Source organism: Occallatibacter savannae (assembly GCF_003131205.1).
In the GTDB taxonomy this organism is placed as follows: domain Bacteria; phylum Acidobacteriota; class Terriglobia; order Terriglobales; family Acidobacteriaceae; genus Telmatobacter; species Telmatobacter savannae.
Map to the genome: position 1 here is coordinate 1 of NZ_QFFY01000006.1, position 57124 is coordinate 57124.

Genomic DNA, 57124 nt, shown 5'->3' on the forward strand with positions numbered 1-57124 from the left:
CTGCAGCTTAAAGAAGCTATCAACACGATGGTCGACCAGCTCCGGTCGTTCGCGTCGGAAGTGACGCGCGTGGCTCGCGAGGTGGGAACGGACGGAAAACTCGGCGGCCAGGCAGTGGTGCCGGGTGTGGCGGGAACGTGGAAGGATCTGACGGACTCGGTGAACGCCATGGCCGGCAACCTGACGGCGCAGGTGAGAAACATCGCCGAGGTGACGACGGCTGTGGCCCGCGGCGACTTGTCGCGCAAAATCACCGTCGACGTGAAGGGCGAAATTCTAGAGTTGAAGGACACCATCAACACGATGGTGGACCAGCTGAATGCGTTCGCAGGCGAAGTAACGCGCGTGGCCCGCGAGGTGGGCACGGAGGGCAAGCTGGGCGGACAGGCGAACGTACCGGGCGTGGCGGGTACGTGGAAGGATTTGACAGACAACGTGAACTTCATGGCCGGCAACCTTACCGGCCAGGTGAGAAACATCGCCGAAGTGGCGACGGCTATCGCTAACGGTGACTTGAGCCGCAAAATCACGGTGGACGTCCGCGGCGAGATTCTGCAGCTCAAAGAGACGCTGAACACGATGGTGGACCAGCTGAACAGGTTCGCCGGCGAAGTGACGCGTGTGGCTAGAGAAGTAGGTACGGAAGGGCGACTCGGCGGTCAGGCCAACGTGCCGGGTGTGGCGGGTACGTGGAAGGATTTGACGGACTCGGTGAACTCGATGGCCGGCAACCTTACGGCACAGGTGCGAAACATCGCCGAAGTAACGACGGCTGTGGCCCGCGGCGACTTGTCGCGCAAGATCACCGTGGACGTGAAGGGCGAAATTCTTGAGCTGAAGAACACGATTAACACGATGGTGGACCAGCTGAACGCGTTCGCCGGCGAAGTGACGCGCGTGGCGCGCGAAGTGGGTACGGACGGAAAGCTGGGCGGTCAGGCGCAGGTGCCGGGTGTTGCGGGTACCTGGAAGGATTTGACCGATAACGTCAACTTCATGGCTTCGAACCTCACCGGACAGGTGAGAAACATCGCCGAAGTGGCAACGGCCGTAGCCCGCGGCGATTTGTCGCGCAAGATCACGGTGGACGTGAAGGGCGAGATTCTCGAGCTGAAAGACACGCTCAACACGATGGTGGACCAGTTGAACGCGTTCGCCGGCGAAGTGACGCGTGTGGCTCGAGAGGTGGGTACGGACGGAAAGCTCGGTGGTCAGGCGGTCGTGACGGGTGTGGCCGGTACGTGGAAGGATCTAACGGACTCGGTGAACTCGATGGCCTCGAACCTGACAGGCCAGGTGAGAAACATCGCCGAAGTGTCGACGGCTATCGCCAACGGCGACCTTTCCAAGAAGATCACGGTGAACGTCAGCGGCGAAATTCTGCTGCTGAAGGAAACCATCAATACGATGGTGGACCAGCTGAATAGGTTCGCCGGCGAAGTGACGCGTGTGGCGCGCGAGGTGGGTACTGAAGGGCGACTCGGCGGTCAGGCCAACGTGCCGGGTGTGGCTGGAACGTGGAAGGATTTGACGGACTCGGTGAACTCGATGGCCGGCAATCTAACGGCACAGGTGAGAAACATTGCCGAAGTGACGACGGCCGTGGCCCGCGGCGACTTGTCGCGCAAGATCACAGTGGACGTGAAGGGCGAAATTCTGGAGCTGCGAAACACGATCAATACGATGGTGGACCAGCTGAACGCGTTTGCGGGCGAAGTGACGCGCGTGGCCCGCGAAGTGGGTACGGATGGAAAGCTCGGCGGACAGGCGCAGGTGCCGGGCGTTGCGGGTACGTGGAAGGATCTCACGGACTCGGTGAACTTCATGGCCGGCAACTTGACTGCGCAGGTGAGAAACATTGCTGAGGTGGCAACGGCTATCGCGAACGGCGACTTGAGCCGCAAGATCACGGTGGACGTGCGCGGCGAGATTCTGCAGCTCAAAGAGACGCTGAACACGATGGTCGAGCAGCTTCGTTCATTCGCCGCTGAAGTTACGCGTGTGGCGCGCGAAGTTGGATCGGAAGGACGTCTCGGCGGTCAGGCCAACGTGCCCGGTGTGGCGGGAACGTGGAAGGATCTTACCGACTCGGTAAACTCGATGGCCGGCAATTTGACGGCGCAGGTGAGAAACATCGCCGAAGTAACGACGGCTGTGGCCCGCGGAGATTTGTCGCGCAAGATCACGGTGGACGTGAAGGGCGAAATTCTCGAGCTGAAAGACACCATCAATACGATGGTGGACCAGCTCAACGCATTCGCTGCCGAAGTGACGCGCGTGGCGCGCGAAGTAGGTACGGACGGCAAGCTCGGCGGACAGGCCATGGTGCCGGGCGTGGCGGGTACGTGGAAGGATCTTACCGATAACGTCAACGTCATGGCTGCGAACTTGACGGAGCAGGTGCGCGGTATTGTGAAGGTCGTGACCGCCGTGGCCAACGGTGCGCTCAACCAGAAGCTCACCGTGAATGCTAAGGGCGAAGTCGCCGCGCTCGCGGAAACCATCAACAACATGACGGACACGCTGGCTACCTTCGCCGATCAGGTGACCACGGTGGCTCGCGAAGTGGGCGTGGAAGGCCGACTTGGCGGACAGGCGAACGTGCCGGGCGCCGCCGGTACATGGAAGGATCTAACCGGTAACGTGAACCTGCTGGCCGACAACCTGACGAACCAGGTGCGCGCTATCGCGGAAGTGGCGACGGCCGTGACGAAGGGCGACTTGACGCGATCGATCCAGGTGGAAGCCCGCGGCGAAGTGGCTGAGCTGAAGGACAACATCAATACGATGATTGATAACCTTCGACTCACGACGGACCGCAATACTGAGCAGGACTGGCTGAAGACGAATCTGGCTCGGTTCACCGGCATGTTGCAGGGTCAGCGTGATCTGGCGACGGTGGGACGCATGCTGCTGTCGGAACTCGCCCCGCTCATCAACGCACAGCAGGGCGTGATCTACCAGATGGGTCAGGAGGAGAACGACCTTGTTCTGCTGTCAACCTTTGCGGATACTCCTGAAGGGTATGTGAAGGAAGTTCGAATTGGAGAAGGGCTGGTTGGACAGTGCGCGGCTGAGAAGCGGCGCATGCTGATCACCGAGCTGCCGAAGAAGACGGCTCCAATACGGTCGGGACTGTTCAAGGCTGTTCCGAAGAACGTGATTGTGCTGCCGGTGCTCTTTGAAGATCGCGTGAAGGCGGTTATCGAGTTGGCGAGTTTGAGTTCGTTCACTGCCTCGCATCTGGCGTTCCTCGAACAGCTCACCTCGTCGATCGGCATCGTGCTGAATTCGATTGAGGCAACGATGCAGACGGAGGCGCTGCTGAAGCAGTCGCAGCAGCTGGCCGCGGAACTGCAGACGCAGCAGAAGGAACTGCAGCAGACGAACGAGCAGCTGGCGCAGAAGGCGCAGCAGCTGGCCGAACAGAACTACGAAGTGGAGCGCAAGAACCAGGAAATCGAACAGGCTCGCCGCGCGCTGGAAGAGAAGGCCCGCGAACTTGCTCTTACTTCGAAATACAAGTCGGAGTTCCTCGCCAACATGTCGCACGAGTTGCGCACGCCGCTCAACTCCATTCTTGTGCTTGGCCAGCAGCTCGCGGAGAATCCGGACGGCAGCCTCTCGCCCAAACAGGTTGAGTTCGCGCGTACGATTCACGGCGCCGGCACTGACTTGCTGAACCTGATCAGCGACATTCTCGATCTTTCGAAGATCGAGTCCGGCACAGTGTCGGTCGAAGCTGAAGAGGTATTCTTCGGTGCTCTGCTCGACACGGTGGCGCGGCCATTCCGGCATGAGGCGGAAAACCGCAGGCTCGCGTTCGATGTGGCGAACGATCCGAAGATGGGACGCAGCCTGGTCACCGACTCGAAGCGGTTGCAGCAGGTTCTCAAGAATCTCTTGTCGAACGCCTTCAAGTTCACGGAGCAAGGAACGGTCAAGCTCACGGTTTCTTCGGCGACTGGAGGCTGGACAACGGATCATCCGATTCTGAGCGGCGCAGGGTCTGTTATTGCTTTCCAGGTTTCGGATACCGGCATCGGCATTCCGCCGGAAAAACAACGCATCATCTTCGAGGCATTCCAACAGGCAGATGCCGGAACAAGCCGGAAGTACGGCGGAACCGGTCTGGGTCTGGCCATCAGCCGCGAACTTGCCAACCTGCTCGGCGGCGAGATTCAGCTGAAGAGCCAGCCAGGGAAGGGCAGTACATTCACTCTCTACTTGCCGCAGACCTACGTTGGTCCCGCGGTGCCGAGCATCGTGAAGCAGGAGAAGGATGGCGGGACAAGTAACGTCCCGATCTTCCTCTCGAATGTCGCGGTTGCGGAGCAGGAATCGCGCATCGAGGACGATCGCAAGAATCTTCAGGAAGGGGATGCGGTGCTTCTGGTCGTCGAGGACGATCCGCACTACGCTCGCGTCCTGTGCGATCTCTCTCGCGATAAGGGATTCAAGGTGCTCGTCGCGATGACCGGTACTGAGGCTCTTTCGCTAGCGCGGGAGTTCCATCCAACGGCGATCTCGCTCGACGTTATGCTTCCGGACATGCTGGGGTGGACGGTTCTGAATCATCTCAAGCAGGATCCGAAGACCCGGCACATCCCGGTTCAGATGCTTACGCTTGATGAGGATCGGCACCACGGGCTCTCGCGCGGAGCGTTTGCATTTGTCACGAAGCCTACGTCGACCGATGAATTGAATTCGGCCCTGGCACGAATTCGCGAGTACGCCCAGCCGCGCCGCAAGAAGCTGCTGGTTGTCGAGGATAATCCGGCTGAGCAGCTTTCGACTCGTGAACTGCTGTGGCATGAGGACATCGACATCGATGTAGCGGATTCGGGCGCGGCGGCCCTCGATGCGCTTCAGAAGGGCACTTACGACTGCATCGTTCTGGATTTGCGCCTGCCGGATATGACCGGGTTTGAGGTACTCGAAAAGCTGGGTACAGATGCGAAATTGAAAGATCTGCCGGTAGTGGTCTTCACCGGCCGCGAACTCTCGGCTGAGGAAGACGCACAGCTGCATACGCTGGCTCGCAGCGTTGTGGTGAAGGATGTAGAATCACCGGAGCGCCTGCTCGACGAGACCGCTTTGTTCCTTCATCGCGTTGTCTCTGAACTACCGAGCACGAAGCAGCAGATGATCGATCGGCTGCATCGTTCTGACGAGGCGCTGGCCGGACGCAAGGTGCTGGTTGTGGACGACGACGTTCGCAACATCTTCGCATTGAGCAGTGTGCTCGAACGTCGCGGCATGACGGTGCTCTCGGCCGGAACCGGCAAGGAAGCGATCGAGACGATCGAGACAACGCCAGACCTTGCAATTGTGCTGATGGACATCATGATGCCCGAGATGGACGGTTATGAAACGATGCAGGTGATCCGGCAAAACCCATCGCTGCGGCGACTGCCGATCATTGCGTTGACAGCGAAGGCCATGAAGGGCGATCGCGAAAGATGCCTGGAAGCCGGCGCCTCAGAATACTTAGCTAAACCGGTAAACACAGAACAGTTGCTTTCCGCCCTGCGTATGTGGCTGCACCGTTAGGCCCTGCCGTAAGGCGTGGAGACAAAATTTGATGAACGCTGATTCAAAAGTCAACATTCTGATGGTGGACGACCAGCCGGCCAAGCTGCTCAGCTATGAGGTCATTCTCTCTGAACTGGGAGAGAACCTCATCAAAGCGACGTCGGCAAGCGAGGCGCTGAGCCTTCTTCTGAAGAATGACATCGCGGTGGTGTTGATGGACGTGAGCATGCCCGATCTCGATGGGTTTGAACTCGCCGATGTGATCCGTCAGCATCCTCGGTTTCAGAAGACGGCGATCATTTTTATCTCGGGCGTTCACCTTACAGATACAGACAAGATTCAGGGTTACCGGAGTGGCGCGGTCGATTACATCTCTGTTCCGGTCGTTCCGGAGGTTTTGCGCGCCAAGATCGGCGTGTTTGTCGATCTACATCGCAAAACGCGAATGCTTGAGAGATTGAACAACGAGCTGGAACAGCGGGTTGCGGAACGGACCGAAGAGTTGCGCCAGCGCGAGGAGCAGTTTCGCTCGCGCGCGCAGTTGCTGGAGTTGGCAACGGAAGCAATTGTGATGCGCGACATGAACGGTAACCTGCTTTATTGGAATTCCGGAGCGGAGAGCCTCTACGGGTGGAAGCGCGAAGAGGTGCTGGGCAAGGATCTACATACCGTGCTGAAGAGCGTCTTTCCGGTTTCGCGCGATGCAGTGGAGGAGATGTTGCATGAGCGCAAGCTGTGGCAGGGCAACCTGGTGCAGACGAGAAAAGACGGCTCCGAGGTTATTGTTGCGTGCCGGAAGACGATGAATCACGAAGGGGATGCGGTACTCGAGGTGAATCGCGATATCACGTCTCAGATGCAGGCCGAGGAGGCACTTCGCGAAACGGAGAAGCTGGCCGCCATGGGGCGCGTGGCCGGCATCATTGCGCACGAAATCAATAATCCGCTGGCAGCGATTACGAACATCTTCTTTTTGCTTCGCAATCATCCTTCGCTTGATGAGGAAGCGCGGCATTGCGCGATTCTGGCGGAACAAGAGCTGCAGCGCGTGTCGCACATTACCCGCCAGACCTTGAGCTTCTACCGTGAATCTAAGACGCCGATCGCAGTGTCGCTCACGGAGTTGCTCGATGACGTGCTCGGGCTTCAAGAGCGGCAGCTCCTGAACAGCCACATCAAGCTGCGCAAGCGGTACTTTGCGCCGGGGATGGTACATGGCTTTCCGGTTGAGTTGCGCCAGGTGTTTCTGAACTTGATCAGCAATGCGATTCAGGCGATGCCGGAAGGCGGCAATCTCCGCATCTCGGTTCGCGAAGCATATGACTGGACGCTACGCCGTCGCGGAATCGCTGTGTCGGTGGTCGACACGGGAGTGGGGATCAAGCCGCAGGATTCAAGAAAGCTTTTCGAGCCGTTCTTCAGCACGAAGTCGACCAAGGGAACCGGGCTCGGGTTGTGGATCAGCAGAGGCATCATTCAGAAATACGATGGACGCATTTCGTTCCGGAGTTTTCGCGCCCGAATGGGCTGCGCCACATGTTTCCGAGTATTTCTGCCGACAAGCCCGAGCTTCAACCTGCTGAGTACGTCTGCCGGGGAGATTTCTTCGAATCCCCTCGAGGTCAGTTCGAACGGGCACGGAGCGGCGATGCAGCACGCCTGATCTCGCGGGGCTACGCGTTCGGGGCGGAAAATGAGATTAAGGGAATAGCCTGACTAGAGTCTGAGGCGGACCCTGGTCGCAGTTCACGAGCGGATGTGACTGCAATCACGGCGATTGAACCGGAAGAGGCGTCTCCTCGTAAGCGTGATAGCTTCCAGCAGGATCCTGCTCTGTACTTGCGTGGTCTTTCTGCTGGGCTCGGCCCTCCCCATTCGTGCCCAACATAAGCTGAAGGACGAAGACTGCCTCACCTGCCACGGTGACACATCGCTCACCAAAGACGTGAATGGCAAGCCCGTTTCGCTGTTCGTCGACGGCAAGAGACTTCAGCATTCGATTCACGGGTCAATGAAACTTGCCTGCGTGGACTGCCACAAGGACGTGAAGAGCCTGGCGCACGAGACGGCTCCACGGAAGATCTCCTGTTCGGAGTGCCACACTGGTGCTGCCGATGCGTATGGGCACAGCATGCACGCCAAGGTGACCCAAGCCGGGCTACCGAGCGCCAATTGCCTGGACTGTCACGGGAACGCTCATGAGGTTCTGGCGGGAGGCCATTCCGACTCGCCGGTCAATCACGCGCATATTCCGGCGACGTGCGGACGCTGCCATGGGCAGAAATTCCTGATGGAGTCGAAGGGCGTGAGTACGCAGCCTTTCGTCTCGTACCAGGAGAGCGTGCATGGGCGCGCTGTCGAGAACGGGTCGATGAAAGCGGCCGTGTGTACGGATTGCCATGGCTCGCACGCGATTCTTCCAGCAAACGACTCGAAATCACCTATTTATAAGTTCAGCGTGCCTGCCACATGCGGGCAGTGCCACACGGATATACAGAACACATTCAATGTCAGCATCCATGGGCAGGCGATCGCACGCGGTAATCAGCTTTCACCGGTGTGTACAGATTGTCACGGGATTCATTCGATCAAGTCGCACAAGGATCCAAGCTCGCCTGTGGCGGAACAGAATCTGTCGCGCGATACGTGCGCGCGCTGCCACGAAGGCGTTCGACTGTCGAGCGAATTCGGAGTGCCGGGAAATCGGGTATCTACTTACCTGGACAGCTACCACGGGCTAGCAGCGGAGGGCGGGTCTGTTGTTGCGGCGAATTGCTCGAGCTGCCACGGTGTGCACGATATTCTGCCTTCAAGCGATCCACGCTCAACGATCAATCGCGCCAACCTGGATGCAACTTGCGGGAAGTGTCACAAGGGGGTCACACAGAAGTTTACGCTGACGCCGGTGCACCTGGCAGACGGGGTGCAGCACAAGGATATTGGATCGAAGATCACGCACTGGGTGCGGATCATCTACATCATCCTCATCCTTGGTGTGATCGGCGGGATGTTCCTGCACAACTTTGTGGTTTGGCGGAGCAAGGCCGTTGCCCGACGGCGTATGCAGAACCCGATGATGCAGCGCATGTCGACGAATCAGCGGTGGCAACATCTCGTTCTGCTGACAAGCTTCATCATCCTGGTGGTCACGGGCTTCGCGCTGAAGTTCCCGGATTCGTGGTTTGCCGACTTGCTCGGAATGAGCGAGCATGTCCGCAGTATTGTGCATCGCGTCGCAGGCGTGGTGCTGATTGCGGCTGGCTTTTATCACGTCTTCTATATCGCGATCGCGAATGAAGGGCGTCGACTTCTGTATGACATTACGCCCGGTTCAAGGGACCTGATGGACGTTTTCCAGGCGATGCGGTATCACCTGGGACTCGGGGGCGCGAAGCCGAAGTTCGGCCGTTTCACGTATGGAGAGAAAGCCGAATACTGGGCACTCGTGTGGGGTACCGCATTGATGGGTATCACCGGCGTGATGATGTGGGCGAAGGTTTGGGTGGGCAACCTGCTGGCGCGCTGGTGGGTTGATATCGCCACTGCGATCCACTTCTATGAAGCGATACTTGCTACGCTGGCCATCGTGGTGTGGCACTTCTACCAGGTATTCGGCGATCCGGACGTGTATCCAATGAATTGGGCATGGTGGGATGGGAAAATGCCTGTCGAGCAGTACCGGCACGAACATGAACTGGATGCCAACTCGCTCGCAAAGGGCGAGAGCGGGACGGAGCCGACCAAGTAGTCTCGCTCGCCGTTTGATTTCGCGGTAATCGACATTGAAGTGAACCAGGCAATTTTTACTTCTCCTTTGCTGCCACTCTGCATCGAAGTTACGTATGTCGGACGGCAGCACAGAGTTACCCGTTACATCCTCGGAAGAGCCGAGCTGGGCTCCCGAGGCATATGAGTGCTATCAGGGCGTGCTGAAAGGCCTGCTGGCCGCAGGTGTGCCCTTCGCTGTGAGCGGCGGTTTCGCGTTCCATCACCACACTGGCATCTGGCGAACTACGAAGGATCTGGACCTGGTAATCCCGCCAGACGCGGTTCCACGCGCGTTTGAAGTGCTTGTTCGGGAGGGGTTCGAAACGTACGTGCAGGACCCTGTCTGGCTGGCGAAGGCGCGGCGCGGAGAGTACTTTGTCGATCTCATCACCGGCGTTGGAAATGCAACGCTGACTGTGGAGCAGTCGTGGATCGATCGCGCGCAGGAAGATGAAGTTCTCGGGATGCGCTGCAAGGTTTTGGCGGCGGAAGAGATGATTGCATCGAAGATGTTCGTGACGCGGCGCGAGCGTTTCGATGGTGCCGACATCGCGCATCTGCTCAGGTCATCAGCGGCCAGTCTTGACTGGGATCGTCTGCGCATGCTGACCGAACCGCACTGGCAGATGCTTTATTGGCATCTGGTGCTGTTTGCCTACATCTTCCCATCGTGCGTCAGAGATGTTCCAGCAGGGATGTGGCGCGAGCTGACGGAGAGCTTCAATCAGTCTGTCGCCGCACCGTCTGACAGGGAGTCGTTCCGCGGAACGCTCATCGATCCGAAGATGTTTGCGATTGACGTGAATGAATGGGGCGAGCGCGACGTCTATCGTGAACTCTGGGAGAACTATCCGCATCCGTTAAAGGAGCAAAACACAACCAGGAGCAAGGAATGAGGCTGGCCGCAGTAGCCGATATCCATCTCAAGGCAGAAAACCACGAGCGCGACGTTCAGGAATTCTCTGCAGTGAATGACCTGGCAGATGCTCTGGTGATCGCAGGCGATCTGACGAATCATGGCAATCCCGAAGAGATGAAGGTGGTGCTCGGCGTGCTGGAACATATCCATGTTCCGGTTATTGCTGTGCTCGGGAACCACGATCACGAAAGCGGACACCAGGATGAGATCGCGGGAATGCTGCGGGTAGCTGGTGTCCACCTGCTTGATGGGCATTGCTTTGAAGTGAACGGAATCGGATTCGCAGGGACGAAGGGGTTCTGCGGCGGCTTTGCGCCGTATGAACTGATGCCTTTCGGAGAGCAGGGGATCAAGACTTTCGTTGAGGTGGCGGAGCGTGAAGCTGTGAAGCTGGACTATGGCCTTGCGCAAACGCATGCCACAAAAAAGGTCAGCATCACGCACTACTCGCCCATCAAGGAGACGATTGTCGGCGAGCCGGAGCCGATCTTTCCATTCCTCGGCAGTTCACGCCTGGAGCGCGCGCTCGACGCGCATAAGCCTGTGCTTGCGGTGCACGGTCATGCGCACAAGGGAACTTTTTCGGCGGAGACGAAGTCAGGTGTCAGGGTCTGCAACGTGGCTCTGCCTATCCTGAAACAACGTGGCGAAGAGCATCCGTTCGCGCTGTTCGAGCTCTGACGGCAGTTTCTCGTCTAATTACTCGGGCGGGCTTTCTTTCCGGAGACCTCTCTGAAGTATCGTGCAAAGACGCCGTCGTTCATGAGCAGAAACGCCCGCATCTGGAACTGGTGGGGTGAATCTGTCTTTTCGCTGATGTTCACTCTGAACTGATCGGGGAGAGAGTGCCAATCCAGTTCAATCTGGGCATTGTCGCTCACGCGCTGAATCTCGCCGGTGGAAAGCGAGATTCGATAGAAGTGCAGCTGACCCTGAACAATGAGCATGTTCTCGTCCGTAGAATTCACAACTCGATCCGTCGTGACCAGAGAAAGACTGCGGCCCAGGCGGTCGAGGTACTTGGGCATTGAGTCAGGGACTCGTTCCTTGATGAGATTGCGCGAAGCAAGCTCCTCGCGCGTCACGCCGAACTCCGCTAATGCAACGAGCGACTTCTCTGTATTGCGTTTCTGTCTCCATCTCGCGTCCAGCAACCACAAAGCTATTCCGCGAAGTTCCTCGTCCCGTGCAACGGCACAATACCAAATCAGTCCTTTCAGCACATGACTTCCGGGGACCGAGAGAGGCAGAGGCTGACCGGACCGAAAAGGAGCGAACCAGGCTGCGATTCTCTCCCGAAAATCCTCGAGGCCCACTGCGGCCAGCAAGGGCTCTGCCTCTCGGGCCCACCCTTTGGGCATCCGGACAGGCGCATTGCCGCGAAGATGCTTCAGAAGATCGCGCCATCTTGCGCGACGCTCGCCCGTCATCCCCCGGAAGTCGCGACGAACGCACTCACTCCAGCAGCGGGCCGGATTGAGTGGCTCCCACTCATCCATCCAGAGAAGCATGTACAGCTGCTGCCTGAGCGACTGCATGCTGGTTTTGCTTCCGCCCATCTCATCGCGCAAATTGGCTTGAAACGCGTGCAGTGCGCGGCAAAGCGCCGGAGTAAGAGCGTTTGACCTGAAGTATTCAGAGACGCGCTCGACGGGTCCGAAAGGAGTGATACGGTTCAGCAGCAAAGTCGTCGTTTCAACGATGCTCACTAGATCTTGTTCAGTGAACGGGGCCTTGATGCTGTACAGGAGGCGAAGCAATTTCCCAAGGCGGATGCGGCTTAGATGAGCCGCAGCCAGTTCCGCATCGTGCTGTTCGAGCCACATCATTCGACGCAGAACGGCGAGCGTGAGACCCGGTATTTCCTTTCGGGGAGTCTTCCGCCAAGGGCCGGGGTCGACCAGAGCGGAGGCAGCGTTCCGTTGCTCCTCCGCGAGCAGGAAGTCGCTGAGCCGAAGATGAGCAGCGTGCAGCGGATCATCCGGCGCGAGCAGGAAACCGTCTGGGCCTGGGATTTGCATTGACGGCCCATTATAGGATGTGTTTCCAATTCGATCACCGAACTGGGCTGATCGGCTGCGATCCAGGGTCCAGGCGCAGGATCAGTCGTGCGAAGGCGCTGGAATCTGGAAGTCGATGCCGCTTCGCCGATTGGCCTGCTGAGTTGCAGCTACGTCAACCTGATCAAGCGGGATCTTCTCGAAGTGATCGCCGTCAAGGTTAGTCAGAGCGGTTGCCGTGACCATATAGTTCTGCATCTTTTCGGGCGCGCGATCGCCTTTGAAAATGACCGTCAGCGGCTTGGATGCATTGGGTGAAGGTGTGGACGGGGAGGCCGAGGCGAAGTGATACTCCTGCCGCTGCGGAGCTGCTGAAGTCGTCGGCGGAGGCGGAGCTGACTGCTGTTCCTGCGGGTAAGGAGCATCGCCGGAAGCGGGGTAAGGCGGCTGTTGAGGTCCGTAGTTTGGACCGTCATCCGGCGGAGGAGCGTACGGGCCCTGGTCGTTTTCGGAGTAATCGGTCTGTCCCCAATCGTAAAAGCCGGGGCCGGCGACGTAGGGGTATGGGTATACGTAGCCGGGCGCGTAGCCGTAAGCACCCCAACCGCGATTGCGCCGGTCATGATCGTGACCGCGATAGGGTCCGCGGTGTGGATCATGGCCGCGATAGTCTCCAGGGTTCGTGTAGGCACCGTAAAGCTGGTTTCCGCGATAGTTTCCAACTGAGCCAGATCGCGGCGGCTGCTGCTGAAGACCGGGCATTGGGAACCTGCCCGGCTGCGAGAAACCGGAAGGGGCCTGCAAGCCGGTCAGGCCAGAGTAGCTCGGAGCTGCCGGCTGACGTGCGTAGCCAGCGCCCCCGGCTCCGTGTGCTCCGCTGTGGAATCCACCACCGGAGTGTGCGGCACTGCCAGCGTATCCGCCGGACTGGCCGACCTGGCGCTGGGACCATGCAGGGACAGTGGCCAGTGCTACGGCGAAGGCAAGTGTTGCGTGGAGCCTCATGGTGGCAATTCTACCGCCGATTCGATCCTGCAGGACTGGGGACATCAGGAAGCTCCTGCAGATTGGACGCGTTATCGGGTCCGACGTCAGTGTGAGGGTCGGAACTCGTATCTCCTGGGAGCCGTGTCTTCAGCGGCTCGGGGCGATCCTCGAGAGTGCGCCCGGACAGGGGGTCGAAATCATCCTCTTCCATGCGGCGTTGATCGACATCGACCGGGCCGGCTTCGGCCGCGATCTGCGCCTCGGGTGTGGAATATCCCGGTGTGGCGACGGCGTAGTATTCGGGATCCGATTCCAGGGTCTTTCCGACATGCCTGATGGCAGGAATCACCGTGGCGCCATCAAGCGGATCGGGCTCTCGGGCCTGCTCATCTACTTGACGATTACGCCTGGCGTTATCCTGCTCGGAATTTTTCTGATCTTCTGCACTCATGTCCAACCTCTCGTGGTCGGAAGCGATGCAGTGCTAGGGAGTTGCCTGAGGAGCGCTGAAGGCGAATGCGGCAGGGGAGTTTATCCCGCTGTGTGAGAAGCAGTTAGACGCGCCAGTCGTCGGCCCGCCAATTGCGGATACGTTCCTTGATCTGCTTGCGATTGAGATTCTGCTCTAGGGCCTGCTTGGCCAGAGCGACGACCTCGTCATCGGCAGCGAAGCGCAGGCCGATGACTTGATCTTCGGTCAGCCGGTAGAACTGCGTGTGCCACTCCTGCGGCGCGAGCGCCTGCAAGCGGAGCCGTTCTTCGAGGCGAATGACGCGGTCCTGCACCTTCATCGGATAGAGCCGCAGTTTGAGGAGGGGGACGATGGCGAGGATGGAAAGGGTGAGGTACCAGCCGGAAGAGAGGCTTGGCTGGCGGTAGACGTGAAAGCTCGCGTAAACGAGGTTGAGCAGGTATAGGCCAAAAAGCAGGAAGTGATAGGCGGGATCGAAGCGGGCGTGATTTTTGAGAGACTGCGTCTTACTCATGTGCGGCCACGGTTTCCTTCAGGCCGGGATTGGCTGCTGCATCGGGTAGCACATCGACAACTGCGCTTGCAGCAGCGACGCTGTGGACCTGTTCACTGGCGGTGAGGGCATTTTCTTTTGCCGCGCCGGGCAGTGTCAACACGACGAGGTCGTCCGGCATCAGCTTCTCAGGATTCTTTGGAATGAGATGGTAGTGCCCATGCACGACGTAGTCAGCGAAGAGGCCGCCAGCCAAATAGGGATTCAGCACCGCGATGGGGACTGCATATCCGGTGGTGATGAGCGACTCTGAGATGCCTTTATTAAGCCGACTCGGCCGGCGATATCCGGGCACCTGCGGAATCTCGTACACGTCGAGATGAATTTCGGGATGCTTCCTGGCGTAGCGAACGAGTTTATATGTAATTTGCTTGGGGGTGGTCATGCCCGCGTCGGGGAAGAAACTGCGCCGGAAGTTTCGCGGGAAATAGTGGCTCATGATCTTGCGCGAGAAGTCCGCGCAGTTATTGAAGAACAGCTCGAAGTGAGAACGGTTCTTGTCCTTGTTCATGCGTTCGATGAGAGCATCGTCCTGCTCTTCTGTGGTATCGAAGCGGAAGGCATACATGCGGCGCTCGTAGGAGACGCCAACCAACTGGGTCCAGCCGCCATGCCAAAAATCGCCTCTGCGCACATCTCTGCCCAATACGAGCAGATGAGCTTCGTGATACTGGTTGCGGAGACGGTGTACGGTGTCTCGATTTACACGGTCGGGAACTTCGGACAAGTCCTCGACTGAATAGAGATATGGGATGAGCGGGATTACGACCCAATCGTGGTGAGCAACATCGCTGTACCGGGAGATGACGGATCCCATTTCACCCGGCTCACAGCGCCGAAGCTTCGTTGGAGTTGCGGCGCAGATGCGCGCGAAGTAGATGGCGGTGTGTCCTGTGGGATTGAGCGTACCGAAGAAGCCGTAAGGCTCCTCGAGCAGCAATGCAGCTTGTGCCTGCGACCGCGTGGCGCCTGCCGTGAAGAGAAGCGCGAGGGCACACAGTAACGGTACGATTCTGCGGGGGGCGCGCATCGTCGGTACATCTGCTCCAGAGCAGGATTTGATTGACTTACTGCTTCAAGTATGGCTAAAAGGAACCGAAATGGAACATCGATTGTGTCAGATTGTGATTCTGTCCTAATCGCCGGTAACGAGTGCTTTTTGGACTTTTTACTGATAGACACCATTTTGGGTAAATCGTTGCTGGGATCGGTGTGATGTCGTGTGGTTGCAGTGATAAGACGTGATTTGGGGCACTCTGATAACGTTCTCTTTCCGGGATGACGAATGCAGTGACGTTCTGAAGTTCCGGCTCGTACTCGAGGAGACTGGTTTGCGCTTACGTCATCTATTGATCTTCTTTGGGGTATCCGCGGCGGTTCTGTCGGCCGAGGTGAGCCTGCCGAAAGTTCTCTCAAGCCACATGGTGGTGCAGCGCGACCTGCCCGTACATGTGTGGGGCAAGGCAGCGCCGGGCCAGAGCGTCACGGTAGCGTTTCGGGGCGAGTCACGAACTGTAGACGCAGATGCGCTCGGTCATTGGAACGCGTATTTGAGGCCGGGTGCGGCCGGCGGTCCTTTCAGCATGACCGTTATGCCGGGCCCCGCACGCGAGCAGACCGCGGCCCAGGCGGCGATGACACTCGACGACATCATGGTTGGAGATGTCTGGGTTGCTTCGGGTCAGTCGAACATGGAGTTTCCGCTGAGCCGAGCCAGCACGGCTGCGCAGGATCTACCAAACTCTGCGAACCCGCAGATTCGTCTTCTGATGATTCGCAAGCGTTCGGCGGATTACGCGATGTGGGATGCCGATACGGATGGATGGACTCCATCGAACCCCGAAACTGCGAAGGATTTCTCGGCAGTGGCGTGGTACTTCGCGCGCGATATCGCCGGGCGACAGCATGTGACGATTGGCCTAATCGACGCGACATGGGGCGGCACCGTCGGTGAATCGTGGGTGCGCCTCACCGCCCTAGGCGAAGATGCTGCGCTCGCGCCCATCTTCGTGTCTCGAGGCAAGATGACGGATGACGCGGCCGATGCAGATGCAGAACAGGCGGACGAGAAGCGGCAGCAGGAGGAAGCCAAGGCGGCCGGGAAGCCGGCTCCGCAGTTTCCCTGGCATCCCCCGCTGAACAGTTGGGGACCAGGGCTTCTCTGGAATGGAATGATCGCGCCGCTAGCGCCGCTGCCGATTCGAGGAGTGCTCTGGTACCAAGGCGAGAGCAACAGCGCGCTGGCACGCGTCCACTCATACGATCGCGTGATGCGGACGCTGATTGAAGACTGGAGACGACAGTGGGGAATCGGGGACTTCCCGTTTTTATATGTTCAGATCTCGAATTTCAAATCGACTCCGCGAGAAGACTGGGCGGAGTTGCGCGAGCAGCAGGTGCGCACTCTGGCGATGCGAAATACGGCGATGGCGGTGACGATCGACATCGGCAATCCTGACGATGTTCATCCGACAGATAAGCTCGATGTCGGGCTTCGTCTCGCCCGGGCTGCGCGAGCGCTTACCTATGGCGAGAATATCGAGTACTCGGGGCCGATGTTCCGACAGGCAACCACCGAGGCCGGGTCGATCCGAGTATGGTTCGATCATGCGAAGGGGTTGAGTGCGAAGGGCGGAGTTGTGACTGGATTTGAAGTTGCAGGGCGCGACGGCAAGTACATGCCTGCGACCGCGAAGGTCGAGGGTGCGAGCGTAGTTGCATCCAGTCCGGATGTTCCCGCGCCGGTTTCAGTTCGCTACGGATGGGCGAACAGTCCGGAGTGCCTCCTGTTCAATAGCGAAGGGCTGCCGGCTTCCCCCTTTACATCGGAGCGATAGCCAGAGAGCATTCCTTTCGAGATTCGACGAACGCGCAAGCAAGCGCGAGACGAATTCGTGCATCTAAGCCGTCGAAACGCGATCGGAATCGCGTCGTCGGAGGAATGTACATGAGTGTTGGAACAGCTGAAGAGCTATTCGTAGACGAGCTGAAAGATATCTATTCGGCAGAGAAGCAGGCAGTGAAGGCTTATCCGCGGCTGACCAAGGCCGTTCAATCAGAAGAATTGAAGCAGGCTATGCAGGAGCACCTGGAACAGACAAAAGGGCAGATCGAGCGACTCGATCGCATCTTTGAAATTCTGGAGAAGCGGTCAAGCGGCAAGACCTGCGAAGGAATGAAGGGCCTGATCGAGGAGGCTCAGACGCAGTTGGAAGAGATCGAAAAGGGGCCGGTACTGGATTGCGCAATCATCGGGGCCCTGCAGCGTGTGGAGCACTACGAGATCGCAGCCTACGGCACGGTGGCAACGCTGGCCGAAGCAATGGGGCAGGAAGAAGTGAAGGAGTTGCTGGGCGAGACGCTCGAGGAAGAGAAGGAGACCGATGAGCGTTTGACCCAAGTGGCGCAGCAAGTGAACTCTGAGGCGCTGAGCGAAGGTGGAGAAGAGGAAGAGGGCTCGGAGGACGAAGACGAGAATGAAAGCGGCGGCAACGGATCGCGCCGGGGCGCTGGCTCCCGTTCTACTGCCAAGAAGAGTTCCTCCTCACGGTCGGGATCGAGCAGGTCAGGGTCCTCCCGTGCAAAGAAAAGTTCGCGATAGCGATCAGTAAACAAAGCGAGGGCGCACTCGGTCCATCGGGTGCGCTCTCTCATTCTGGTTCGGGTAGGGTTTTGGACTTTTTAGGTTCTCAGTTACTGAACAGTTTCGAATCTTTCCCATAGGTAGTTGCAGCTCGGGCAGTTTTCAGACTCGGGGTTCTGAGCGACATAGCCACAGAGCGCGCACACGAAGAAGTGGTGCGGCGTGTATGCCCATCCTGCCTTGTCTTCGCCGATCCTCGGCATGACTTCCCAGAACAGCCGTACGTGAGATTTGTCAGCTTCGAGGGCCCAGTGGAAGGTCCGAATTGCCGTCGAGTCGATCAGAGGAACAGCGGCGGTGAGGAAGGTTGGATAGAGGTAGTCGACTTCGAAGCGCTGGTCAGCGAGGGCGGTTCGCAAATTCTGTAGAGAAGTTTCAACGTGAGGCAAGGCAACCTGCGCGGCCGCCGGCCCACTCATCGCCCGCAACACCCGTGCGTGATTGGCCGCATGGATCTGCTCAGCCCGGGCGACGGCGCGGAAGAGGCTAGCGATGCCATGGAAGCCCTCATCATCGGCGCAGCTCGCGTATGCCCGGCAACTGGCGGTGTTTTTCGATTCTTCTTCGAAAGCGGTTTCCAGGTGCCTGATCACCGCCACGTCTTCAATGCTGATCGTACGAGCCAGAACTGGATCCGCAGCCATCGCCCGCTCCTAAGAAACGTTGGATGCGGGGTGCAAGGCATGTTGATGCCCGTAAATGATGGACTTAGCAGATCACCTCGAAGCGGTCCCACAGATAGTTACAGGCGGGGCAGTTGTCTGCTTCCTGGGTTTTGGCCGTGTAGCCGCAAAGGGTGCATACGTAGAAGTTAATTTGTTCCTGGGTCCAGCCCTGGCCGGATTCGGCAGTAGCTACCGCATCCTCATAGAGGCGGACGTGAGTCTTTTCCGCCTCGATCGCCCATTGGAACGAGCGCATCGCGTGCGTGTCGAGGTGAGAAGCGGCACGAACGAGAAACTCAGGGTAGAGCGAGTCGATCTCGAATTGTTCTCCGCCGAGCGCAGACTTCAGATTCTCGAGAGTAGATTTCACCCGGAACGGCTTGATCTCTGCTTCAATCTCTCCGCCCATGTGGCGGATGACGCGCGCGTGGTTACTGGCATGGATTTGCTCGGCACGGGCAGCGGCACGGAACAGGCTAGCGGCTCCGCTCAAACCTTCAGATTCTGCCTTGGCGGCGAACGCCTTATAGCGTGCGTGTGCGTTGATCTCGCCTTCGTACGCGGCGAGGAGATTGTTGACTCCGTTCTGGTTTTCAGTGGCGACCATAGTTCTCTCGACTTTCTTAACTGAACTATGGTGCAAGTGTAGGGTTGTACTTCAGTTCAATCCGTGACCCGAATCACAAGCGAGGTCATGGGTGGCACGCAATCAGGTAATGCGGCTCACGTGACTATGGAATCGCAGGCAGACGGGGAGTGGCTTGCGATTCCGTTGATATCGGGGTCCGGAATGGTGCGCTTCTCAGCCGAAGAGGTCTCCGAGGACTGAGCCTCCCCAGGTGGCGCCAAGGCCGGCCGCGAAGCTCCCGATTGCGTAGAGCGCCGCGATGCCGAACGCGCCCTCGCGCAATTCAACCAGAGTCTCCCACTCGTAGGTGGAGAAGGTGCTGTACGCCCCGATGAAGCCCACGGGAATGAGAAATCTCCATGCGGGCGGGATATCGGTGTGCCGGCCGAGAAGGGACATCGTGAATCCGATGATGATGCAGGCGGAGATGTTTACGGCGAGGGTGCCGTAAGGGAATCGGATTCCAAAGCGATTGGCAACCCACGAAGCTACTCCGTAGCGCGCGATCGAACCGAGGGCTCCGCCGATGGCGATGAGCAAGTATTTCTGCAAAGTTTCTTCCTCCCGTGCAGACGGCAAGAGGACGCAGAGCAGCCGAAGTGCAGCTCATTGTTCTTGCCTGAATTGTGCAGGGATCGCATCGGGCGTGACTCCACGACAGGATCGCCTGTCAGGAGTCATCATCTGTCCGACGGAAAGGAGGGACAGCGGTTAACAAGCCGGTCTTGCAGCTACGATCCGGCATGCGCGGTGAACTCCATCACCGCTACCACTGCACCTATTACAACGAGGGCTGGAACTGGTGTCAAGTAAATGCCGGGTGAACTCACCGATCTGTGCACGAGTAGCAGGGATCGACGGCCGCCTGAATCAGCGGGGTATCGGCCAGCCGAGCACCCTGAACCATGAACCGCACCGCGGGCATGTTCACGTATGTTGGGGTGCGGACATGCACGCGGCTCGGCATGCGGGCTCCTTCTTTCCAGGAGACGGAGTACATGACCTCGCCACGAGGAGCCTCGACGCGGGCTGTAGCTGTGCCGGTTACGAAGCTGAACTTGCTGCTGTCTCCCGGTGGCGCGATTTCCCCGGGGGGAAGCTTCGCGAGCGCCTGCCGCAAGATCTTGCAGCTCTCCATGATTTCGAGCGCGCGAACCAGCAGGCGGGCGCGAACGTCGCCGTCTGGAACGACTGGGACGGAAAAGTCCATTTCGGCGTACGCGGCGTAGGGGGCTTCTTTGCGAAGGTCCTGACCGATTCCGGAGGCTCGAGCCACGGGGCCGACGACGCCGAGCGAGCGGGCCCTCTCCGTTGTGAGCACGCCGATACCGGCGCAACGGGATGTTGCCGTCTTGCTGGTGGTGAAGATCGGGATAATGGTGCGCGTCATCTCGTTTTCCAGGGCCTCAACCATGGCCAGGATTGACAGCGGGTCTTGGATGTCGCGATTGACGCCGCCGATGCGGTTCATGGCGTAGTTGACGCGATTGCCGGAGATGGCCTGAAGGACGTCCATCACCTTTTCGCGAATTTCGAAGCAGGTCATGAACATGGTTTTGAAGCCCATCAGCTTGGCGGCGATGCCGGCCCACAGGACGTGGGAGTGAAGCCGCTCGAGTTCGCCCATGATGACGCGGATGTACTGGGCGCGTGGCGGGGGCGTGAGTCCGGTCAGCTTCTCCATTGCCTGGCAGAGCGTGAGCGTGTGGATGAACGAGCAGATGCCGCAGACACGCTCCATGAGAGCGATCACCTGGATGTAGTTGCGCGTCTCGGCGAGATGCTCGATGCCGCGAAAGTTGAAACCGATATGCAGCTTCGCGTCTTTGACTGTCTCGCCTTCGCAGATCATGTTGAGCTTGTAGGGCTCTTCGAGGCCGGGGTGGTAGGGCCCCATGGGGATCTCGTAGCTCATTGCGCGACCTCCTTCTGCAGATTCACACCACAAACTCCGCCCTCTCGCAGGAGAAGGGGTTCGTACTCGCGCCCGGTGAAGTCGATCCGGTACTCCTCGTGTATCTCGCGCTCAATCCAATCGGCTGCTTCGCAGAGGTCGTAGATGCTTTCGACGGTATTGGCCGCGAGCGGGAAGGTGAAGCCGAGCAGGCGGCCCATCAGGTCCCAGTGGTACTCGAGGCGGAAGCCGCCGCTTGCCGGCAGTTCATAGGTGGTGATGGTGATGAATCGAGCGCCCACCGCATTCATGGCGCGCGCCGCATCGCGGACATTCAGGCCGGAGTCGCCATACCAGAAGACTCCGCCCTTTTCCGAGTAGGGTCCTGGATCCACCGAAGCGGGTTTGGGGATGGATTCGGCTGTGCTCATTGCGTGCCTCCCGTGGCAGGTTCGGTGGTCGGCGCGGCGGATTGTGCGGCCGGAGCTGCCGCGGGTTTGGGAGCAGGAGCCCTGCGCTTTACCGTGTATGTCTTCTTGAGTTCGCCCTGCTGCAGATAGATGGGCGGGCAGGCCGACTCCTGGGTGAGCGCGTGCTCCGCGTGTCCTTCTTTCAAGGCGTGTTCCGTGCAGCCCTCAACGCAGCGCCCGCAGAAGGTGCACTGGCCGGGATCGTAGGACCAGGTGAACTCGCCTTTGCCGGCATGGTAGGTGATGGCGCGCGAGGTGCAGCGGAATTTGCAGATGGCGCACCCGGTGCAAAGCTCGGGATCGAACTGCACGAGTCCGCGAAAGCGCTGCGTGACTTTGGGACGCTCGGGGAAGAGCAGCGTGCGCGAGCCGCCCCAGAAGTTCTTCCACAGCATGGCAAGAATGTTCATGATCTAAGCCTCATGAGGAGCGCGGAGGAGACTGCCAGAACCGCGAAGATGATCGTGCATTGCCAATAGAAGCGGACGGTTGTGTCGATCGCCAGGCGCGCAGTGGCAGCAGCGAGTGCTGAGAGAAGCAAGACAATGCCGAAGGAGAGTGCGACAAAAGCAAGAGCGGACAGACCCCAGAACGCCATTTGCGGGGCGATCAGTGTGGCGACCAGTCCGGTTGCGGCCACCCATTCGAGGCCGTGAGAGAGCTCCCACATGGCCAGTTCGGGCCCGGCGAACTCGACCATAGGGCCAGAGTAGATTTCCTGCTCGGCGTTTGGAAGCGAGAACGGGTTCAAGTGCAGCTTTGCGGGCAGGCAGATGAGGACGGCGAGAATGCCGATCCAGCGAAGTGAAGTGGCCGGGGCCTGGGCCAGAGCTTCGAGCCGGAAGGTGTGCTGCGATGCGGCCACTGAGATGATGGCCAGCAAAAATACAACGTTGTAGGAGACGCTGAGGACGGCTTCGCGTGCTGAGCCAATCTCGCCGAAGATGGAGCGCGAAGTGAACCCCGCGGCGATGATGCAGATGGAAGGAACTTCGAGCAATGCCAGTAAAAGGATGAGGTCGCCCTGAAAGCCTCCGGAGGAGGGCAGCACCGGAAGGAGGCCTACCGCGCCAGCCGCGGTCGAAACCGCGATCAGCGGCCACGCACGCATCAGGGCCCCGGCGACGCCCGTGCGTTGCGGTGTGCTTTTGCCGAGCAATTTGATGAAGTCGAAGAAGGGCTGCATGAAGGGCGGGCCGATGCGGCCCTGCATCATTGCCACGGATTTGCGCTCGACCCAAAGGAAGAACCATGCCGCGGGAACGGCGAAGAGAATGCCGGGGAAGATCAGCAGGCGCGCGAGTGCGGTGAGGATACTCATGCCTGCACCTCTGCTGCGGTAATGACTTCGGGAACTTCATCGCCACGCTCAGCCAGGATCTGCGCAGCCTTGGCGACGCCTTCAATAATCGCATCTGGACGGGGTGGACAGCCTGGAACGAAGACATCGACAGGAATGTGCTTGCCAAGTGGACCGTCAAGAGTGCGGCTATCTATAAAGACGTTGGTTGTTGCAGGACACGATCCGATCGCGACGACCGCTTTTGGTCCGCAAACCTGGCCATAGACGGTTTTGATCGCGCAGACGGCGTTTCTTGTAACCGGCCCTGTGACGCAGAGAATGTCTGCGTGGCGCGGGCTTCCTTCAAGCCGTACACCAAGCTGTTCGGCGTCGTAGCGAGGCGCGAGCGCGGCAACAATCTCTATATCGCATCCGTTGCAGCTGCCGGAGTTCAGATGGAAGAGCCATGGGCTGCGTCGGCGGCAGTAGCACATCAAACGTTTCCAGAGATTCATAGGCGCCCCCATTCAAGCAGAACGAGCAGATTCGGCCAGAGTCCGCTGATCAGCAGAACCGAAACCAACAGCACGATAGCGCTTCGCAATGCGAGGGGCTCGCGGGTGGCCGAGTTCTCTGAGAGGTGAGCGTCGGGTGGAGGTCCCCACCAGGTGCGCGTCAAAGCGAGCACGTATGCGACCAGTGCCAGGATCGACGAGATCACAAAGAGCGCCAACAACAGCGGGGAAATCTCAAGGGCTGATTGGTAAAGTCTCCACCGGCCGAGAAAGCCGAGCGTGGGCGGAATGCCGAGCATGGCCAGCATTCCGAACAGGAATCCGAAAGCGCTCATGGGGTAGCGCGCGGCTAAGGCAGCGGGAGAGCCCGCCAGTGCGCCATCAGCCTCGGGGACGCTGAGGCATGCAAACAGAAGTGCTTTCGCCAGAGCATGCGTCGAAGCCGCGATGATCGCGCCCGACGTGCTGAGTGGAGTCGCACAGGTGAGGCCGAGGAGGAGGAAGCCGGCATCCTCAATGGTTGAGAGCACGAGGAGGCGTTTGAGGCTTCGCTGGGTCAGCATGAGCAAGGCTGCGAGCAGCGAAGTGGCTGCGGCAATACCGAGGATCAGGCTCGACGGAGTCAGTAGCGCCGAATTCATCTGCGAGGCCATCCAGAACTCACCGAATGCTGCCATGTCGACGACCGCGATGACGAGTCCAAGGACCAGCGCCGGTAGCTCATCCGCAAGGGAGAGCAGCCAGAAGAGCAGAGGCACCGCGGCGAGTTTGATGAGGGTTCCGGTCAGCAGTAGTGCCCGGGACCAGTTCTGATTGGAAGTGATGAGGAGTTCGCTGCCAATTGCAGAGGCGGCCGACAGCAGAACTACAGCGAGATAGGTGAGCTTTGCGGCCTTTGAGCGTGCCGTAAACCACACCCGCATGACCGTCATCAGTGCGGCAAGTTCGAGAAGCCCGAGTCGCAGCCACGGGTTGGATGCCGCGAGTCCTCCTGCACACAACCCGCCCACCGCCAGCATGCAGAACCATAGCGCCGGCCCATGTTCTGCGACTTTCCGAAGTGAAGCGAAGAATAAGGCGACCGCAGCTAATGCGATTGCGACGATCAGCACGAGGGGCGCGTGGTGTGATTCCGTCGCGGCGCGGGTCGCCGTCGGCGCTTCGGGCCACACCCACGCGAAAACGACGAAGGTCACCGGCTCGAGGATGAGCAGCAGGAGAAGAGCGCGGCGTTCCATCCGGGCAATTGCGGTGCTCAATACGCGAGAAGTGGCTTCGAGACCGGCCCACAAGGCGAGGTATGCCCGGTCCACGTTCGTCCAGCGAAAGAAGGAGTGCCAGTTGTGCAGGAAGATGTCGGAGAAGTCGCCGGCTGTGAGCCGGGCACGGCTTGAAAGCGGCTCGCCACCGGTAAACACTCCACCGGCAGCACCGGCAAGCGCAGCCCCACCAGCCGCAGTCGCCGCAACGGGGCGGGCCGCGTGGGACAACGCGTAGACCGCTCCGCCGAGAACCACGCTGACAAGAGCGAGCACCAGGCCGCCGGTTGTCGAGAAGCTTCCAGCATCGGAAGAAAGGCCGAGCCAGGTGACGTGGACTCCGGCCCCCAGAGCCATGGTGCGCAGAATAGGGTTCAGCAGAAAATTCACTGCAAGCTGCGGCGCAATGCCGAGGATGATGCTTCCAGCGGCCAGCAGACCCATCCCCCATAGCATCGATGCGGGGGATTCATGCGCTTCGCTGGTGTTGTCGGTCGGCGGGCCAAGGAAGACAGCGCTGGTGGCTTTGACTCCCATGAAGACCGTGCCAAGGCTGGCTGCCCAGGCGATCATGGCGGACACGGCCCAGCCTGATTCGAGTGCCGCGGCGTACAGCATCCACTTGCTGGCGAAGCCGCTCATCAGGGGGATACCCATCATGCTGCCTACGCCGATGAGCCAGCTCAGGGTTGTGCGGGGCATGCGTGCGGCGAGGCCGCCAAGCTGATTCATATCGCGGGTGCCGGCGGCATGCTGAACGGATCCCGCGGTGAGGAACAAGCCGCCTTTGAAGAAACCGTGGTTGAGGCAGTGGAGCAGGCCGGCGGTAATGGCCAGAGGTGTTCCGATGCCGAGGCCCATCATCATGTAGCCGATCTGGCTGACGGTGGAGTAGGCCAGCATGCGCTTCAGGTCACTTTGAACCATGGCGTACATCACGCCGACGGCCATGGTGATGGTGCCAATCCAGACAAGCGTTGCGCCCCAGGCAGCTGGCCAGGCGCCGAAGCTGTGCATGCGCGCGGCGAGATAGACGCCGGCTTTTACATAGCAGGCTGCGTGCAGCAATGCGCTGACGGGGGTCGGCGCTGCCATGGCTTCGGGGATCCACGTGTGAAGCGGAACCTGGACCGATTTGGCGACGAGGGCAATGAGCATCAGCACGAAGACGCCGCCGGTGAACGCTTGTGCCACTTTCGGATCGGTCCAGAGGGCGCTGCCGGTGCGGTGATAGATGATGAGGATCGCGGCGAGCAGGCCGTAGCCGGCGATGTGCGTCATCAGGAGCACCTTGCGCGCGCCTTTGACTGCCTCAGCGTTGGTGTACCAGAAGCCGACCAGTGAAAAGGAGCAGAGGCCGACCACTTCCCAGCAGCCGTAGAGGGTGAAGAGATTCGCGCAGTAGACAAGGCCCACGAAACCGGCGATGAAGACCAGCATGGTCGCGTAGAAGCGCGTGGCGGAGTTGTCGTGCGCCATGTAGCCAACGGAGTAGACCAGGACGAAGCCGCCGATGCCGGTACCCATCAGCGCGAAAAAGACGCTTAATGCGTCAACGTGTATTGAAAGAAGGGTGGGCAGATTCCATTGCTGAATCGTGAAGTCGATCGACTGCCCGGCGAAGACGTGAGGCGCTGTGGCAATGACTGCGAGCAGGGAAGGGACGCAGAAGAGAACGGCGAGGACGCCCTTGGCTTTTGCGGAACAGAGTCGCGCTACCAGAAGCTGAAGAACGGCACCTAACAGCAGCGAGCACGGCGCAACCAGAATCAGGGTTACGGCTGTCATGCTTCGAATGGTAGGTTCGTGTCTACTCGTTCGATGTGATGTGCTTCACACCGACGTGCCGGGCCGAACCTGCAAGTCGTTTTGTACTGCAATGCGGTATCAGAGTCCGAACCATCCATGCATCAGCAGCTTAGCTTGGTTGGTTTTGTCGCGAGCGGAAACAAAGGCCTCGCTCGTTTGAAGATGGACTGCGGGCGTATCCTGTCTACATTCCCCATGCCGCCGAGATTCATCGCAAAGCAGCTTTCGCGCCCTTCGGGGCTTTTCGCTCCGATCATCAGCTGGTTGATGAATCGTCACAACGCGAAGCTGAATGCCTTCGCGCTCGATCAGCTGCGACTGACGAGGGCCGATCGGGTTCTGGAGATCGGTTTCGGCGGTGGGCTGAACCTTCCGTTTCTCATTGAGCGTGCGGCGTTCACCGCAGGGCTCGATCGCTCGCCGGAAATCGTGAAGCGCGCCAACGCGCGGTTCCGTGACCAAATACGAGCTGGACGAGCAGAATTTCGCGAAGGACATATCGAACACATTCCTTTTGAGACCGGGTCGTTCACCCGCGTCTGTACCGTCAACACCGTCTACTTCTGGAGTTCGCTGGACGCTGGATGTGCGGAGATACGCCGGGTGCTAACGCCTGAGGGCGCAGCTATCATCGGCTTTCTACCAAAGACGCACATGGACAAGATGAAGATGCCGGGAGACATTTTCACTTCTCGCACAGAGGATGAGGTCATCGCGGCTTTGCGGCGAAATGGGTTTGCGAATGCTCAGATCACGCGGCCTACACCGCAGACGGCGTGGGCTGTCGCAGTGGCCAGTGCCTAAGTGTGGTGGTTTAGGGGCGATGCGTCAGAACCAGCGTTTCAGCTTGAAATAGATAAGAATCGACAGGGTGGAGACCGCCATCAATGCGACGGCATAGTCCGTGCCATAGGGATTGTTGAGCCAGGGCACTTTCAGGTTCATGCCGAAGAATCCAGTGATGATGACCAGGGGCAGCGCGACTGTGCCCCAGATGGTGAGGACCTTCATCACTTCATTGGTGCGATTGGCGACAGCGGATAGATAGATATCGAGCGAGCCAGACAGCAAGTCGCGGTAGGTTTCGATCATGTCGACGGTGCGGATGATGTGGTCGTAGACATCGCGGAAGTACGGGTCCAGATCGTCGCCGAGCAGGCCCTTTTCGCGGCGCATGAGGGCGTTGACCACTTCGCGCATGCCCGCAGCTATGCGGCGGAACTCGATGAGCTTGCGCTTGAGGGCGAAGATGCGCGCAAGCGTTTCGGGATCGGGCTGCTCGAGGACGACGTCCTCGATCTCTGAGATTTCGTCGGCGAGTTTGTCGAGGACCGGCTGATAGCCGTCGACGATCTGGTCGACGATCATGTAAAAGAGGCGGTCGAGGCGGTCCGTCTTCTCTTCGCGTGCGCGGGCCTTGACACTCTCGATTACGACGGCATCCGCGTTGCGGACGGAGATCAGGAAGTCGCGTCCGAGGAATAGATCGATGTCATCGAATTCGAGCTCCGCGGAGTCGTGGATGTGCTTCAAGACGGTGAAGAGGTAGTGATCGTGCTCCTCGGTCTTGGGCCGCTGCGGACGATGTCGGCAATCCTCGATCTGCAACTCGTGCAGACCGAATCGCTGCGCCAGCTCGTCAAGCTCCGGTGAAGCTGGGTCGGCAACGTCGAACCAGTTGATGTGCGAGAAGACGGAATTCATGCAGGGCCATTCTAGAGGGTCGGAGGGACGGCCATCAGGAGATTGGTTGGTCTTCCCCCGGTCCCCAAGTGCGAGGGACTCTTCGGCAGGCTCAGAGCAGGCTCGGGGGCACCCGGTTTCTGCCGAGGGGCTTAGTTGTGTTTGCCCTTCCACTCGGAATAGGGACCCTGGAAGTCTTCAATTCCGTCTGGTTTGAAGTTCCACAGGCGCGTGGCGACCTCGTCGATGAGATCGTGATCGTGCGTGACCAGCAGAACTGTGCCCTCATACCGCTGCAGCGCGATGTTGAGCGCGTTGATCGATTCGAGATCAAGGTGGTTCGTGGGCTCGTCGAAGATGAGGATGTTTGGCTTGGTGAGGATGAGCTTACAGAAGATCAGGCGCGCCTGTTCGCCGCCGGAGAGCGCCTTGGTGGGCTTCTCGCCCTCTTCACCCGAGAAGAGCATCTGTCCGAGAATTCCGCGAATCTCTTCCACGTGGGCGTCGGGCTTCCAGCGATGCAGCCATTCGTTTACGGTGAGTCCGTGCTCGATCGTTGAGCCAACGTCCTGAGGGAAATAGCCTATCTGCGCCTCGTGTCCCCAGAAGACGCTGCCGGAATCAAGAGAGAAGTCCTTTTCGGCCAGCCCTCCATAGTTCGCCAGCAGGCACTTCAGGAGCGTGGTTTTGCCGGCGCCGTTGCGTCCCATGAGGCAGATCTTTTCGCCGCGCAGAACATTCGCGGCAAAACCGTCGATGACCTTCAGATCGTCATAGAACTTGGTGAGGTGCTTGAACTCGAGGACGTGCTTGCCGCTCGGGCGCACCTGGTCGAACTTGATGAACGGGCGCTGGATGTTGGAGCGTGCGAGTTCGTTGGTCTGCAAACGCTCTACTTCTTTGCGGCGGCTGGTCACCTGTGAGGATCGGGTACCAGCGGCAAATCGGGCAATGAACTCGTTGAGCTGGGCGATCTTCTTTTCGCGCTGAGCATTTTGCGATTCAAGCGTCGATCGGATCTGCGTCTTTTGCAGAACCATGTCGTCGTACCCGCCGGTGTAGGTGATGATCGTCTGGTAATCGATGTCGGCGGTGTGCGTGGTTACGCTGTTGAGGAAGTGCCGATCGTGGGAGATGGCGATTAGCGTGCCGTCGTAGTTGTTGAGGAAATCCTGGAGCCAGTGCACTGAATCGAGATCGAGGTAGTTTGTGGGCTCATCGAGGAGAAGGGCTTCAGGTTTGCCAAAGAGCGCCTGCGCGAGCAGCACGCGGACTTTCTGGCCGCCCTGGAGCTCACCCATTTTGCGTTCGTGCAGCTCTTCGCGGATGTCGAGGCCGTCAAGCAGCACCGCGGCGTCGCTTTCCGCGGTATAGCCGTCTTCGTCTCCGATGACGCCTTCGAGCTCGCCCAGCCTCATGCCGTCGTCATCGGTCATTTCGGCCTTCTCGTAGATCCGGTCGCGCTCTTCAAGGGCAGCCCAGAGCGGTTTGTTGCCCATAATGACGGTGTCGATGACGCGGTAGTTGTCGAAGGCGAACTGGTCTTGCCGGAGGACTCCAAGCTTGCGTGGACGGACGACCGTGCCCTTCTGTGGTTCAAGCTCGCCGGTCAGGACCTTCATGAAGGTCGATTTGCCGGAACCGTTGGGCCCGGTCAGGCCATAGCGCCGCCCTGGCGTGAAGGTCACCGATACGTCCTCGAAGAGGACCTTCGAGCCGTACCGCATTTCTACATTGCTTACACTCAGCATCTGTTTCGCATTCCTGTACGCGGACCACACCGCATCGGCGGCGCCATCGGCCCGACTTAATTCAAAATGGCTCAGAGTTTTGGGGCACGCGAACCTGCTTGGCCCCTCAAGAACTGCTGCACCTCCAGTTTCTCACAATGCGACGGAGAGGCGCTGTGGGGAGGCGCATGGAACCAGGGTTGCTGTCGACGAGGGTTAGGGAATGCCCAGCAGTTTGTGAGTCTGCAAGCTGAGCCGCCACCTCGGATGAGTCATGCAGTATTGCAGCGCAAGCTGCGTGTTGGCTTCAAGCTGAGGGCCATCCATCGGCTGAAGGAAGAAATTCCGGAAGTTGAGGTGCTCGAATTTGTCCGGCATCGCGTTTGCCTGCGGGAAGACCAGCTTCAGTTCGTCGCCGGATGCCTGGACCATTGGGGCTCCGGCCTTGGGGCTCACGCAGAGCCAATCGATGCCGTCGGGAGCAGCCTGAGTGCCGTTTGTCTCCACGGCGATCTCGAACTCCCGTGCGTGCAGCGCGTCGATCAATGCACGATCGAGTTGGAGCAGGGGCTCGCCGCCGGTGCACACGACGAACCGCCTGTCGATCGGGCCGCTCGCAGGCCACATACCGTTTACCGCCTCAGCAAGGTCATCTGCATGCAGGAACTTTCCACCGCCAGGGCCGTTCACGTCGACGAAATCGGTATCGCAGAATCTGCAGATTGCCGAGGAGCGATCAGCCTCGCGACCAGACCAGAGGTTGCATCCTGCGAAGCGGCAGAACACCGCGGCGCGGCCACTCTGAGCGCCTTCGCCCTGAAGCGTGTAGAAGATTTCTTTGACCGCGTAGCTCATGGTGTAGGGTAGGGAAGCGGGTCGTCGATCCCGTTTTCGCTGAATCCCTTTCTTCTCAAAAGACAGGAGTCGCACTGGCCGCAGGGCTTGCCTGCCGGCGAGGGATCATAGCAACTGCTGGTGAGGCTGTAGTCGACGCCGAGTTCCATGCCTTTTTGGATGATTTGCGCTTTTGTGAGGTGCATCAGCGGCGCATGAATCGTGAGCTTCTGGCGGCCCTCCACTCCGGCCTTGGTGGCAAGATTCGCCATTTCCTCGTAGGCGTGAATGAACTCCGGCCGGCAATCGGGGTAGCCACTGTAGTCAAGTGCATTTACTCCGATGAAAATGTCTTGTGATCCGAGCACTTCGGCCCAGGCCAGCGCGAACGAGAGAAAGATCGTGTTGCGAGCCGGGACATACGTGATCGGGATGCCATGCTCCATCTCATCGCTGGTGCGGCTCTTCGGAACAGCGATGTCATCGGTCAACGCCGACCCGCCGAATGCGCGTAAATCAATGTTCACTACGCGATGTTGAGCCACATTTAAAGAGGCAGCAACGCGGCGAGCCGCTTCCAGTTCGTAGCTGTGCCGCTGGCCGTATGAGAACGAAAGCGCATTGACCCGGAAGGTCTGGCTTTGGGCGATGGCTGCCACCGTAGCTGAGTCCAGTCCGCCACTGAGCAGGACGACAGCTGGTCTTTCTGATGCCGGAGAAGACATTTCTTCTTGATGGTAAAGGCCGAGGTGCCCCAGAATGAAATTCTGCGGTCCGCCACCGAGAGCGCTCGCTTCCCCTGTCTATTCTCTCATCTAACCAATTGCAAGGCTCTCCGGTCTCGCTCTTAATCTGTTACGACCGCTGGCCACCGTTCCCCGGAGGTCACCGATGCTCAGATCAGTCCCCGCTCTCCTGCTTCTTCTTTGGCTTGGATCTCCTTTTGTCACATCGATCGGGGCGCGTGCGCAGGCGGCAGAGCAAGTCGAAGTTGTTCCGGCGCGAATCGCGGTGAACAGCAGGGATTCCCTTCGTACCGCGCTCGCCTCGCTGGAGGTTCTTCTCGAACAGACGCGTGCGAAAGGGGACCGCAAGGCAGAGGCGAATCTGCTGGGGGCCATCGCTAATTCCTACAATGGTCTGCAACAACAGCAGAAAGCGATTGAGACGTTTGAGACGGCTCGCGTCATCTGGCACGAAATGGGCGATAGCGAACATGAAGCCACGACTGTCGCACATATCGGCGATGTCTACCGGACGTGGGGTTTTCCGGAGCAAGCTAATCGCTACTATCGCGATGCGCTCAGCCTCTATCCGATAACAGATAAAGCGGGACGCGGCGCTACGCTGAACAATCTGAGCCTCACCTATTTCTCGCTCAACAATCGAAAGAAGTGCCTTGAGACTTTGAACGAAAGCCTCGAGATCTTCAGGGACCTGCGGGATCGCCGAGGAGAGGCTCTGGCGCTCGCTAACCTGGGCGCGGCATACGTCTTCCTGGTGAATGACCCCATGAAGGCTATCGATTTCCTTCAGCAGGCAGTCACAAAGCTCGAGGTTCTGAATGACCTGAAGTCCGAGGCAGGGGCTTTCGACGAAATGGGAATGGCGTGGCACAACCTGGGGAAATCGGAGATGGCCGGGCTCAGCTTCCAGCGCTCTGTGGAGCTGTATCAGGGTATTGGAGATGATCACGGCGAGGCAACCGTGCGAAAGCATATGAGAAATCTGGGCGAACAGCAGACGGAGGCTTCGTCGCGGTGACTTCGGAATCAAAGACGTGAGTTCATCGTTGCTAACGGCGCGCGAGTCCCGAGCCTTAGAATGAGATTCGCATACCTAAGCGATGAAGATCTTTGTCACCGGCGCTACCGGATTTGTCGGGCATCACGTGGCGAAAGCACTCGCCGATGGGGGAGCGGACCTGCGCATGCTCGTCCGGGCATCGAGCAGGCTTGCCAATCTTGAGGGAATCAGGGGCGACACAGTTGTAGGGGATCTCAACAAGGCGGAGTCGTACGCTCCCGCCTTGCAGGGCTGCGATGCAGTGATGCACGTTGCCGCCGACTATCGGCTCTGGATCCGTGACCCGGAAACGATGTATCGAGCCAATGTCGATGGCACGCGCGATCTGCTCAAACTGGCGCGCGAAGCGCACGTACGACGCGTCGTCTATACGTCTTCGGTGGCGACGATGGCCTTTCGGACAGATGGCATCGTCGTGAACGAAGACACGCCGGTTTCGATTAACGACATGGTCGGCCACTATAAGCGATCGAAGTTTCTGGCGGAGCAGCAGGCCATCGCGGCAGCTAAAGATGGGCAGCAGGTCATCATCCTCAACCCGACTACACCCATCGGTCCGAACGACTCGAAGCCGACGCCCACCGGTCGCATTTTCGTAGACTTCCTGAATCGCAAATTTCCAGCGTATGTGGATACGGGGCTCAACCTCGTCGATGTGTCGGAGATTGCCCGTACCCACGTAGCTGCGCTCGAAGCAGGGAAGCCGGGGCGGCGGTACATTCTGGGTGGAGAAAACCTTACCCTCAAGCAGATTCTCGACAAGATGTCGGCCATTACCGGCATACCGTCACCGACGACCAAAATACCGTTTGGGATCGCTGCTACCTATGCGTTCTTCGAGGAGTGGTTCACCGGGCGAATTCGCGGCAAGGAGCCACGGGCCACGTTGGAGGAGGTTCGCATGGGGCGTAAGAAGATGTTTGCATCGAGCGCTCGCGCGCAGCAGGAACTAGGGTTCAGGATCATGCCGGTGTACCCGGCAATGCGTGCTGCGATTGAGTGGTTCCGGGCGAACGGGTATGTGAAGTGATTTGTGATCTGTAGCACACAGTGTTATAGTTTATAGTGTTAGCCTCGCTTTGTGCGTATTTTCGTTACGAAGTGGATGGCTCGATTCATTCGGCAAGAGAGTATCAGCCTAGAAGCACTTGTACACGCGATCGGGCGAGCAGAGAGTGGCTTAGTTGACGCCGAGCTTGGCGGCGGGCTGATAAAGCAGCGAGTGCCTCGCAAAGGTCAGGGTCGCTCGGGAGGGTATCGGACGATCATTGCGTACCGGCAGGGCACCAGGGCCGTCTTTCTCTATGGATTTGCTAAAAGCCGGTGGGGGAATATCGCAATGGATGAGTTGAAAACAGTTCGGCAGATCGCTGCGAGATTCCTATCTTTTACCGAGCAGGAACTGCAACTCGCCTGCGAAAAGGGCGAAATCGAGGAGATTATCGATGCCGGCTAAGAAAAAGTTGAGTTCGTTGGCCGAGGCCATGCTCGACACTGCGGAAGGGCTTCACCGAATCGGACTGATGGATGATTCGGAGTACAACAAGATCACAGTTCGGCACCTTGGTGAGAGGGCCCACAAGCTTTCCAAGCCCATCAGCCCGCGGGAGATTCGTTCGCTGCGCAAACGGGCAAAGCTGAGCCAGGCGGCGATGGCGTCGATGTTGAATCTGACACCGGGCTACGTCTCGCAACTGGAGCGAGGCACAAAAGAGCCGAAGGGGCCGTCACTGGCGCTTCTCAATATCATCCGGAACAAGGGCTTCGAGGCGATCCTCTAATCTGACTCTAGGAGCACGATGCCTTCGCGATCTTTCCGGATCAGTCAGCAGCATGCGGCATCCCATAGCAGATGACCCGAGTCGCCATCATTGCCGCCATGCCCGGCGAACTGAAGCCGCTCGTTCGCGGCTGGCCGCACTCGACGCGCGGCAATATTCAGTTCTGGGCGCTTCGCAACGAAGAAGAGGAGTGGATTGCGGCCTGCGCCGGGGCCGGTGTTGATGCTGCCACCCGCGCCTTTGCCGCGATCGAGGATGGCGGTCCTATCGATCTCGTTCTCTCCGTCGGATGGGCAGGCGCTCTGACTTCTGAGTGTAAGGCGGGTGAAGCCTACAACTCTGCGGGAGTGTATGACGCCAGAACCGGTGAGCGCTTTAACTGCGATGCAGGGGCCGGTTCTCAATGGCTCGTTACCAGCCCTCGCGTGGCTGACGAGTCGGAAAAACGCCGTCTCGCATCAACGTACAAGGCTGCCCTCGTCGACATGGAGGCTGCGGGCATTGCCCGGCTCGCCGCAATGCGGGGCATCCCGTTCTATTGCATCAAGGGAGTCAGCGATCCGGTAGACGCCAAGCTCCCTGATTTCAATCGCTTCATCGACGCCGCCGGCAAGTTCCAGACCCCAAAGTTTGTTCTTTTTGCTCTCATCCGGCCGTGGATATGGCCCGCGCTCATCCAGATGGGCGAAAATAGTAGAAGGGCTTCCCAAAGCATCGCGGAGCGACTGCACGAACTTCTGAATGAGTGAGGTCACACCAAGCCGGATGGCGACTCAAACGACTAACCCGAAAAGCCATGTCGATTCCCGGATCCCTTCCACGATGCGCGCTGTCGTCTATCGGGGCATCAACGATATGCGCATCGAGACGGTTCCGGTACCGCGGATCGGGCCGGGCGAGCTGTTGGTAAAGATTGCCACTTGTGGTGTTTGCGGGACTGACTTAAAGAAGATCCACACCGGTTCCCACTCGGCCCCGCGCATCTTCGGCCACGAGATGTCGGGCACTGTAGTTGCCGTTGGTCCAGGTGTCACCCGGTATAAGGGCGGCGAGCGTGTCGTGGTTCACCATCACGTTCCCTGCGGCGAGTGCTACTACTGCCGTAAGGGTACCCCGGCGCAATGTCCTCTCTATAAGAAGGTGGGGGCTACGGCAGGATTTGAGGCGTCTGGCGGCGGCTTTGCAGAGTATATTCGCGTGATGGACTGGGTGGCCTCGAGTTGCGGGGTTGTTCCGATCCCGGACGGGGTGCCGTTCGAACAGGCGGCTTTTGTGGAGCCAGTCAACACGGTCCTGAAGGGCGTGAAGATGCTCAACCTCCAGCCAGACGACACGGTGCTCGTCATCGGCCAGGGGCCGATCGGCCTGATGCACGCTGTGCTCGCCAGCCGGACCGGAGCGCGGGTACTTACGTCTGATCTCTATGCTGAGCGTCATGCCATCGCAGCGCGGTACGGGCTCAAGGATCCGATCCATGCAGGCAGCGAGAACGTCGTCGAACGCGTCCTTCAGGAGACAGACGGCCGCGGTGCCGACGCCGTCATCCTGGCTGTGGGCGGCAACGCGCTGATCAAAACCGCCATGGACGCAACTCGGTGCGGAGGCAAGGTGATGCTCTTTGCTCAGACGCAACGCGGGGACGCCACTTTCGATCCGGGTGTGGTTTGTATGGACGAGAAGACCCTGATGGGCTCCTACTCGTCTTCATTCGCGATTCTGGACGAGGTCACCGACCTTGTATTCAATGGCTATCGCAACGGATTCGATCTGACACAACTCGTTTCGCATCGTTTCCAACTCGAGCAGGCCGTCGAAGCAATCGAAGTAGCATCGCACCCAAAAGCCGACTCCATGAAGATCATGGTCGAGCCGGTGGCGGGTTCAGGGGCAGAGTAGGGGGACACCGAATGCCCGGCTCCGTAAAAGACGTCATCAAGCGCGTAAGACCAGCCGTGGGTACAGCCCTGGAGGCTGGACGTGCCACCGTCGAAACCGCGATCGAACACGGCAAGGCGACCGTGGAGGATGCGCTACACCATGGGCGTGCCACGGTGGAAAGCGCTCTGCATCATGGGCGCGCGACCGTCGAGACAGCCATTCATCATGGCCGGGCCACGATGCAGGCCGCAATCCTGCATGGCCGCGAAGACATCCGCATTGAGAGCGTTCCCGTGCCGAAGGCTGAAGCAGGAGAGCTGATCGTGCAGGTAGGGGCAGCTCTGACTTGCGGGACAGACCTAAAAGTTTTTCGCCGCGGTTATCACGCGCGGATGATCGTTCCCCCGGCACTTTTCGGACACGAACTGGCCGGCACGGTCGTGGAAGCTGGGGCAGGCGTCGAAAACTTCAAATCCGGTGATCGGGTGGTTGCTCTGAACTCCGCACCGTGCGGCAACTGCTATTTTTGCCAGCACAACCAGGAAAATCTCTGCGACGACCTGCTCTTTAACAACGGAGCATATGCCGAGTTCATCCGCATTCCGGCCCGGATTGTGGCCAAGAATACGCTCTGCGTGCCGGACCACGTGCCCCTGGAGCACGCCGCGCTGACGGAGCCGCTCGCCTGCGCGGTTCATGGGTTTGAAGATTCCAAACCTTACCCGGATGCGATCGTCGCCATCATTGGCGGCGGCCCACTGGGGCTGATGATGCTGCACGTCGCAGCGCTGGCCGGGTGCCAGACTATTGCCGTGGTCAAGCACGACGGGCAGGTGGAGGCTGCACGGCAGCTGGGCGCCACTCACGTGGTTCAGGCAAACAACATCCGCAAAGCCATTCGCGAAACCCGAGCGCTCACGCCGAACGATCGCGGAGTGGATATTGCGGTAGAAGCGGTGGGCGTCCCGGAGGCGTGGGAAGAAGCTGTCGAGATGGTACGCAAGGGCGGAACGGTAAACTTCTTCGGCGGATGCGCTGTCGGCACCCACGTGAATCTCGATACGAATCGCATTCACTACAGCGACATCACCCTTCGGGCAACGTTCCACCACACGCCTGCGATGTGCCGCAAAGCTCTCGATCTGATTGCAAGCGGTCGATTCCAGGCTGGAGCATTCATCACCGGGCGAGCGCACCTCTACGAGCTTAATCGCGTGTTTGAGAAGCTGATGAAGCGGTCGACTGAGATCAAGACCGCGATCGTACCCTGATGCGCGACATGAGCCCCGCAGCCCTGCAGCCCGAGAGCGACGCCGCGCGCGAACAGCTCATTGCGCGCGGGTGGGATGCATTGCCGGCCAGCTACCGGATGCCGGAGAAGACTCCGACAATCGAAGAAGCCCGGGCCTGGTGCAAGCACCTGGCGGAGACGCACTACGAGAACTTTCATGTAGCTACGTGGTTTCTGCCGGAGCGGCTCCGTCCACACTTTCACGCCATCTACGCGTACTGTCGTGTGTCTGATGATCTGGGGGATGAAGTCGGCAATACCGAGCAGTCGCTTGCACTGCTCGAGTTGTGGGGCCGTGAACTGGATGCGTGCTATGAAGGGCGCACTCGGCACCCGGTGTTCGTGGCGCTGGCGGAGACGATTCGGGCATGTTCGATTCCGAAGGAGCCTTTCGCAGACCTGCTGACAGCTTTCAAGCAGGACCAGGTGGTCACGCGCTACGCGACCATGCGAGACGTGCTGGAATACTGCCGCTACTCTGCGAACCCAGTTGGACGCCTCGTCCTCTACACCTGCGGCTACGCAGACGAAGATCGCTTCCGCCTATCCGACGCGACCTGCTCCGCGCTTCAGCTGGCCAACTTTTGGCAGGACGTGCGTGTCGACTGGGCGAAGAATCGAGTCTACCTTCCGCAAGAGGACATGGAGCGCTTCGGCGTGACCGACTTCACAATTGAGAAGGGGATTGCTTCGAGCGAGTTCCGCGCGCTGCTGAAGTTTGAAGTGGAGTATGCACGCAGCTTGTTTGAGCAAGGTTTGCCACTCATCGGTATGGTTGATCGCGATCTTGCGGTCGATCTCGATCTCTTCAGCCGCGGGGGGCTGGAGATTTTGAACGCCATCGAGCATCAGAACTTCGACGTCCTCACATCACGGCCATCCATTGCGAAACGGACTAAACTGCAGCTTGCACTCCGCGCGGTGACGGGCAAATTTCTGCCGTTTCTGCGCTTGTCGGGTCCCAGGGGCAGAGCTGCTTGAATCAAGTGATCACGCAACGGACAATGAAGACATTCACGCTTGACGAGGCCTACGCAGTTTGCCGAGCCATTGCCAAGCGTGAAGCCAAAAACTTCTATTATGCTTTCGTTGCACTTCCCGAACCGCGCCGCAACGCCATCTGTGCCATCTACGCCTTCATGCGCAAGGCAGATGACCTGTCTGACGATGAGAGCATCTCCCGCGAAGAGCGCCGCCGCAAACTCGAGGAGTGGCAGGCCGACTGGCACAGGGCTGCCGGCGGCTCGCCGACAGAAGATCCGGTCTTCACCGCTGTTCGCGACGCGATTGAGCGCTATCACATCCCGCTCAGCCTGCTCGATGACTTGATCGCCGGCACTACTTCAGACCTGAAGGCAAACCTAGGCGACGCGCCCGACACCTACGCTACCTTTGCCGATCTTTACCGCTACTGCTATCTCGTCGCTTCTGTCGTCGGCCTTGTTTGCATTCGCATCTTCGGCTATACAGATCCCGCGGCTGAAAAGCTTGCCGAAGAAACCGGCATCGCCTTCCAGCTCACCAACATCCTTCGCGACGTGGCCGAAGATGCAGAGCGCGGTCGCGTCTATCTGCCGCTTGACGGGTTGAGAGCCCACAATGTCGCCCTGGAATCGCTGCTGCACCGCCAAGTCGCTGCACCGCCCACATCGAACGAACACGATCTTCTGGCCGAGATCGGCCGCCGCGCTGAAGGCTATTACGCATCTGCCGCGAGGCTCATTCCCCTCATCAATCCGGAGAGTCGCCCGGCGCTGTGGGTGCTGGTTTCGATCTACCACGCGCTGCTCCGGCGCATCCAGCGCGCTGACTACGATGTGTTCTCGACGCGTGCCAGCGTGCCCACCGCGCAAAAGGTGGGAATACTTGGCGTTGGTATGGCACGGATGGCTGTCGCGCGCTTGTTCGGTTGAAGGACTGCCGATCTTCCACCATGGCGCAACTCTCAGGTTGTTTGCGGATAAGCGTCATCACATGACTGCGGGTGCGCTGAAACGTCCCACCTAAAATAGAACTGATGTCTGCCAGTGGATACGCGTCTGCATAATAGATCCCAATCCGCGTCGGGTACCGTAGCCGTCATTGGGGGTGGAGTTGCGGGCATGAGCGCCGCTTGCGCTCTGGGCGAGGCAGGATACCGCGTACAACTCATCGAACGACGCGGATATCTCGGGGGCCGCGCGTCTTCGTACCTGCACCCGGGCGTCAATGAGGTTATCGACAACTGCCAGCATGCGCTGATCGGCGCCTATACGAACCTGATCGCGTTCTACCAACGCATCGGGGTCGCCGACAAGATACATTGGACGACCAACTACACGATGATCGAGCCGGGCGGGCGTAGATCTTCGCTTGGCGCGTCGTGGCTGCCGGCTCCGCTGCATGGGTTGCCGAAACTGCTGAGTTGCGGCGCTTTCACTGCAGGCGACAAGGTTTCGCTCGTGCGGGCGTTCACTGCGATTCTGTTAGGCAGCGGAAACGATCCTCATGAGTCGCTGGGAGCATGGCTGCGGCGGCAAGGTCAATCGAAGGGAGCCATGGAGCGCTTCTGGAGGCTGGTGATCGCCAGCGCTCTCAACTCTGACATCGATCAGATCGGCGTCAACTACGCGTCGATGGTTATCCGCGGCCTGTTCATGGATTCGGCACAGGCCGGCGCGATGGGAATGAGCACAGTTCCGCTGAGTCAGCTATATGCGGGAGTGCCGGAATTCCTCTCGGCGCGCGGCGGACGGGTGTCGCTGAATGCGAACGTCGAACGACTGCTGTGGGATCAGTCGTCGAAGCAGTGGAGCCTGTCGATTCGTGGAGAAGACGCGGAGCTCCGCTGCGACTTTGTGGTGTTGGCGCTGCCCTTTGAAGGATGTGCAAAGCTGCTGCCCCTGCTGCCGGCGGTCGAGGGCAAAGAGAAGTTGACGCAACAAGTCGAATCTCATACTCATTGGCCGATTTGTAGCGCTCACCTCTGGTTTGACCGCGAGATCACCGACCTGGATCATGCAGTGCTTCTGGATCGCGAACTGCATTGGATGTACAACCAGTCGAAACTGCAGCGAAGGCCGGGGAATTACATCGAGCTCGTGCAGTCCGCGTCGCGCGCCTACGCAGCGCTGCCCCGCGAAGAGGCGCTGGCTCAAGCTGTCGGTGAAGTGGGTGAGTTCTTTCCCGAGGCCAGAAGCGCGCGGGTGGTGAAGGCTGCCCTGATCAAGGAGGTTCGCGCAACGTTTGGCGTACCGCCGGGAGTCGACAGCGCACGTCCGAGCGCCCGATCGCCATGGCCAAATCTCTTTCTTGCAGGGGATTGGATTGCCACTGGCTGGCCTTCAACGATGGAGAGCGCTGCAAGATCCGGACACATCGCTGCGGATGAGCTGTGCGCCCAATCGGGCGGCACGGGCAGATTTCTTACGCCGGATCTGAAGCCGCAGGGGCTGATGAGATTTCTGAGCTTGTAGCTAATCGGCTATCGGCTATCGGCTATCAGCTATCAGCTATCAGCTTTCAGCTTTCAGCTTTCAGCTTTCAGCTTTCAGCTTTCAGCTTTCAGCTTTCAGCTTTCAGCTTTCAGCTTTCAGCTTTCAGCTTCGAGTCCCTTTGGCAAAGGTTGGTTGAAATCATTTCCGGAACCAGTCAGATCTGCGAGAAATTAGCCTGATAGCCAAAGCTCGATCGCTGCACTTCAGTGCGCCAGCAGGTAGACGCCGATACACACGAGCCCTGCCGACATCCAGCGGCGACGGTCGACGTTCTCATGCAAGAAGATCTTCCCCGCGATCGAATTCGTAATCAGTGTGAGCGAAGCCGATGCCGGAGCTGCGAGGCTCAGGCTAAGGTGGTTGAGCGCGAACAAGAGCGAGAAGAAGGAGAGCGCCAGGAAAAAGATTCCAGCGAACAAGAGAGGGCTCGTGACCACGGCCCGAATCGCGCCCTTCATTCCAGACTTTGCCCGAATCTCATCGAGATCGCCAACAGATTTCATTGCGGCAGCCGTCAACACCTCACCCGCAGTCGAGGTCAGCACTACCGCCGCTATCATCCCGGCAGCTGCCCAGGCTCCCGGACTTGCACCTGGATGCGCCGGCATCATCGTGCCCGTCCTTCTGCAGTCTCATGTTCCTGAACACCGCTCGGTGCAGCATTCTCTGCGGGGCGCTCTGTCAGAGAGGGTCCCTGTGTCACGAACCCCACGCCGACGGTGATCAGAACGATGCCCGCCCATCGCTGCCACGAGATCGTTTCGTGGAGCCAGAAGCGCGCGAACAACGCCACGATCACGTTGCCGAAAGCCGTTGCCGGCAGAACATAGGTGAGGTCGGCCCACGACAGGGCCGTCAGGTAGCTGGCAAAGAATCCGATCAGCAGGGCGATACCTGCCCCAATCCAGGGCGTGAAAATCGCGTGGACCAGCGACATCGGATCGGTCAGCGAGATCGGAGGAAGGGCAGTCATGCCTCGAGAGAGACACGTATCGCCTAGAGGAGCGCCCAGCGCAACCAGTCCCAGGATCATGTATTGCCGCGGCGTGGGCCGAATGTGCGCCATCGTTCTTCGATCAACTCCAACTCGCAGCCAGAAATGAAGAAGGGCGGAATCCGCTGCGGCGGTCCCGCCCTGAGTTTCAGCTCGACGGTAGCCTTCTACGCGCTTGCCGCCGCACCGGCTGTCGGCTGTTTGCTGCGCGCTTCCTTCACCATCTTGTTGCGCTCCGCACGAAGCTTCAGGAATGCCTTGGCCTCAACATAAAGCCGTGGCACGTCGCGGTTCACAATCGCCTTCCACACTACGCGGAATGCGGCCTTCGGACGGAAGTAGTACTCGTCGTAGAACCGGTGCACCATCTCCATTACGTAATCGACTGGCAGTCCCGGATACTCGATGTGGGCCATCTGGTGCCCGCCGCCGTCTTCCATTTTTTCGTTCGTAATAAAGCCGCCTGCCTTGGCGAACTCGTAGAACTCAGTCCCAGGGTACGCATGCGCGATGGAGACCTGGATGGTCTCGCAGTCGAGAGTCTTGGCGAAGTTGATCGTATTGCGGATCGATTCCTTCGTCTCGCCGGGAAGACCGAGGATGAAATCGCCGTGAATCACGAGGCCGAGGTCATTGCAGTCCTTTGCGAACGCGCGCGCCCGCTCAACGGTTGCGCCCTTTTTGATGTTCTTGAGAATCTGCGGATCGCCTGATTCAAAGCCGACGATGAGTAGGCGGCATCCGGCATCCTTCATGGCCTTCAGGGTCTCGCGATCGGTGGTGACGCGCGAAGTGCAACTCCAGGTGAGATTCAGCGGCTTCAGCTTTTCGCAGAGCTCGATGGTGCGCGCCTTCTGGATGTTGAAGGTGTCGTCGTCGAAGAAGAATTCCTTCACATGCGGGAAGTTCTCCTTGGCCCACTTCAACTCGGCTGCGACGTCGTCAGTGGAGCGCTTGCGCCATGCATGGCCACTGAGGGTCTGCGGCCAGAGGCAGAAGGTACATTGCGCAGGGCAGCCACGGGTTGAATAGAGCGCGATGTAGGGATGGAGCAGGAACGGCACGTTGTACTTTGTCACGTCCAAGTCGCGCTTGTAGATCTTGGTTGCCCATGGCATGGCATCCAGGTCTTCGACCTGCGGGCGATCAGGATTGTGGAAGATCTTGCCATTTTCCTTGTAGCTGATGCCGAGGATTTCGTTCCGCGGCTTGCCGGTTGCGTACTCCACGACGGAGTAGTCGAACTCGCGCCGGCAGATGAAGTCCAGAACTGAGCACTCATTCAGGGCGCGATCCGGATCCGTGGTAACCGGCGGCCCGACGAAGGCGATCCGGATGGACGGGTTTGCAGCCTTGATTGCCTCGGCGAGTCTTTGATCGCCCTCCCAGCCCACGGTGGACGTGAAGAGAACAAGGAACTCGTAGTCCTTGCAGATATTGATCGTCTCTTCCGCCGAGACGTGATGCGGCGGGGCATCCAGGAGGCGCGAACCTTCCAACAATCCGGCAGGATAGGTCAGCCACACGGGGTACCAATACGACTCGATCTCGCGCGTAGCGGGCCAGCGCGAGCTTGCGCCACCGTCGAAATTTTCGAACGAGGGCGGGTTGAGGAAGAGTGTTTTCAGGGGCATAGGCATCCTTACAATTTTACCATCTGGGATGTTTTCTCACGCGCTGCGGTGTGTACCGATAGGGCAACATGCACTCAACTGCCGCAAATGCAAGTACTTGCTCTGAGGCACCCGGACGGTCACTTCGCGCGAAGTTCTTTCAGCCAGTCGTCCATGTGGCCCAGCGTGCGCAATAGATTCAGGCGAGCCTTGGCCAGGTCCAACCCCGCCTCGCGAGCGTCCTCCACCTTCTGCCGTTCGTCGATCCGTGCCAACTGCTCCGCCTTGGGGCTCGCCTGCGGCTGAGAGCCGCCACCCGCGCCCGAACCGTTCCCAACTTCAAGCTGCGTCATCACCGTATTCAGTTGCTCGGTCGCAATCTGCTGCTTCAGGCCTGCTATCTCCGCCTGCGCATCTAGTTCCGCGATGCCCGCGCTCGCCTGCACAACGGCCAGGTCGTTCTGCTTCTGCGCCTGCTCTGCCTCCACCCTCGAACGCAATGCATCCGCCGCTGATTCTCGAGTTCGCGCGTAACGTCCCATGTCGAAGAGTGGAATTTGCACTGAGATCCCCGATGCAAAGTTATTTGCCGGCAGGGGCTGCGCGAAGAAACGATTCACGTCATTCAAAATCGTCGTGTTGCGGTTGTACTGCACAAAGAAGCGCATCTCAGGCAGGTAGTTTGACTCCCGGTCGCCCTTGGCCTGCGACGCCTTCGAAAGCGCAACGAAGTTCGCCGCCTGCACACCGTGGACAGGGAGCTGTGAGTCAAGCCCGTGCACCTGAGGAATCTCCGGTATGCTCGCGTGATCCACCTTGATCGATCCCAGCGGCAGTCCCGTAAGAATCGCGAGCTCTTTCTCCAGCACCGTCGCGCGAGACTGGAGGTGAATTCTGCTCAGCTTGATCTGGGCCGCTGTCAGCTTGGCCTGCAGCAACTCGCTCGTTGGGTCGACACCCACTTCAGTCCGCTGCTGCTCGATGTCGACAAGTTTTGCGGCAAAGCTCTCCTGCTGCTGCGCGTCGGCTAGTTGCTGGTTAACCGTATCGAGTTCGATGTACGCAGTCGATGCATCCAAAGCCACTTGTTCGCGCGCATCTTTCAGCCGGGCCTTCGACGCCTGCAATCCAAGATTCGCGGCGTCGATGTATCGCTTTTGAGGAAAGCTGTACACCAGCGACTGCACGGTCGCGCTCCAGATTGATGGCGGCTGCCCAGTGAATCCGATCTCCGGAAATACGGGAAGCCCGGTCCCAAAATTGATCGATGGAATTACCGCATCCCGGCTCTCTGAGTAGACCGCCGCAGCTTTATTCACATCCGCATAAGCTGCCCGAACACTTGTGCTGTTCCGTTGCGCCAGATCAACAACCGTCGCCAGAGAAGTTTGTGCGCGCGCCGTTCCAGCGCAGATGCAAAACGCAGCTGCCACGGCCAGCGCTGGCGAGCCCGCTTCGGCGATCCGGGCCAGAAGGCTCAAAATGAAAGCCCCATCGCCGGTTTGAAATCATGAGCCAGACTCAGCGCCGCTGCCTTTTCCTGCCGCGCACCATCTTTGTCGCCAAGTTGGGCTTTCACGCGGGCGAGCTGCGTGTGCGCCTGAAATGCCGGAGCTTCCTCGCTCTTTGGGAAGTTAGCCAGGTACTCTTCCAGCATTTTCGCTGCAAGCGCCAGGTTGCGCTTGCCTTTGATGAGGACAGTGGCTCCGTTATAGAGCGCAACGCCTGCGCCGCGATCGTGCTGCGCCGCCCGGTATCCACTCTCAACTGCACTCTGCATATCGTCCCAGCGTTCCCGCTTTCGGTAGAAGCTGGCCAGCGCCATCCACGGGAATGCCGGATGCGCGCTCGTCGTGGTGGCTAATTTGAATTCGCGCTCCGCCGCTCCATAATCCTTGTTGCTGAATGCGATGCGTGCCTGCAGAATGTGCGCGCGAGATGGATCGATCTTTTCGAGCCGCATTACCAAGCCCTGCGCTTTGTCGTTCCCGCCGCCCACGACGCCTGGAGCGGAGCTGTAGAACTCTCCAAGATCCGTGAGCGCTTCACCATCGCGCGGATCGAGGCTCGCCGCTTGCTCGAACTCTGCTCTTGCCCGCTTGGCCAAATTGAATGCTGAAACGAACGAAACGGCATCGGCTTTTTCCCCGAGAGCACGCGCGAGCCAGAGATGATTCTGGGCGTTCTGACTATCGAGCCGCACTGCCGCTTCGCACTCGTTTACTGCTTCGTCCCAGCGCTGTTCAGAGAAGTAGATCCGGCATCGCAGCAGATGGGCTTCGGAGGAGTTCGGCGCCCCACTGAGCAACGACAGGGCTCTGTCGGCTTCTCCGGCCTGGAGAGCAGAGTCGACCTGTGCCAACCCGCTTTTCGGCAGATCGGCGGCACCGATGCGCAAATACGCGCTCAGCAACACCAATGCGACAAGCTTCTTCACTGCACCTTCTGGACTGGGAGGCCATCCTGCAAAGGCTGTCCCGTTGTTGTTCCGGTGGCCACCCACTCGCCATCCTTCAGCCCTGAAGTGATGGCCACCTGCGAGATGTTGATGGCTCCGGTAACCACGTAGGTCTTCTTCAGTTCATCGCCGACAATTCTGTACACAAACGTCTTGCCGTTTTCGGAGCGCAGCGCTTCGCGCGGGATGCTCATGACATCAGCCTGGCTCGACGTGGTCACGGTGACGGTAACGTTTGTGTTGGGCAGCAGCTGTCCGTCGGGGTTGTCGTCGATGTGGATCAGAGCCTCGCCGACTCTGCGTGTCTCGTACTGCTCAACGGTGGAGGGCGTCCGCTCGATGTGCCCGTGCCAAACGACGCCCTGTCGCGCGTCCCACTTGATGATTGCCTTCTGGCCGACTGCGAGCCTGCCAATCTCAGGCTCGTCGAAATACGCGCGGACGCGGAGTTTATGCAGGTCCGCCATCTGCAGCAGCATTTTGCCCTGCTCGACGAATTCGGTTGCCCTGACGTCAACGCTGTACACGGTTCCTGGCTTGGCGGCGCGGACGGCGGTTTGAGCGAGTACCTGCTGCGCAGCTTGCCGGTTTGCCTCGGCATCCTGGAGGGCCGCCTGAGCCCTGGCTAGCTCTGATGGAGCGTAGCGGCTCTGAGAACTCTGCTCGCTCGCGTGAAGCGCCGCCTCCGCAGTCGCAAGACGCTGCCTTGCCGATGCCACCTCGCTCGCCGACGCCGCGCCAGTCGAGTTCAGCCTCTGCAGTGCATCGAGATCGTGCTGTGCCTGGTCGCGTTCAAGCTTGTTACGCGCAATTTCGGCGGCACTGGCCTGCCGCTGCTCCAGAGTGCCGTTCTGGGTGGTGGCCTCGAGTGCGGCCTGGGCCGACTTCACTCCGCTGTCTGCCGCGGCCAGCTTGGCCCGGGCTTCAACGTCGTCGAGTTGCATCAGCAACTTGCCTGCAGGCACCTGGTCGCCTGATTGAACGTAAACGGCTCTGACCGCGGCCGCTACGGGACTATGGACCTCGACATTTTCTTCCGGCTCAACGCGGCCGTTTGTCGCAATGGTGCTTTCCAAAGGAGCCTGAGCCGCTTGTGCCGCATGGACGGGCATGCGATCGCGGGTGAGCGAGCGAACAAGGACGTAGACGGCGATGAGAACGACGGCCAGCCCTAACCACAGCCATCGGCGGCTCAATTGCTTTCTTTCCGTAACCATGCGGGCGACCAGAGTCAGTATATAAGACTCATCTTTAGCTCTTGAGTCGCGGAAATTTGAATCAAGCGGTGTTCATCTTGGTGCCTCGTACAATAGAGACATGTCTCAACAGCCTCGCTATACCGACGATCATGCAAAAGCCGGGCTCGATTTCAAGTTTCCTGAAATCGAAACCTGGCAGAACCAGTTCCCCGGTTACGAGATCATCATCGATGATCCCGAACTGACATCGGTATGTCCCAAGACCGGCCTGCCTGACTTTGGACACCTGACTATCCGGTATATGCCACGCGGACGCTGCCTAGAGCTCAAATCGCTCAAGGAATACCTGTTCTGCTATCGCAACCTCGGTATTTTTCAGGAAAACATCGTTAACCAGGTCCTGGAAGACGTAGTGAAGGCCTGCGATCCCGTCTGGGCAGTCGTACGAGGCGAGTTTCGGCCGCGCGGCGGAATTGCCACGAATGTTGAAGCCAAGTGGCCGAGGCCAACTGCGTAGAGAGCCAGCTACAAGTCCAGTAATCTGATGGTCCGGAGAGGAATCAGCGATGGCGACCACCGCCCAGCCCGTCCCCACTCGCGTGAGCCCCGCAGTCGTCACGCTGGTCCTCCTGATCGCACTGAACCTGCTCAACTTCATCGATCGCTATATTCTTCCTGGAGAGCTCTCCCTTATCCAGGGTGAATTTCATGTCACGCGCGAGCAGATGGGCGCGCTCACCACGGCGATGTTCTTCGTCTACATGCTGGCGGCACCGCTCACGGGCTGGCTGGGCGACCGTTTCCGTCGCAAGCCGCTTATCATCGCCGGCGCCGTGCTCTGGAGTCTCGCGACGCTTACAACCGCCTGGGTTCACGATTACTGGACGCTCTATATCCGGCACGCCATTGTCGGGATTGGCGAAGCTTCATTCACCATTTTTGCGCCCGCGGTGATTGCGGATTTCTACCCTGAGCGCGATCGCAATCGGATACTGTCGATCTTTTATGTGACCATCCCGGTTGGCGCCGCGCTCGGCTATCTTGCCGGCGGGCAGATGGGCACGGCGTGGGGATGGCGTCAGCCATTTTTCATCTGTGCGATCCCGGGGCTCCTCGTCGCTGTTCTCTACGGGATCTTCGGCAGCGAGCCAGAGCGCGGCGCGCAGGACCATATCCGCGCCACAGCGGATCGTGCGACAGTGGTGGGCCTTTTCCGCAATCCAGCGTTCCTCTGCGGCACGTTTGGACTGGCGATGCTGACTTTTGCGATGGGAGGGATCTCGAACTGGATCCCCGAATTCCTGCACAATCCGGTCGGCATGTCCGTAGCAAGAGCCAGTCAACTTGCAGGAGCCGCTACCGTCATCGATGGCATTCTCGGCACAGCGATCGGGGGCTGGATAGCGCAGCGTTGGCTCAGGACCAACCATCGTGCACTTTACCTGCTCAGCTTTTGGAGCGTCGCCCTCACACTGCCGTTCGGAGTACTGCTCTTCTTTGCGCCGACTCGTTATGCCGTACCTGCACTTCTGGGTGCGGAGTTTTTCCTCTTCCTCAACACAGGCCCGCTCAATACGGCCATCGTCAACTCCGTCTCGGCACCCGTGCGCGCCACTGCGGTGTCGGTGAATCTGTTCTGTATTCACTTTTTCGGCGACACGTTTTCTCCGCAGATTATCGGCAAGATCGCTGACCGGACGGATCTTCGCATCGGCCTTGGTGCGACGCTCATTTCTCTCGTCGCGTCCTGCATCATTTTGATCATTGGATCCCGCTTCGCTCCTGCACTTACTGAAAAGCCTTGAGCCAGATCGGACGTTGATACTAGGGATATGGGCTTCTTCTCTCTGCACCAGCAGTTCACGAATCTGGCCTGGGGGCTTGCCGCTGCGTGGCTGTGGAAGGGAGTGACTTCGCTCACAGGGATGCGAAAGCTTCCCGATCTGAGCCGTATCGATCCCGCAACGCTGCCATCGGTTCCGGAGAGCGATGGCGCCGACCTCACAGTGATCGTTCCCGCGCGCGACGAGGAAGGCGTGATTGGCCAATGTCTGCGTTCGCTTGTCGAATCCACTGGCCTGAGGCTTCAAATCATCGCGGTGGACGATCGCTCAGGTGATCGGACCGGCACCCTGATGGACCAGATTGCGGGCGAAGCGCTTGCAAGCAAGAGTCCGCACCGTGTCGAGGTCATTCACGTAGCTGAACTTCCAGCAGGCTGGTTGGGCAAGCCGCATGCCCTCGCTACGGCCGCAAATCGCGCAACAGCGCCGTGGATCCTCTTCACGGACGGTGACGTGATGTTTGGGCCACGAGCGCTGGAACTCGCCATGCGGGAAGCCGTGGAACTCGGTGCAGATCACCTGGTTCTGCTGCCGACGATTCTGTTTCATACTCCAGGGGAAAAGGCGGTCCTCGGCGCCATGCAGGCGATGGCCTCCTGGATGGTTCGGCTCTGGAAAGTAGCCGACCCCAAGGCGAGAGACTCCTTTGGAGCCGGCGCATTCAATTTGATCCGCCGCGAGGTCTACCAGCACGTTGGTGGTTTTGAAGCACTCCGTCTTGAGATTCTGGAGGATGTCTTTCTCGGAATGCGCGTGAAGAGAGCGGGATTCGCTCAACGTGTCATCCTGGGCCGCAACCTGGCCCGTCTTCGATGGCTCGAAGGAACTCTGGGAGTTGTGTCGCTGCTGGAGAAAAACGCGTTCGCAGTTACTCGCTTTCGAACGCTGCTCCAGTTTCTCGCTTCACTGGGTCCTCTGCTGCACGCAGTCGTGCCGCTTGCGGCGATTCTTTCTGGAGGCTGGAACGCCGCAGCCGGGGTCCTCGCCTATGTCGGACTGATCCTCGTTTATCAAGCCAGCAGCCGGGCTACCCGCGTACCGGCATGGTACGCGTTGACGTTCGCACCGTCGGTGCTTCTTCTCGGATGGGCGATGCTGCGATCCATGGTTCTTACCCTTTATCGAGGGGGCGTTGTCTGGCGGGGAACACTCTACCCACTTACGGAACTGCGCCGCGCGGCACGCCAGAACTGGCTGCAGAGTGATCCGAAGCCGTTCACCCAGTCAGACTAGACGGGGAGTCGTACTGTAGAGAGATGGTCAAGGTCACCATCTTCTTTCCCACCCAGCCCGGCGCCCGCTTCGACGTCGATTACTACATGACTACACACATCCCGCTCGTTCTGGGGCTGCTTGGCTCCGCGGTCAAGGCGGTATCTGTCGAAATCGGCATGCTCGGCGGAACGCCAGATCAACTGCCGCCCTTCACGGCTATATGCGGCTTCACCTGCGAAAGTGTGCAGGCATTTACCGACGCTTTTTTGCTCAACGCCGATATCTTGCAAAGCGACATCCCCAAGTACACGGACATTTCACCGGTGATGCAGGTGAGCGAAATCCGATTGCAGCAGTGATGTGGGTGTGTTCTTACCGAGAGATCTAGCTCGGCAAAAGAGGATGAGCGCAACATGTGCGCTCATTTCTCTACGAACTATGAACTTAGAATTGTGAACTACCGAGTTCCTACCAGTTCCTCGCTCTTCGCGCCTTGCCCGTAGTGGCTCTCAACGTACTTGTCCAGAATCTCTTTGAACTCAGCGACGATGGTGTCGCCACGAAGTGTGGTGTAGAGCTTGCCATCGACGTAGACCGGCGCCTTTGGCTCTTCGAAGGTACCCGGCAAGCTGATGCCGAGATTAGCGTGCTTCGACTCGCCGGGCCCATTGACTACGCAGCCCATGACAGCGAGTTTCAACTCTTCAACGCCCGGGTACTTTTTCCGCCACTCCGGCATGGAGGTGCGGAGGTAGCCTTGAATCTGCTCCGCCAGTTCCTGGAAGTATGTGCTGGTGGTGCGTCCGCATCCGGGGCAGCTTGTCACCTGCGGCATGAAGCTGCGAATCGACAGCGACTGGAGAATTTGCTGGGCTGCCTGAACCTCCTCGGTGCGATCGCCACCGGGCTTAGGCGTTAGGCTCACGCGGATGGTATCGCCAATGCCGGCTAGCAGCAGGGGAGCCAGTCCGGCTGTGGAGGCGATGAGCCCCTTGGCTCCCATGCCGGCTTCGGTCAATCCAAGGTGCAGGGCATAGTTACAGCGGGCCGCGAGGTTTGTGTAGACGTCGATCAGATCGCGCACGCCAGAAACCTTGGCTGACAAGATGATTTGGTCATCGCGCAGCCCGTAGCACTCGGCAGCTTTGGCTGAATCGAGAGCGCTCACAACCATCGCTTCCATCATCACGTCGCGTGCGGGTAGCGGCTGCGCCGAGCGTGCGTTTTGGTCCATCATCTTCGTAAGGAGGGACTGATCGAGCGATCCCCAGTTCACGCCGATGCGCACAGGCTTCTGATTCTCCACGGCGCATTCGACCATGGTGCGGAAGTTGTCATCGTCTTTGCGCCCGATGGAGACATTGCCGGGGTTGATGCGGTACTTCGCGAGAGCCTGCGCGGTGGCCGGATACTTCTTCAGAAGAAGGTGTCCGTTGTAGTGGAAGTCGCCGACGATCGGCACCCGAATCCCGCGCTTTTCCAGTCCCTCGACAATCGCCGGAACCGCAGCCGCGGCCTCTTCGTTGTTCACCGTTACGCGAACAATCTCAGACCCTGCCATCGCAAGAGCGGCAACCTGCTCGATGGTGGAGGCCACATCCGCGGTGTCGGTGTTGGTCATCGATTGGACGACAACCGGGACCTCCCACCCTACCTTTACATTGCCGATCTTTACCGTGGGAGTCTTCCTGCGCTGAATCTCTGGCATAGCGACCTCGTCTACTCCAGTTTACCTGTTCGTGTTTTCGTCCTCCTCGGCAAGGAATTCGCCGAGTCGGTCCAGGCTCAGCTCCCAGTGAGAACGGTGCTCCTTGATCCACTTCTCCAGACGCGTAAACCCCGTGGGCTCAATGCGACAGGTGCGAACACGACCCACCTTTTCGGTGCGGACAAGATCGCTCCCCTCTAGAATTTGCAGGTGCTGTCCAACGGCGGTAAGCGTGACGCCGAGGGGCTCAGCCAGCCGTGTGACTGAGATGGGCCCCCGGCTCAGCAGGTCTAGCATGGCCCGGCGTGTCGGATCGCCGAGGGCGTGGAAGAGGTTGTCAATTTCAGGTTGGGGCTTTGGCATCGCGGTCTCGGTTCAGGATCAGGCTGCGACTTCCCCGCGGAGCCGGTCGAGCAGGCTGTTCCAGCCCATTTCCACCATCTTCGCTCCATCGGGCCAGCCAACGTAAGTTCCCTGGTTGGTGAGGACGAGGTCCGTTCCTCCATCAGCCGAGAGAAACTCGAGCGTGATCACCGCGACTGATACAGGAATTCCATTCAGCGACATTTTCTGTGTGAGCACAATGCGCTGCTCCGGGACGATGTCCTGGTAGGTCGACTCGTTGTCGATCTCTGAGCCCGCAACCGGATGACCCGCCTTGAAACGGTAACGAAAACGCTCGCCGCCTCCGACCCGGAAGTCCAAGTCGTACTCCTGAATTTCGTGGTCGCCTTCCGCATACCAGCGGCGCTTGCGGCCCGCCTCAGCGAACGAGGCAAAAACCCGGGCGGGGGATTGCGGGTAGGTACGTTCGACAACGAATGTGCTGTGATTCACATTGGGTTCCGGCATGGTCAAGATCCTCCTGATTGTGCATGCTTCGACTGTAAAAAAACTGAAGCATAGACTTTAGTATTGTGCCATTCGAGATGATTGTCAAGCGAATACTTCACTATTAGCGGCTGGCATCGATCTTGCCGAAGCATTGGGGGGGGAATTAGCTCGGACACAGGCTGGCCGCTGATCGGGACCAGAAAAGCTGACTAATGCCGTTCGTCGCCTAGCTTTATGGAGTCGGTTCCGATGATCAGGTGTCCATCGATTGTGCTGCCTCTGAGAACGGCGGCGGTGTCCCCTTCGAGAAACTCCGATCGAGGCAGGTCGAATTTGCATTTCAAGTCAGGAAGCCTGTCACCGTTTACGTCTTGCGATCGGTCACAAACGATAAGGCTTTCCTCAGAACCGGTTCGGCCGAACCTGAGGCTTGCCGGATCAATGATCGCGGGCGCATCAAAAGTGGTAGAAGAGAGAATCGCTACTGGAATTGCCCGGCCGGCAAGGATCTTGTTGGTGCAATTGCCCGGCCTCACATTGATGGCGACGGGCAGCATAGGAGGACCAACGAACGTCTTGAAGAACAGGTCACCGAAGACAGGACCATTCTCAGGCTGCCAGGAGACTCCGTCGACGCTTCCAAAGTTGCCGCCGCCGGGGTAAAGACTGCTGAAAGTCGAACTGGTTGCTCCTCCCCAACTGCCCTCTTCAGAGGGCAAGGGTGGTTCAGGTGCTCCGACATAGTTGACGACGATCGCGTATTGTTGTCCCGCCGTCTGGGGAATCCATTGGGAGAACCGGATCAAGTCTGAGAGTTGCGTGCTACTTGAGGTGAGGGTCACATCCCCAAGAACGGTCGTTGTGGGCAGGCCGGACTTCACAGCGCGGATAGCAATGTGAAGAGGGAAAGTAGCTTGGGATTGAACTGGAATGGAAACGCCCGCCAGTGTGCCCGTCAATCCTGCTGTGTAGGTTTGGGCCACATAGGCGCAACAGGCATTGATTGCGGCATCGAAACCGCCGTAGTTGCTCGGCGGCGTGAACGACTGATCGAGAATTGCCTGAGCAGGAGAGGTGAGCGTTGAGGACGTGAAAAAGGCAAGAGAGACAAGCCAAATCCGTAGCATGCCAGACTCCTTCCCGGGTGTCCAGAACAGAGCCTGGATGCACCTGCAGTTGCCCGGCTATGTAACAGGAAGTGAGCTAAGTGTCTGTGTTCACCATCAGGGGCGAGTGTGACGGAGGAGCCACGCGAATGCTAGATCGCTTCGACCTTCTTGTTGCGCAGGGCCTGGCCAACGTGGATCGGCGGGTAGTCGCACTCGGCGAAGACCCACTCGCGATTTTTTCCGTCGGCCAAAGCGCCGTCGAAAAGAATTACGGTCCGACAATGTCCGCAGCGGAACCCCAGGTAGCCCTTGTCCCAGGTTGTCTTTTTGAACCAGCCGAGGTCGGGCTGGCTGATTTTCATCGTGGTGCGGCAGCTTCCGCAAACAACTTGCTGGGACCAATCGGGACCGACGGAAACGATCTCCATGCATCTCTCCTGATGACTGAGGGAAGCCGGGCGCTACCAGTGCCTTCCCCTGGCGGGGATGAAACGAATATGTCCGGGTGAGAGGGATTTTAGCGGAAAAGACAAGGAGGTCGACAAGAGTTCTTTTCAGATCAGATAGCCTTCCCAAGAAATTGTCTGCCCACGTCATTCCCTGCCACTGAACGGTTTAGAGTGATCAGCATGGCTTTATATTGCGCGATCGGCGGAGTGGACAAGGAGCTGACTACACAGGAGCTCTCTGGTCTCCTGCGCGATGCGCTCGAACAGATAGACCCTCGTAACCGCGTTCTGGCAGTGCCGCCAGACATCACCCGGCTGCACTCGCAGGCCGGCTCTCTGACGTGCGCCGCCCACCAGATTCTCGGTGACCAGCTCAAGGCGATTCTGCCTGCGCTTGGGACGCATACAGCGATGACGCCGAAACAGATGGACCATATGTTTCCGGGCGTTCCTCGTGAGTTGTTCAAGGTGCACAACTGGCGCACGGACGTCGAGACTCTGGGCGAGGTTCCGGCTGAGTTCATCCGTGAAGTGTCGGAAGGCAAGGTCGATTTCGCATGGCCTGCTCAGGTGAACCGGCAGATCTGCAGCGGCGAGTTCGACCTAATTTTATCGATTGGCCAAGTTGTTCCTCACGAAGTGATCGGCATGGCCAACTACAACAAGAATATTCTTGTCGGAACGGGCGGCCGCATGGGCATCAACCGCAGCCACTATCTCGGGGCGGTTTACGGTATGGAGCGCATCATGGGGCGCGCCGACAATCCGGTGCGTGCGGTGCTCAACTACGCATCTGACAAATTTCTTCGTGATATCCCCCTCGTCTATGTGCACACCGTTGTCGGTCGCGACGAAAACGGCCAACTGGCTGTCCGAGGGCTCTTCGTGGGAGACGATATAGAGTGCTTTCACCGCGCTGCTGAACTCAGCGTTAAGGTCAATTTCGAGATGGTCGATCGGCCGATCCGCAAGGCTGTTGTGTTCCTTGATCCGCGTGAGTTTCACTCCACGTGGCTCGGCAACAAGGCCGTTTACCGCACCCGCATGGCTCTAGGCGATGATGCGGAACTGATCGTGCTCGCTCCGGCAGTGCGTGAATTTGGCGAAGACAAGACGATCGACTCGCTGATCCGCAAATACGGTTATCACGGCACATCGGCGACCCTCAAAGCAGTCGAGCAGAACGAAGACCTCGCTGCGGAACTCGGAGCAGCGGCCCACCTGATTCATGGCTCGTCAGAAGGCCGCTTCAAAATCACATGGTGTCCCGGGGAATTGACGCGCGAGGAGATTCAACGAGTGGGATTCGCCTACGCCGATCTCGACGAAATGATGGAACTCTACAACCCGCACACGCTTTCGCATGGCTGGAACACCGTCCGGGGAGAAGAGATCTTTTTCATCGCCAACCCCGGTCTGGGGCTCTGGGCGCACAAGTCGCGGCTCCAGTAGCACTCGCTAGAGAGCAGGCCCGTGCTTCTCGTCGAGCGCCGGCAGCAGAACTACGCTTTCCTGTTCGTTGGGATCTGTACGGGCGATGAGGGCAACGCAAGATTCGCTCGAGCTGGGGTTGTAGGGCTGGTGCGGCATGTCAGCCGGTATATAGAGAAAGTCACCCGGATTGATCTGCATGTGCTGCTCCAGGTTCTCGCCGTACCACATGCACGAGGTTCCGCAAAGGGCGTAGATGGCAGTCTCGTGCGAGGCGTGCTTGTGGGCCTTGGCCCGGCCGCCCGGCGGGATTGTGACAAGCTGCATATGCAGCGCGCGGGCGCCGACGGACTCCGCAGAGATGGCTGGAGTGTAGGTGAGGCCTTGCTTGCCGATGAAATTTTGTCCGGCGCGGACCAAGCGGCAGGTGGCGGGGGAGGTCTCGGTTGCCATGTTTATTCTGCACTCCTCGAGAGACTGCGTTCAGGGTACCCCAGAAGTGTGATGGAGAACCCACGTTTTGCCTTGGACAAGCGAATAGAATCCAGTATCGAACGGCCGTAGAACTTTATCGCCAGCATATCCGTCATTGAAGACAGATACCGTGGAGATTCTTGCAATGCGTTCTCATTTATTGATGAGCTTTAGTATGTTGTGTGTTGTTGCCGTTGCACCTCTCGCATCGAAAGCCCAGTTTCAACCAATCCCAAAAGAAGAATTGAGCATGACGGCCGATCCGGCTGCGCCGGGGGCAGCAGCGGTATATCTGTACCGCGAAGAAACCTCAGACGATCCGCATGCGTTTCGTACGGTCTACGCGCGCATCAAGGTTTTGACGGAAGAGGGCAAGGCTGCCGCGGTGGTGCATATTGATTTCCCGAAGACTTTTGTATTCAATGCACAAGGAAATAACTGGGGCCACATGAAGGGTGGCTTAGGCAATGAATCAACGGAGGGGACGATCGCTCCATCTAATTCCGCGCATTGGAGCATGCCAAGCATCGCGCGGGTGGGAGAGGATGCGCCGTGGGATACGGATTCCTATCAGGGGAAAGTGGAGATTGGCGCTCTTGAAGGACGTGTCGTGCATCCTGACGGGACGGCTGTGCCGCTTGCCGGCAGACCGGCCGAACTGCTGAAAGCGACAAAGGGACAGCGCGGCACTGAAACATATTTCACGATGCCCAGCGTAGAGGTGGGCAGCGTGATCGAGTATAGGTACCAGATCCGCTACGACCGTTACCTCGCTGCGCCGAACTGGCGACTTCAGGAGCCCTACTTCATCCACAAAGAACACTTCATCTTCAAACCTTCCCGGCAGTTCGTGCCCACAACACAGACCGGTACAGGCGTCGCGTCCAATGCTCTGAAGGACCCACACGACAATCCGCT

At 59.0% G+C, this 57124-nt stretch carries 55 protein-coding genes and 1 riboswitch (1 of these 56 cut by a window edge); of the genes, 25 read left to right on the plus strand and 30 right to left on the minus strand.

From position 1 onward, the window contains the following. Nucleotides 1-27: 27 nt before the first annotated feature. The 5 genes from DHV10_RS20615 to DHV10_RS20635 all read left to right on the plus strand — a co-directional run bounded on the left by DHV10_RS20615 (nt 28) and on the right by DHV10_RS20635 (nt 10903). Nucleotides 28-5553, plus strand: a complete 5526-nt coding sequence (locus DHV10_RS20615) for a HAMP domain-containing protein (RefSeq protein ID WP_239461962.1) — start codon at nt 28-30, stop codon at nt 5551-5553. 31 nt (nt 5554-5584) lie between these two features. Next, the gene (locus DHV10_RS20620) at nt 5585-7198 is read left to right on the plus strand and encodes an ATP-binding response regulator (RefSeq protein WP_109488315.1); all 1614 of its coding nucleotides are present in this window, start codon (nt 5585-5587) and stop codon (nt 7196-7198) included. 180 nt (nt 7199-7378) lie between these two features. Then, nucleotides 7379-9283: a cytochrome b/b6 domain-containing protein gene (locus DHV10_RS20625; protein ID WP_109488316.1), complete on the plus strand. Its 1905-nt coding sequence runs from the start codon at nt 7379-7381 to the stop codon at nt 9281-9283. A 94-nt stretch (nt 9284-9377) separates the two neighbouring features. After that, nucleotides 9378-10199, plus strand: a complete 822-nt coding sequence (locus DHV10_RS20630; protein WP_109488317.1) for a nucleotidyltransferase — start codon at nt 9378-9380, stop codon at nt 10197-10199. Continuing rightward, a complete protein-coding gene (locus DHV10_RS20635; RefSeq protein ID WP_109488318.1) occupies nt 10196-10903 on the plus strand; it encodes a metallophosphoesterase family protein in 708 nt (235 codons plus the stop codon). The genes DHV10_RS20630 and DHV10_RS20635 overlap by 4 nt, the downstream gene beginning before the upstream one ends. Before the next feature lie 14 nt (nt 10904-10917). Here DHV10_RS20635 and DHV10_RS20640 read toward each other — a convergent pair whose 3' ends face one another. Next, the gene (locus DHV10_RS20640; protein WP_162601718.1) at nt 10918-11931 is read right to left on the minus strand and encodes a hypothetical protein; all 1014 of its coding nucleotides are present in this window, start codon (nt 11929-11931) and stop codon (nt 10918-10920) included. 75 nt (nt 11932-12006) lie between these two features. Here DHV10_RS20640 and DHV10_RS27320 point away from each other — a divergent pair, with 75 nt between their 5' ends. Continuing rightward, entirely contained in the window at nt 12007-12246 is a 240-nt protein-coding gene (locus DHV10_RS27320; protein WP_162601719.1) for a hypothetical protein, read from the plus strand. Nucleotides 12247-12324: 78 nt separating this feature from the next. Here DHV10_RS27320 and DHV10_RS20645 read toward each other — a convergent pair whose 3' ends face one another. The 4 genes from DHV10_RS20645 to DHV10_RS20660 all read right to left on the minus strand — a co-directional run bounded on the left by DHV10_RS20645 (nt 12325) and on the right by DHV10_RS20660 (nt 15264). Beyond that, entirely contained in the window at nt 12325-13272 is a 948-nt protein-coding gene (locus DHV10_RS20645; protein ID WP_162601720.1) for a hypothetical protein, read from the minus strand. Continuing rightward, entirely contained in the window at nt 13238-13660 is a 423-nt protein-coding gene (locus DHV10_RS20650) for a hypothetical protein (protein WP_109488321.1), read from the minus strand. Before DHV10_RS20650 ends, DHV10_RS20645 begins: the two co-directional genes overlap by 35 nt. A 103-nt stretch (nt 13661-13763) precedes the next feature. Beyond that, nucleotides 13764-14195, minus strand: coding sequence for a DUF6526 family protein (locus DHV10_RS20655; RefSeq protein WP_109488322.1), 432 nt, complete (start codon nt 14193-14195; stop codon nt 13764-13766). After that, the gene (locus DHV10_RS20660) at nt 14188-15264 is read right to left on the minus strand and encodes a hypothetical protein (RefSeq protein WP_109488323.1); all 1077 of its coding nucleotides are present in this window, start codon (nt 15262-15264) and stop codon (nt 14188-14190) included. The genes DHV10_RS20655 and DHV10_RS20660 overlap by 8 nt, the downstream gene beginning before the upstream one ends. A gap of 301 nt (nt 15265-15565) precedes the next feature. Here DHV10_RS20660 and DHV10_RS20665 point away from each other — a divergent pair, with 301 nt between their 5' ends. Beyond that, nucleotides 15566-17071, plus strand: coding sequence for a sialate O-acetylesterase (locus tag DHV10_RS20665; protein WP_239461963.1), 1506 nt, complete (start codon nt 15566-15568; stop codon nt 17069-17071). Nucleotides 17072-17181: 110 nt separating this feature from the next. Next, nucleotides 17182-17835: a YciE/YciF ferroxidase family protein gene (locus DHV10_RS20670; RefSeq protein WP_109488682.1), complete on the plus strand. Its 654-nt coding sequence runs from the start codon at nt 17182-17184 to the stop codon at nt 17833-17835. Between the two features lie 92 nt (nt 17836-17927). On the opposite strand, the gene DHV10_RS20675 is transcribed toward DHV10_RS20670, so the two are convergent. From DHV10_RS20675 to DHV10_RS20715, 9 genes are all read right to left on the minus strand, one after another. After that, nucleotides 17928-18521 (minus strand): rubrerythrin family protein, encoded by a 594-nt coding sequence (locus DHV10_RS20675; protein WP_109488324.1) that lies wholly within the window; start codon nt 18519-18521, stop codon nt 17928-17930. A gap of 64 nt (nt 18522-18585) precedes the next feature. Continuing rightward, on the minus strand, nt 18586-19149 hold the full coding sequence (locus tag DHV10_RS20680) for a rubrerythrin family protein (protein ID WP_109488325.1): 564 nt from the start codon (nt 19147-19149) through the stop codon (nt 18586-18588). 195 nt (nt 19150-19344) lie between these two features. Then, complete coding sequence (gene crcB, locus DHV10_RS20685) at nt 19345-19722, minus strand: fluoride efflux transporter CrcB (RefSeq protein WP_109488326.1); 378 nt, start codon at nt 19720-19722, stop codon at nt 19345-19347. Nucleotides 19723-19834: 112 nt separating this feature from the next. Then, a riboswitch (Fluoride riboswitch) is annotated at nt 19835-19944 on the minus strand. 52 nt (nt 19945-19996) lie between these two features. Then, a complete protein-coding gene (locus tag DHV10_RS20690; RefSeq protein ID WP_109488327.1) occupies nt 19997-21085 on the minus strand; it encodes a hydrogenase large subunit in 1089 nt (362 codons plus the stop codon). Beyond that, a complete protein-coding gene (locus DHV10_RS20695; RefSeq protein WP_109488328.1) occupies nt 21082-21495 on the minus strand; it encodes an NADH-quinone oxidoreductase subunit C in 414 nt (137 codons plus the stop codon). The genes DHV10_RS20690 and DHV10_RS20695 overlap by 4 nt, the downstream gene beginning before the upstream one ends. Further along, complete coding sequence (locus tag DHV10_RS20700) at nt 21492-21944, minus strand: 4Fe-4S dicluster domain-containing protein (RefSeq protein WP_109488329.1); 453 nt, start codon at nt 21942-21944, stop codon at nt 21492-21494. Before DHV10_RS20700 ends, DHV10_RS20695 begins: the two co-directional genes overlap by 4 nt. Next, the gene (locus DHV10_RS20705) at nt 21941-22855 is read right to left on the minus strand and encodes an NADH-quinone oxidoreductase subunit H (protein WP_109488330.1); all 915 of its coding nucleotides are present in this window, start codon (nt 22853-22855) and stop codon (nt 21941-21943) included. The genes DHV10_RS20700 and DHV10_RS20705 overlap by 4 nt, the downstream gene beginning before the upstream one ends. Beyond that, nucleotides 22852-23310 (minus strand): NADH-quinone oxidoreductase subunit B family protein, encoded by a 459-nt coding sequence (locus tag DHV10_RS20710; RefSeq protein ID WP_204101492.1) that lies wholly within the window; start codon nt 23308-23310, stop codon nt 22852-22854. Before DHV10_RS20710 ends, DHV10_RS20705 begins: the two co-directional genes overlap by 4 nt. A 17-nt stretch (nt 23311-23327) precedes the next feature. After that, nucleotides 23328-26378, minus strand: coding sequence for a proton-conducting transporter transmembrane domain-containing protein (locus DHV10_RS20715; protein ID WP_109488332.1), 3051 nt, complete (start codon nt 26376-26378; stop codon nt 23328-23330). 117 nt (nt 26379-26495) lie between these two features. Between DHV10_RS20715 and DHV10_RS20720 the strand changes: the two genes are divergently transcribed. After that, nucleotides 26496-27203: a class I SAM-dependent methyltransferase gene (locus DHV10_RS20720; RefSeq protein ID WP_109488333.1), complete on the plus strand. Its 708-nt coding sequence runs from the start codon at nt 26496-26498 to the stop codon at nt 27201-27203. 24 nt (nt 27204-27227) lie between these two features. On the opposite strand, the gene corA is transcribed toward DHV10_RS20720, so the two are convergent. The 4 genes from corA to queC all read right to left on the minus strand — a co-directional run bounded on the left by corA (nt 27228) and on the right by queC (nt 31371). Continuing rightward, a complete protein-coding gene (corA, locus tag DHV10_RS20725) occupies nt 27228-28103 on the minus strand; it encodes a magnesium/cobalt transporter CorA (RefSeq protein WP_109488334.1) in 876 nt (291 codons plus the stop codon). Nucleotides 28104-28234: 131 nt separating this feature from the next. Next, nucleotides 28235-29833 (minus strand): ABC-F family ATP-binding cassette domain-containing protein, encoded by a 1599-nt coding sequence (locus DHV10_RS20730; RefSeq protein ID WP_109488335.1) that lies wholly within the window; start codon nt 29831-29833, stop codon nt 28235-28237. Between the two features lie 195 nt (nt 29834-30028). Continuing rightward, on the minus strand, nt 30029-30667 hold the full coding sequence (gene queE, locus DHV10_RS20735; RefSeq protein WP_109488336.1) for a 7-carboxy-7-deazaguanine synthase: 639 nt from the start codon (nt 30665-30667) through the stop codon (nt 30029-30031). Then, on the minus strand, nt 30664-31371 hold the full coding sequence (gene queC / locus DHV10_RS20740) for a 7-cyano-7-deazaguanine synthase QueC (RefSeq protein WP_109488337.1): 708 nt from the start codon (nt 31369-31371) through the stop codon (nt 30664-30666). Before queC ends, queE begins: the two co-directional genes overlap by 4 nt. A 166-nt stretch (nt 31372-31537) precedes the next feature. Between queC and DHV10_RS20745 the strand changes: the two genes are divergently transcribed. From DHV10_RS20745 to hpnE, 10 genes are all read left to right on the plus strand, one after another. After that, on the plus strand, nt 31538-32410 hold the full coding sequence (locus DHV10_RS20745; protein WP_109488338.1) for a tetratricopeptide repeat protein: 873 nt from the start codon (nt 31538-31540) through the stop codon (nt 32408-32410). Between the two features lie 82 nt (nt 32411-32492). After that, nucleotides 32493-33482, plus strand: a complete 990-nt coding sequence (gene hpnA / locus DHV10_RS20750) for a hopanoid-associated sugar epimerase (RefSeq protein WP_109488339.1) — start codon at nt 32493-32495, stop codon at nt 33480-33482. A gap of 51 nt (nt 33483-33533) precedes the next feature. Beyond that, nucleotides 33534-33908 (plus strand): type II toxin-antitoxin system RelE/ParE family toxin, encoded by a 375-nt coding sequence (locus tag DHV10_RS20755; protein WP_109488340.1) that lies wholly within the window; start codon nt 33534-33536, stop codon nt 33906-33908. Further along, nucleotides 33898-34233 (plus strand): helix-turn-helix domain-containing protein, encoded by a 336-nt coding sequence (locus DHV10_RS20760; protein ID WP_109488341.1) that lies wholly within the window; start codon nt 33898-33900, stop codon nt 34231-34233. The genes DHV10_RS20755 and DHV10_RS20760 overlap by 11 nt, the downstream gene beginning before the upstream one ends. 71 nt (nt 34234-34304) lie before the next feature. Further along, complete coding sequence (locus DHV10_RS20765; protein ID WP_109488342.1) at nt 34305-34982, plus strand: 5'-methylthioadenosine/S-adenosylhomocysteine nucleosidase family protein; 678 nt, start codon at nt 34305-34307, stop codon at nt 34980-34982. 73 nt (nt 34983-35055) lie between these two features. Beyond that, nucleotides 35056-36129, plus strand: coding sequence for a zinc-dependent dehydrogenase (locus DHV10_RS20770; RefSeq protein ID WP_239461964.1), 1074 nt, complete (start codon nt 35056-35058; stop codon nt 36127-36129). An 11-nt stretch (nt 36130-36140) separates the two neighbouring features. Next, nucleotides 36141-37382 (plus strand): zinc-dependent alcohol dehydrogenase, encoded by a 1242-nt coding sequence (locus DHV10_RS20775; RefSeq protein ID WP_338042634.1) that lies wholly within the window; start codon nt 36141-36143, stop codon nt 37380-37382. Nucleotides 37383-37390: 8 nt separating this feature from the next. Further along, the gene (hpnC, locus tag DHV10_RS20780) at nt 37391-38383 is read left to right on the plus strand and encodes a squalene synthase HpnC (protein ID WP_109488684.1); all 993 of its coding nucleotides are present in this window, start codon (nt 37391-37393) and stop codon (nt 38381-38383) included. 23 nt (nt 38384-38406) lie between these two features. Continuing rightward, nucleotides 38407-39315, plus strand: a complete 909-nt coding sequence (locus tag DHV10_RS20785; protein ID WP_109488685.1) for a phytoene/squalene synthase family protein — start codon at nt 38407-38409, stop codon at nt 39313-39315. Between the two features lie 114 nt (nt 39316-39429). Further along, entirely contained in the window at nt 39430-40857 is a 1428-nt protein-coding gene (gene hpnE / locus DHV10_RS20790; RefSeq protein ID WP_275425933.1) for a hydroxysqualene dehydroxylase HpnE, read from the plus strand. Nucleotides 40858-41081: 224 nt separating this feature from the next. Here the strand turns inward: hpnE and DHV10_RS20800 are convergent, their stop codons facing one another. From DHV10_RS20800 to DHV10_RS20825, 6 genes are all read right to left on the minus strand, one after another. Then, on the minus strand, nt 41082-41489 hold the full coding sequence (locus DHV10_RS20800; RefSeq protein WP_239461965.1) for an EamA family transporter: 408 nt from the start codon (nt 41487-41489) through the stop codon (nt 41082-41084). Further along, nucleotides 41486-41944, minus strand: coding sequence for an EamA family transporter (locus DHV10_RS20805; RefSeq protein WP_109488345.1), 459 nt, complete (start codon nt 41942-41944; stop codon nt 41486-41488). The genes DHV10_RS20800 and DHV10_RS20805 overlap by 4 nt, the downstream gene beginning before the upstream one ends. A 95-nt stretch (nt 41945-42039) precedes the next feature. Beyond that, nucleotides 42040-43506 (minus strand): hopanoid biosynthesis associated radical SAM protein HpnJ, encoded by a 1467-nt coding sequence (gene hpnJ / locus DHV10_RS20810; RefSeq protein ID WP_109488346.1) that lies wholly within the window; start codon nt 43504-43506, stop codon nt 42040-42042. 119 nt (nt 43507-43625) lie between these two features. Continuing rightward, nucleotides 43626-44966, minus strand: coding sequence for a TolC family protein (locus tag DHV10_RS20815; protein ID WP_109488347.1), 1341 nt, complete (start codon nt 44964-44966; stop codon nt 43626-43628). Then, entirely contained in the window at nt 44963-45922 is a 960-nt protein-coding gene (locus DHV10_RS20820) for a tetratricopeptide repeat protein (RefSeq protein WP_162601721.1), read from the minus strand. The genes DHV10_RS20815 and DHV10_RS20820 overlap by 4 nt, the downstream gene beginning before the upstream one ends. Continuing rightward, nucleotides 45919-47139, minus strand: a complete 1221-nt coding sequence (locus DHV10_RS20825; protein WP_162601722.1) for an efflux RND transporter periplasmic adaptor subunit — start codon at nt 47137-47139, stop codon at nt 45919-45921. Before DHV10_RS20825 ends, DHV10_RS20820 begins: the two co-directional genes overlap by 4 nt. A gap of 121 nt (nt 47140-47260) precedes the next feature. Between DHV10_RS20825 and queF the strand changes: the two genes are divergently transcribed. Genes queF through DHV10_RS20845 form a run of 4 tightly spaced genes read left to right on the plus strand, consistent with a single transcriptional unit; the run spans nt 47261 to nt 50560 of the window. Then, nucleotides 47261-47659 (plus strand): preQ(1) synthase, encoded by a 399-nt coding sequence (gene queF, locus DHV10_RS20830; protein WP_109488350.1) that lies wholly within the window; start codon nt 47261-47263, stop codon nt 47657-47659. 49 nt (nt 47660-47708) lie between these two features. Continuing rightward, a complete protein-coding gene (locus tag DHV10_RS20835; protein WP_109488351.1) occupies nt 47709-48947 on the plus strand; it encodes a spinster family MFS transporter in 1239 nt (412 codons plus the stop codon). 27 nt (nt 48948-48974) lie between these two features. Next, nucleotides 48975-50219, plus strand: coding sequence for a glycosyltransferase family 2 protein (locus tag DHV10_RS20840; RefSeq protein ID WP_109488352.1), 1245 nt, complete (start codon nt 48975-48977; stop codon nt 50217-50219). 23 nt (nt 50220-50242) lie between these two features. Next, on the plus strand, nt 50243-50560 hold the full coding sequence (locus DHV10_RS20845) for an EthD family reductase (protein WP_109488353.1): 318 nt from the start codon (nt 50243-50245) through the stop codon (nt 50558-50560). A 98-nt stretch (nt 50561-50658) separates the two neighbouring features. On the opposite strand, the gene ispG is transcribed toward DHV10_RS20845, so the two are convergent. From ispG to DHV10_RS20870, 5 genes are all read right to left on the minus strand, one after another. Then, nucleotides 50659-51909, minus strand: a complete 1251-nt coding sequence (gene ispG / locus DHV10_RS20850; protein WP_109488354.1) for a flavodoxin-dependent (E)-4-hydroxy-3-methylbut-2-enyl-diphosphate synthase — start codon at nt 51907-51909, stop codon at nt 50659-50661. A gap of 21 nt (nt 51910-51930) precedes the next feature. After that, nucleotides 51931-52272, minus strand: coding sequence for an ArsR/SmtB family transcription factor (locus DHV10_RS20855; RefSeq protein WP_109488355.1), 342 nt, complete (start codon nt 52270-52272; stop codon nt 51931-51933). 18 nt (nt 52273-52290) lie between these two features. Then, the gene (locus DHV10_RS20860) at nt 52291-52761 is read right to left on the minus strand and encodes an SRPBCC domain-containing protein (RefSeq protein ID WP_109488356.1); all 471 of its coding nucleotides are present in this window, start codon (nt 52759-52761) and stop codon (nt 52291-52293) included. 191 nt (nt 52762-52952) lie between these two features. Next, complete coding sequence (locus DHV10_RS20865) at nt 52953-53870, minus strand: hypothetical protein (protein WP_109488357.1); 918 nt, start codon at nt 53868-53870, stop codon at nt 52953-52955. A gap of 131 nt (nt 53871-54001) precedes the next feature. After that, complete coding sequence (locus DHV10_RS20870; protein ID WP_109488358.1) at nt 54002-54280, minus strand: hypothetical protein; 279 nt, start codon at nt 54278-54280, stop codon at nt 54002-54004. A gap of 201 nt (nt 54281-54481) precedes the next feature. On the opposite strand from DHV10_RS20870, the gene DHV10_RS20875 reads away from it, so the two are divergent. Continuing rightward, nucleotides 54482-55753 carry a nickel-dependent putative hexonate epimerase gene (locus tag DHV10_RS20875; RefSeq protein WP_109488687.1) on the plus strand — a complete coding sequence of 424 codons (1272 nt, stop codon included), beginning with the start codon at nt 54482-54484 and terminating at the stop codon, nt 55751-55753. Nucleotides 55754-55759: 6 nt separating this feature from the next. On the opposite strand, the gene DHV10_RS20880 is transcribed toward DHV10_RS20875, so the two are convergent. Then, on the minus strand, nt 55760-56185 hold the full coding sequence (locus tag DHV10_RS20880) for a cupin domain-containing protein (protein ID WP_109488359.1): 426 nt from the start codon (nt 56183-56185) through the stop codon (nt 55760-55762). 271 nt (nt 56186-56456) lie between these two features. Here DHV10_RS20880 and DHV10_RS20885 point away from each other — a divergent pair, with 271 nt between their 5' ends. Beyond that, nucleotides 56457-57124: the beginning of a DUF3857 and transglutaminase domain-containing protein gene (locus tag DHV10_RS20885; protein ID WP_162601723.1), read on the plus strand. 1393 nt of this gene lie beyond the right edge of the window; 668 of the gene's 2061 nt are visible here — the first part of the coding sequence; it begins with the start codon at nt 56457-56459; its stop codon lies off the right edge, out of view.

Coding starts and splice junctions, on each gene's coding strand:
- DHV10_RS20615 (WP_239461962.1), top strand. CDS start 28: ATGGTCGACCAGCTCCGGTCGTTCGCGTCGGAAGTGACGCGCGTGGCT.
- DHV10_RS20620 (WP_109488315.1), top strand. CDS start 5,585: ATGAACGCTGATTCAAAAGTCAACATTCTGATGGTGGACGACCAGCCG.
- DHV10_RS20630 (WP_109488317.1), top strand. CDS start 9,378: ATGTCGGACGGCAGCACAGAGTTACCCGTTACATCCTCGGAAGAGCCG.
- DHV10_RS20635 (WP_109488318.1), top strand. CDS start 10,196: ATGAGGCTGGCCGCAGTAGCCGATATCCATCTCAAGGCAGAAAACCAC.
- DHV10_RS27320 (WP_162601719.1), top strand. CDS start 12,007: ATGAGCCGCAGCCAGTTCCGCATCGTGCTGTTCGAGCCACATCATTCG.
- DHV10_RS20645 (WP_162601720.1), bottom strand. CDS start 13,272: ATGTCCCCAGTCCTGCAGGATCGAATCGGCGGTAGAATTGCCACCATG.
- DHV10_RS20650 (WP_109488321.1), bottom strand. CDS start 13,660: ATGAGTGCAGAAGATCAGAAAAATTCCGAGCAGGATAACGCCAGGCGT.
- DHV10_RS20655 (WP_109488322.1), bottom strand. CDS start 14,195: ATGAGTAAGACGCAGTCTCTCAAAAATCACGCCCGCTTCGATCCCGCC.
- DHV10_RS20660 (WP_109488323.1), bottom strand. CDS start 15,264: ATGCGCGCCCCCCGCAGAATCGTACCGTTACTGTGTGCCCTCGCGCTT.
- DHV10_RS20670 (WP_109488682.1), top strand. CDS start 17,182: ATGAGTGTTGGAACAGCTGAAGAGCTATTCGTAGACGAGCTGAAAGAT.
- DHV10_RS20675 (WP_109488324.1), bottom strand. CDS start 18,521: ATGGCTGCGGATCCAGTTCTGGCTCGTACGATCAGCATTGAAGACGTG.
- DHV10_RS20680 (WP_109488325.1), bottom strand. CDS start 19,149: ATGGTCGCCACTGAAAACCAGAACGGAGTCAACAATCTCCTCGCCGCG.
- DHV10_RS20690 (WP_109488327.1), bottom strand. CDS start 21,085: ATGAGCTACGAGATCCCCATGGGGCCCTACCACCCCGGCCTCGAAGAG.
- DHV10_RS20695 (WP_109488328.1), bottom strand. CDS start 21,495: ATGAGCACAGCCGAATCCATCCCCAAACCCGCTTCGGTGGATCCAGGA.
- DHV10_RS20700 (WP_109488329.1), bottom strand. CDS start 21,944: ATGAACATTCTTGCCATGCTGTGGAAGAACTTCTGGGGCGGCTCGCGC.
- DHV10_RS20705 (WP_109488330.1), bottom strand. CDS start 22,855: ATGAGTATCCTCACCGCACTCGCGCGCCTGCTGATCTTCCCCGGCATT.
- DHV10_RS20710 (WP_204101492.1), bottom strand. CDS start 23,310: ATGTGCTACTGCCGCCGACGCAGCCCATGGCTCTTCCATCTGAACTCC.
- DHV10_RS20715 (WP_109488332.1), bottom strand. CDS start 26,378: ATGACAGCCGTAACCCTGATTCTGGTTGCGCCGTGCTCGCTGCTGTTA.
- DHV10_RS20720 (WP_109488333.1), top strand. CDS start 26,496: ATGCATCAGCAGCTTAGCTTGGTTGGTTTTGTCGCGAGCGGAAACAAA.
- corA (WP_109488334.1), bottom strand. CDS start 28,103: ATGAATTCCGTCTTCTCGCACATCAACTGGTTCGACGTTGCCGACCCA.
- DHV10_RS20730 (WP_109488335.1), bottom strand. CDS start 29,833: ATGCTGAGTGTAAGCAATGTAGAAATGCGGTACGGCTCGAAGGTCCTC.
- queE (WP_109488336.1), bottom strand. CDS start 30,667: ATGAGCTACGCGGTCAAAGAAATCTTCTACACGCTTCAGGGCGAAGGC.
- queC (WP_109488337.1), bottom strand. CDS start 31,371: ATGTCTTCTCCGGCATCAGAAAGACCAGCTGTCGTCCTGCTCAGTGGC.
- DHV10_RS20745 (WP_109488338.1), top strand. CDS start 31,538: ATGCTCAGATCAGTCCCCGCTCTCCTGCTTCTTCTTTGGCTTGGATCT.
- hpnA (WP_109488339.1), top strand. CDS start 32,493: ATGAAGATCTTTGTCACCGGCGCTACCGGATTTGTCGGGCATCACGTG.
- DHV10_RS20760 (WP_109488341.1), top strand. CDS start 33,898: ATGCCGGCTAAGAAAAAGTTGAGTTCGTTGGCCGAGGCCATGCTCGAC.
- DHV10_RS20765 (WP_109488342.1), top strand. CDS start 34,305: ATGACCCGAGTCGCCATCATTGCCGCCATGCCCGGCGAACTGAAGCCG.
- DHV10_RS20770 (WP_239461964.1), top strand. CDS start 35,056: ATGCGCGCTGTCGTCTATCGGGGCATCAACGATATGCGCATCGAGACG.
- DHV10_RS20775 (WP_338042634.1), top strand. CDS start 36,141: ATGCCCGGCTCCGTAAAAGACGTCATCAAGCGCGTAAGACCAGCCGTG.
- hpnC (WP_109488684.1), top strand. CDS start 37,391: ATGAGCCCCGCAGCCCTGCAGCCCGAGAGCGACGCCGCGCGCGAACAG.
- DHV10_RS20785 (WP_109488685.1), top strand. CDS start 38,407: ATGAAGACATTCACGCTTGACGAGGCCTACGCAGTTTGCCGAGCCATT.
- DHV10_RS20800 (WP_239461965.1), bottom strand. CDS start 41,489: ATGATGCCGGCGCATCCAGGTGCAAGTCCGGGAGCCTGGGCAGCTGCC.
- DHV10_RS20805 (WP_109488345.1), bottom strand. CDS start 41,944: ATGGCGCACATTCGGCCCACGCCGCGGCAATACATGATCCTGGGACTG.
- hpnJ (WP_109488346.1), bottom strand. CDS start 43,506: ATGCCCCTGAAAACACTCTTCCTCAACCCGCCCTCGTTCGAAAATTTC.
- queF (WP_109488350.1), top strand. CDS start 47,261: ATGTCTCAACAGCCTCGCTATACCGACGATCATGCAAAAGCCGGGCTC.
- DHV10_RS20835 (WP_109488351.1), top strand. CDS start 47,709: ATGGCGACCACCGCCCAGCCCGTCCCCACTCGCGTGAGCCCCGCAGTC.
- DHV10_RS20840 (WP_109488352.1), top strand. CDS start 48,975: ATGGGCTTCTTCTCTCTGCACCAGCAGTTCACGAATCTGGCCTGGGGG.
- DHV10_RS20845 (WP_109488353.1), top strand. CDS start 50,243: ATGGTCAAGGTCACCATCTTCTTTCCCACCCAGCCCGGCGCCCGCTTC.
- ispG (WP_109488354.1), bottom strand. CDS start 51,909: ATGCCAGAGATTCAGCGCAGGAAGACTCCCACGGTAAAGATCGGCAAT.
- DHV10_RS20855 (WP_109488355.1), bottom strand. CDS start 52,272: ATGCCAAAGCCCCAACCTGAAATTGACAACCTCTTCCACGCCCTCGGC.
- DHV10_RS20860 (WP_109488356.1), bottom strand. CDS start 52,761: ATGCCGGAACCCAATGTGAATCACAGCACATTCGTTGTCGAACGTACC.
- DHV10_RS20865 (WP_109488357.1), bottom strand. CDS start 53,870: ATGCTACGGATTTGGCTTGTCTCTCTTGCCTTTTTCACGTCCTCAACG.
- DHV10_RS20870 (WP_109488358.1), bottom strand. CDS start 54,280: ATGGAGATCGTTTCCGTCGGTCCCGATTGGTCCCAGCAAGTTGTTTGC.
- DHV10_RS20875 (WP_109488687.1), top strand. CDS start 54,482: ATGGCTTTATATTGCGCGATCGGCGGAGTGGACAAGGAGCTGACTACA.
- DHV10_RS20880 (WP_109488359.1), bottom strand. CDS start 56,185: ATGGCAACCGAGACCTCCCCCGCCACCTGCCGCTTGGTCCGCGCCGGA.